Origin of the sequence: Methylobacterium sp. WL69 (genome assembly GCF_008039485.1) — a bacterium.
Taxonomy (GTDB): Bacteria; Pseudomonadota; Alphaproteobacteria; order Rhizobiales; family Beijerinckiaceae; genus Methylobacterium.
This window is the reverse complement of the sequence record NZ_VRUZ01000031.1, coordinates 1-43,758: the sequence shown is the minus strand read 5'-3', so window position 1 is coordinate 43,758 and position 43,758 is coordinate 1. Positions and strand designations below refer to the sequence as shown.

General features: G+C 66.2%; 34 protein-coding genes and 1 pseudogene. 10 read left to right on the top strand and 25 right to left on the bottom strand.

All coding sequences use genetic code 11. The features are described from left to right. A partial coding sequence (locus FV218_RS11090; RefSeq protein WP_147709752.1) for a hypothetical protein occupies positions 1–422 on the bottom strand: 422 nt, incomplete at its 3' end. 32 nt (positions 423–454) lie between these two features. On the opposite strand from FV218_RS11090, the gene FV218_RS11085 reads away from it, so the two are divergent. Both FV218_RS11085 and FV218_RS11080 read left to right on the top strand, forming a co-directional pair. Further along, a complete protein-coding gene (locus FV218_RS11085) occupies positions 455–1,177 on the top strand; it encodes a S1 family peptidase (RefSeq protein ID WP_056090257.1) in 723 nt (240 codons plus the stop codon). A 116-nt stretch (positions 1,178–1,293) separates the two neighbouring features. Continuing rightward, complete coding sequence (locus FV218_RS11080; RefSeq protein WP_147709750.1) at positions 1,294–2,181, top strand: trypsin-like serine protease; 888 nt, start codon at positions 1,294–1,296, stop codon at positions 2,179–2,181. Positions 2,182–2,223: 42 nt separating this feature from the next. Here FV218_RS11080 and FV218_RS11075 read toward each other — a convergent pair whose 3' ends face one another. The 10 genes and pseudogenes from FV218_RS11075 to FV218_RS11030 form a co-directional block, all read right to left on the bottom strand. Beyond that, positions 2,224–2,484: a hypothetical protein gene (locus FV218_RS11075; protein WP_147709749.1), complete on the bottom strand. Its 261-nt coding sequence runs from the start codon at positions 2,482–2,484 to the stop codon at positions 2,224–2,226. Continuing rightward, entirely contained in the window at positions 2,481–3,581 is a 1,101-nt protein-coding gene (locus FV218_RS11070) for a hypothetical protein (protein WP_147709748.1), read from the bottom strand. Before FV218_RS11070 ends, FV218_RS11075 begins: the two co-directional genes overlap by 4 nt. A gap of 194 nt (positions 3,582–3,775) precedes the next feature. Continuing rightward, positions 3,776–4,012: pseudogene (locus FV218_RS11065) on the bottom strand (phage major capsid protein); the annotation flags it as partial. A 595-nt stretch (positions 4,013–4,607) separates the two neighbouring features. Beyond that, positions 4,608–7,112 (bottom strand): TniQ family protein, encoded by a 2,505-nt coding sequence (locus FV218_RS11060; RefSeq protein WP_147709747.1) that lies wholly within the window; start codon positions 7,110–7,112, stop codon positions 4,608–4,610. A 5-nt stretch (positions 7,113–7,117) separates the two neighbouring features. Then, complete coding sequence (locus FV218_RS11055; protein ID WP_147709746.1) at positions 7,118–8,176, bottom strand: TniB family NTP-binding protein; 1,059 nt, start codon at positions 8,174–8,176, stop codon at positions 7,118–7,120. Then, positions 8,169–10,454 carry a Mu transposase C-terminal domain-containing protein gene (locus FV218_RS11050; protein ID WP_147709745.1) on the bottom strand — a complete coding sequence of 762 codons (2,286 nt, stop codon included), beginning with the start codon at positions 10,452–10,454 and terminating at the stop codon, positions 8,169–8,171. Before FV218_RS11050 ends, FV218_RS11055 begins: the two co-directional genes overlap by 8 nt. A gap of 2 nt (positions 10,455–10,456) precedes the next feature. After that, positions 10,457–11,134 carry a hypothetical protein gene (locus FV218_RS11045; RefSeq protein ID WP_147709744.1) on the bottom strand — a complete coding sequence of 226 codons (678 nt, stop codon included), beginning with the start codon at positions 11,132–11,134 and terminating at the stop codon, positions 10,457–10,459. Between the two features lie 630 nt (positions 11,135–11,764). Beyond that, positions 11,765–12,121 (bottom strand): hypothetical protein, encoded by a 357-nt coding sequence (locus tag FV218_RS11040; protein WP_147709743.1) that lies wholly within the window; start codon positions 12,119–12,121, stop codon positions 11,765–11,767. A gap of 262 nt (positions 12,122–12,383) precedes the next feature. Then, positions 12,384–14,459: an AAA family ATPase gene (locus FV218_RS11035; RefSeq protein ID WP_147709742.1), complete on the bottom strand. Its 2,076-nt coding sequence runs from the start codon at positions 14,457–14,459 to the stop codon at positions 12,384–12,386. 136 nt (positions 14,460–14,595) lie between these two features. Next, entirely contained in the window at positions 14,596–14,919 is a 324-nt protein-coding gene (locus FV218_RS11030; RefSeq protein ID WP_147709741.1) for a hypothetical protein, read from the bottom strand. Positions 14,920–15,582: 663 nt separating this feature from the next. On the opposite strand from FV218_RS11030, the gene FV218_RS11025 reads away from it, so the two are divergent. The 3 genes from FV218_RS11025 (at position 15,583) to FV218_RS11015 (ending at position 19,345) form a co-directional block, all read left to right on the top strand. After that, positions 15,583–15,762, top strand: a complete 180-nt coding sequence (locus FV218_RS11025; protein WP_147709740.1) for a hypothetical protein — start codon at positions 15,583–15,585, stop codon at positions 15,760–15,762. Next, positions 15,759–16,733, top strand: a complete 975-nt coding sequence (locus FV218_RS11020; protein ID WP_147709739.1) for an ATP-binding protein — start codon at positions 15,759–15,761, stop codon at positions 16,731–16,733. The genes FV218_RS11025 and FV218_RS11020 overlap by 4 nt, the downstream gene beginning before the upstream one ends. A 62-nt stretch (positions 16,734–16,795) precedes the next feature. Further along, complete coding sequence (locus FV218_RS11015) at positions 16,796–19,345, top strand: S8 family peptidase (protein WP_147709738.1); 2,550 nt, start codon at positions 16,796–16,798, stop codon at positions 19,343–19,345. A 12-nt stretch (positions 19,346–19,357) separates the two neighbouring features. On the opposite strand, the gene FV218_RS11010 is transcribed toward FV218_RS11015, so the two are convergent. The 4 genes from FV218_RS11010 to FV218_RS10995 form a co-directional block, all read right to left on the bottom strand. Continuing rightward, on the bottom strand, positions 19,358–21,235 hold the full coding sequence (locus tag FV218_RS11010; RefSeq protein WP_147709737.1) for a CHAT domain-containing protein: 1,878 nt from the start codon (positions 21,233–21,235) through the stop codon (positions 19,358–19,360). Then, positions 21,232–22,620, bottom strand: a complete 1,389-nt coding sequence (locus FV218_RS11005) for a hypothetical protein (protein WP_147709736.1) — start codon at positions 22,618–22,620, stop codon at positions 21,232–21,234. Before FV218_RS11005 ends, FV218_RS11010 begins: the two co-directional genes overlap by 4 nt. Positions 22,621–23,265: 645 nt before the next feature. Beyond that, the gene (locus FV218_RS11000) at positions 23,266–25,284 is read right to left on the bottom strand and encodes a hypothetical protein (RefSeq protein ID WP_147709735.1); all 2,019 of its coding nucleotides are present in this window, start codon (positions 25,282–25,284) and stop codon (positions 23,266–23,268) included. A gap of 468 nt (positions 25,285–25,752) precedes the next feature. Beyond that, positions 25,753–28,962 carry an AAA domain-containing protein gene (locus tag FV218_RS10995; RefSeq protein WP_147709734.1) on the bottom strand — a complete coding sequence of 1,070 codons (3,210 nt, stop codon included), beginning with the start codon at positions 28,960–28,962 and terminating at the stop codon, positions 25,753–25,755. 522 nt (positions 28,963–29,484) lie between these two features. Between FV218_RS10995 and FV218_RS10990 the strand changes: the two genes are divergently transcribed. Then, complete coding sequence (locus FV218_RS10990; RefSeq protein WP_187273025.1) at positions 29,485–30,585, top strand: DNA-binding protein; 1,101 nt, start codon at positions 29,485–29,487, stop codon at positions 30,583–30,585. A gap of 288 nt (positions 30,586–30,873) precedes the next feature. Here FV218_RS10990 and FV218_RS10985 read toward each other — a convergent pair whose 3' ends face one another. Next, entirely contained in the window at positions 30,874–31,545 is a 672-nt protein-coding gene (locus FV218_RS10985; protein WP_147709732.1) for a hypothetical protein, read from the bottom strand. Between the two features lie 295 nt (positions 31,546–31,840). Here FV218_RS10985 and FV218_RS10980 point away from each other — a divergent pair, with 295 nt between their 5' ends. Then, positions 31,841–32,317, top strand: a complete 477-nt coding sequence (locus FV218_RS10980; protein ID WP_147709731.1) for a hypothetical protein — start codon at positions 31,841–31,843, stop codon at positions 32,315–32,317. Between the two features lie 199 nt (positions 32,318–32,516). Here the strand turns inward: FV218_RS10980 and FV218_RS10975 are convergent, their stop codons facing one another. From FV218_RS10975 to FV218_RS10940, 8 genes are all read right to left on the bottom strand, one after another. Next, positions 32,517–33,086 carry a metallophosphoesterase gene (locus FV218_RS10975; RefSeq protein ID WP_147709730.1) on the bottom strand — a complete coding sequence of 190 codons (570 nt, stop codon included), beginning with the start codon at positions 33,084–33,086 and terminating at the stop codon, positions 32,517–32,519. Positions 33,087–33,269: 183 nt separating this feature from the next. Further along, the gene (locus tag FV218_RS10970) at positions 33,270–33,743 is read right to left on the bottom strand and encodes a DUF6367 family protein (protein WP_147709729.1); all 474 of its coding nucleotides are present in this window, start codon (positions 33,741–33,743) and stop codon (positions 33,270–33,272) included. A 78-nt stretch (positions 33,744–33,821) separates the two neighbouring features. Beyond that, positions 33,822–34,517 carry an ankyrin repeat domain-containing protein gene (locus tag FV218_RS10965; RefSeq protein WP_147709728.1) on the bottom strand — a complete coding sequence of 232 codons (696 nt, stop codon included), beginning with the start codon at positions 34,515–34,517 and terminating at the stop codon, positions 33,822–33,824. Positions 34,518–34,646: 129 nt separating this feature from the next. Then, on the bottom strand, positions 34,647–35,693 hold the full coding sequence (locus tag FV218_RS10960) for a hypothetical protein (RefSeq protein WP_147709727.1): 1,047 nt from the start codon (positions 35,691–35,693) through the stop codon (positions 34,647–34,649). A 109-nt stretch (positions 35,694–35,802) separates the two neighbouring features. Further along, complete coding sequence (locus tag FV218_RS10955) at positions 35,803–36,363, bottom strand: hypothetical protein (RefSeq protein WP_147709726.1); 561 nt, start codon at positions 36,361–36,363, stop codon at positions 35,803–35,805. A 972-nt stretch (positions 36,364–37,335) separates the two neighbouring features. Beyond that, entirely contained in the window at positions 37,336–38,628 is a 1,293-nt protein-coding gene (locus FV218_RS10950) for a terminase family protein (protein WP_147709725.1), read from the bottom strand. Next, positions 38,573–39,268: a hypothetical protein gene (locus tag FV218_RS10945; protein WP_246685074.1), complete on the bottom strand. Its 696-nt coding sequence runs from the start codon at positions 39,266–39,268 to the stop codon at positions 38,573–38,575. Before FV218_RS10945 ends, FV218_RS10950 begins: the two co-directional genes overlap by 56 nt. Positions 39,269–39,598: 330 nt before the next feature. Then, entirely contained in the window at positions 39,599–39,862 is a 264-nt protein-coding gene (locus tag FV218_RS10940; RefSeq protein ID WP_147709724.1) for a hypothetical protein, read from the bottom strand. Positions 39,863–40,323: 461 nt separating this feature from the next. Here FV218_RS10940 and FV218_RS10935 point away from each other — a divergent pair, with 461 nt between their 5' ends. The 3 genes from FV218_RS10935 to FV218_RS10925 all read left to right on the top strand — a co-directional run bounded on the left by FV218_RS10935 (position 40,324) and on the right by FV218_RS10925 (position 43,003). Further along, positions 40,324–41,850: a porin gene (locus tag FV218_RS10935; protein WP_147709723.1), complete on the top strand. Its 1,527-nt coding sequence runs from the start codon at positions 40,324–40,326 to the stop codon at positions 41,848–41,850. Between the two features lie 138 nt (positions 41,851–41,988). After that, the gene (locus FV218_RS10930) at positions 41,989–42,435 is read left to right on the top strand and encodes a cupin domain-containing protein (protein ID WP_147709722.1); all 447 of its coding nucleotides are present in this window, start codon (positions 41,989–41,991) and stop codon (positions 42,433–42,435) included. A gap of 352 nt (positions 42,436–42,787) precedes the next feature. Continuing rightward, positions 42,788–43,003 carry a hypothetical protein gene (locus FV218_RS10925; RefSeq protein WP_056090515.1) on the top strand — a complete coding sequence of 72 codons (216 nt, stop codon included), beginning with the start codon at positions 42,788–42,790 and terminating at the stop codon, positions 43,001–43,003. Positions 43,004–43,329: 326 nt separating this feature from the next. Here the strand turns inward: FV218_RS10925 and FV218_RS10920 are convergent. Next, the coding region (locus FV218_RS10920; protein ID WP_147709721.1) for a PRC-barrel domain-containing protein at positions 43,330–43,758 on the bottom strand (429 nt) is incomplete at its 5' end.

Genomic DNA, 43,758 nt, shown 5'->3' with positions numbered 1-43,758 from the left:
TCGCCGCCGTATCCGGCGCTGACCTCCACGAGGGCGGCGCGGGCATCGAGGGGGGGCGCACCGGGATCGATGCGCAGGTCCGGCGCCTCCACCGGGTCCGGGCCGAGGCGCACGAGGCCGGCGGGGAGATCGGTCACCGCCCCCTGCGCATCGACGAGGCCGGCCCGCTCCACGGCGACGAGGGGGCTGAGCGGCAGGGGGAGGACCCCGTCGGTGGGCCAAGCCGTGAGCATGATCCGGTAGCGGCCGGGCGCCAGGATGCGCCGGGTCGCGGCCTCGATGCCGGCGCGGGCCGCGGCCAGGAGGCCGCCGATGAGGGCGTCCTCGGCCCCGCCCGCATCGGAATCGAGGCGCAGGTAGGCGCGCATCTCCCCGAGGCCCACCGGCTCGACGGTGGGGCCCGCGACGCGTATCGGAATCATCAATGGTCTCCTCAAGACAGGATGGGTCGCCGATGGCGCGGACGGTCGGGCTTTTCGCCGTGCTCATGGGCGTCGCCGGCCCGGCGCACGCGGTGGTGGGCGGCGATCCGGCGCCCGACGCGTCCGGGGCCGTGATGGTGCTGTCCTCGAACGGCGGCGTGTGCACCGGCGTGGTGGTGGCGCCGGGCGCCGTGCTCACGGCCGGGCATTGCCTCGCGCCGCGCCTCGTCCACCGGGTCCACTACAAGGACGCCGCCGGGGCTCCGGTCCTGGCCGAGCCCGCCGCCACGTCGGTGCATCCCGGCTACGATGCCGGCGCCGTCGCCGGGCGCCGCCGCTCCATCGACCTCGCCCTGGTGCGCCTCGCGGCACCCCTCCCGGCACCGTTCGCGCCCGCCATCCTGAGCGCGGCGATGCCGCGCGCCGGCGAGGCCCTGACCGTCTCCGGCTACGGCGTGGCGAAACCGGGGGACCCGCGCAGCACCGGCACCTACCGGCGGGCCGGCGTGCCCGTGGTCGAGCCCTACGGGCCGAGCCGCATCCTCGTCTGGCTGCGCGGCGCAAAGGGCTCCGGTGCCTGCCAGGGTGATTCCGGCGGACCGGTGACGGGCGAGACCGGCGTCGTCGCCGTGGCGGCCTGGGTCGGCGGGGCCTGCGGCGGCCTCACCCAGGGCGTCCTGCTCGGGCCGCAGCGCGCCTGGATCGACGCGACCCTGGCCGGCTGGGGCCTCGCCGCCCGCTGGGACCGGCCGTGAGGGTCGGACGTGTCCCAGCGGAACCCGGAGCTTGGCCGGGCCATTCCCTTCGGATAGGTTTCCACCAGTGCCGTCCGGAACGCCCCTCGACGGGGCCGGGACGCGGGAGAGACACGATGCCGACCGCGTTCCGCCAGACGGCCCTTCATTCGACCGCCCTCCGCAAGAAAGCCCTGCCCGCGGTTGCCGTCGCGACCCTGGTCGCGCTCCTGCCCGCCCCCGCCCTCGCGGTGATCAACGGCGCGGTCTCGCGCGATCCCAACGGCCTGCGCGCCTCCGTGGTGCGCATCGAGAGCACCCAGGGCGAGATCTGCTCGGGCACCCTCATCGCCGCCGACCTCGTGCTCACGGCGGCCCATTGCGTGATGCACCAGGCCGGCTACAGCGTCGTGGTGGTGGACCGCGCCTTCCGCTCGCGCCGCATCAACGCCCTGGCGGCGTCCATGCACCCCGACTTCGTCCCCGGCACCACGCCGGAGGATCAGCCGGGCATCGATCTCGCCCTGATCAAGCTGGCCGAGCCCCTCGGCGGCGACTTCCAGCCCCTCGACCCGCGCGGTGGCGGCATCAACACCGGCGACGCCGTCGAGATCGCGGGCTTCGGCGTGGTGGCCGAGAACCGGCGCAACACCGCCCGCACCCTGCGCCAGGCCCAGCTCGTCTCCATCGGCTCGCTCCAGGTCGCCAACCGCGTCACCGTGGTGACCGACCGCCGCCGCCTCGCCGAGACGGCGGGGGCGGGGGCGTGCCTGGGGGATTCCGGCGGCCCGATCCTGCGCGGCGGCCCCGGCGGCTACCAGATCGTCGGCGTGGTGAGCTGGTCGAGCGGCGCCATGCGCCAGGACAAGCGCGCCCGCACGGCCTGCGGCGGCTTCACCGCCGTCACCCCCACGGCCGAGCACACGGGCTGGATCTCTTCGCGCGCCGCCGAGATGGGGCGGATGCAGGGGGGCGAAGCGCGCGGCGGCCGCACGGAGTGGATGGCGCGGCCGGGGCGGCGGTAGGGCCCGCCCAGATCCGCATCCTGTGAAAAGCGGGCCGCGACGCTATCGCGGCGTCGCAGGTCCCGTGACCTCCACATCCACCTCGAAATTTCCGAAGTGATCGGGGATCTCCCGCGCTGCGGCGGCCGAGTGGACGAAGACCTTCACGGCCCAATCATTGCCGTTTCCGTTGAGCCCAAGGCCAACGGCGCGGTCGTCGCGGCCGGAGACATAGATGGACGCGAAGGCGTCCTTGGCAGCTTGAGCCGCCGGCTCGGATGCGAGCAGTCTTTCACGTCGACTGGTCATTGCGATCACCTTCACGCCGAAGTGTAGATCTCGATGTCCAACGCAGCAAGCACGCTGTCGAGTCGATTCGCATAGGTCAGAGCGGCGGCGGTCCCCCGCGTTCCATCCGTTCCTGCGAAGAGCAAGCCAAATGGCCGGCCGTCCGAGGTGAATATCACGGCGCCGCTGTCGCCCCGTTCCGAGAACGGTTTGCCGGAGCCTTCGATGGAAATCTGGTTGTCGAAGCGCGCGATGGTCCAGCCCGTGTCGAAGCTCATCTGAACGACGACGTTGTTCACGCGCGTCGCCTTGATCCGGCCTGCCGTGAATCCGGTGGTCCGACCGACCTTCCGGACCGCATCTCCGGGAACGACCTGTGTTTCGAGGGCACCGATCGCCCATCGGCGCGTGGGGTCGAGGGGATCGCAGACTTCGTGGGCGTTGTACTCGATGAGATTCAACAGAGAGGCAAATGCGCAATCGACGACATTGGTCGTCCCCGGCCCGTTGTTGATCGTCACATGCCGGTCAAGTGTGCCGATATGGCTCGTCCGCTCGCTCAGTCGGCCGCCGTCGCTGTGGCCGGGTTGCAGGATGATGTCGCCCGGACTGCCCTTGTTGGTGTCGGCCAGGATGTGATTGTTGGACAGGACGCCGATGCCGCCGCCCGTGCGGCTGCGGCAGAAGCACCCCAGGGTGCCGGCCGTCACGCGATGGTGGCCGACGGAGCCTCCGATCTTGAGGGGACGGCAGCGATTGCCGTTCACGGCCTCACGGGTTCGGATCGGTCCGGTGAAGATGATCCGTGCCTCGCCGCGGGCGATACCGAGCGCCTTCTCGACGATGGGGTGGGACCGCAGGCGTTCGTGCTGGATGAAGATACCGAGCTTCAGAGCGTCGGGATTCCTGTTGTGGCCGTCCTGGCCGAGAGTCCCGATGGCGATGCCCTCCTCGGCCGTGATCCTCTTACGCATTCGGGCTTCGAGAATCCGGTCGTAGGGGGCCGTGTCGGGAAGCGGGAGGAAAACCGGACCCGCTGCGTCATCGGCCGAGGCCGGCGATGCGATCGCGCTGAAGCCGAACGCCTCGAGGAAAATTTCGGCCTTCGCAGTCTCGGCCCCGTCAAAGTTCATGTGCAACGCCTCAGGACAACGTGAGGTTATTTTTGAAGCGATGCGGACGTGCGGGGAAGGCTTCGGCTCCAGCCGGAACCGAAGCACGCCAGGGTTGTCCGAGTCCGTCTCATGAAAGCAACAGGGAGCCCTGGCCATGCCGCGACGCGTCGGACGATGCCCCCGGCCCGTCCAGGACCGGGGGCACACGGGGCTCAGGCGAACTTCAACAGCTTGATCGCATCGAAGTCCTGCACCCCGCCGCCGACGCGCTTCGTGGTGTAGAACAGCACGTAGGGTTTCGCCGAGTAGGGGTCGCGCAGGACCCGCAGGCCGGCGCGGTCGACGACGAGGTAGCCGCGGCGGAAGTCGCCGAAGGCAAGGGACAGGCTGCCGGCGCCGGCATCCGGCATGGCCTCGGCCTCCGTCACGGGGAATCCCAGCAGGGTCGCGTGTGCAGATACCCATAACTTGTGATGCTTATCACTGTAATTGCTTGGTTCTTTCACTTGGCCGCTACCCATATGGTGCAACAGCCTGCACTCATAAAATGTCTGTCGGGTTCCTGTTTAACCCGATAAATTGACTCACGATCACGAGTGACTGCCCGAGCTCGATGGCGAACGGTTTCAGATCGAAAGGGGAATACGTTGCCGGTCCGGGCCTTGCGACGACATGAGAGCCTGCCATCCGAGACCATGTGGATTTTTGTAACGAATGCCGGATAGCGCTACTCGATATCCGTTACCCTCAGAGTCGCATCGCGCGCAATTTCACACCGGTTTACGGACCCTGATCCGGGCAAGTCGTCACCCTCGCACTGGATGCCTCTGTTTGCGACCATGTCGCCGTGCCCAGGCCGGGGGTAACGAGACTGACGGCGGACCGGCAGGGCTCCGCAGGTAGGGATGCACATCCCGTCAATCTCGGCGCGGACCCCGTCTGACCCGAGGCCGACCATAAATGCCCAGGATAGTCCTTATTTGGCGCCGACAGAACATAAAGAGCGCCTCGTAAGCGTCATTAAACCCGACGAATACGATTATCCTACAAATCCAGCCGCTTGATAGCCGTCATGATCTCTTCTCGGTCGAAGACGTAATTCACGAACTCGGGGCGCGCACAGACCGGCCGGACGCCCTGGTTGATCAGGACGCGTGTCACGGCCCCCCCGACGCCTCCGTCCTTCGTCCGACCGACGAGACGTCCAACCTCGTTCGCAAGAACGTACTTGCGCATGAAGCCGTCGATGCCCGCTACGGGCACCAGAAAGCGCCCCCCCTTCCGCTGCGCCGGCAACAGCCCGTGCGCGACGAGTTGTTGGGTCATGTGCTTGCCCGTGCCCAGACGTTCGGCCGCCTCGGCAATCAAGACCGTCGGCTGATCCGGGAGCTGGTCGAGCGCAGCCGACTTGTCCGTCTGCGCCTTGTTACGCAGCGCTTCGAACGCCTCGCGCCTCGGGAACAGGTAGGTGAAGAACGCCGGCTTGCTGCAGACGGCCACGACGTCGGCCTCGCCGAGGTCCGACAGGACCTTTCGCGCGCTGGCGTATCCGAAGTCTTCGGTCAAGGCGGCGAGACTCACGTACGCATCCCTGAAGCGCTCGACCTCCTCTCGGGAGACGCTGCCGAACCTACAGCCTTCCCTCATCGAGATCAGCCCGGCCTCGATCAGTTGCCTGATCATCACGGTGTGCAGGCCCAGTGCCTCGCCGAGGGCCCCGCGTTCCACCCCGGTCTCCTGTGTCTCAACACCTGTGCCGGCCGCCCGGGCGCACGCTACCATCGCGGCATCCCGTGGAAAGATCCGATCCCGAAGCCGGCATTCCGCCAGCGGGGAGCGAACGCCGGCCGCCGCAAGGGTCGTGGACACCGGGAGCCAGGTCGCGACGCCCATGGCCGTCCGTAGTTCAGGCATCTGCGCCCAGGTCTGGCGGAAACGAGCGAGCTCCGAGACGGGAACGCGCACGGAACCATCGACGACCCGGGTCTCCAGAAGGGAGGCCGCCATGACGGCTTCCATGGCCGACATCGTCAGTCCGAGCTCGCGTGCGGCGACGGTGAACGTGACCCCGGCGTTCGCCCGGTCCGGGAGCAGACGGGCGAGAGACTCCGGATCGACCTGGAACGGGTGGATGCCCTGGCGGTCGGATGCGCATTCGGTGACGGCGACGGCACGAGCGAGCACCAGCGTCAGTACCTCGGAGACCGACGCTCCGAGACGACCGGCGGCAATGAGCATGGAAGCGAGTTCGGTGGGGTCGCTATCCGGCTCCCCTGCGATTGCTCGAAGCCCGTCGAGAAGATCCGGGACGGCGTTGGCCGGGAAGATCCAGCCCGCAATACCTTGCCCGGAGGCGACGACGTCGATCTTGCCGGCAAGGGCGAGCTCGGCCACCTCCAGCGTAGTCAGTCCAAGGCAGACGCTGACCTGCTTCAAGGTCATGGAGCCCTTGAGCCGGGTTTGGAGCGCCTCGAAATCCGACAGGGCCACGTCGTAGGACTGGGAACGCTTCTCGCCCCGGATACCAAGCCGGGCGAGAAGGTCCATGAACCGCTCGTGCCGCATTCCGAGCGCGTCCGCGGCCACGGTCGAGGCAATGGTGTCGGTGACGTGGGAAGTGCGCCCGTCGAGACGGGTTCCGGCCTTGACGGGAAGGTGCCGCAAGGCGTGGGCAGCCAGCGCGGCCTTCAGGGCGTCGCCGGCCGCGTGTTCAGGCAAGCTCCTGACGAACTTGTAGAGATAGCCATAGGTCTCCCTGAGCGTAGCCTTGCCGGACCTCTTTTGGCTGCCGACCCTGATGCGTTCGAGCAGTTCGTCGAGGGAACCCGGAAGCCCGAGTAGAATGCGGCACCCCTCCGCATGGAGGAGTCCGGCGTCGTAATCACGGCGGACCTCGAAGATGCGCGCGTCCTCGTTCCGGGATGCCTTGCCGAGGCGTTCGCAGATCGTGAGGACCTCCCCCAACGTCAAGCCGTCGAGAAGCGGCTCGGACTTGCCGTCGCCACGAAGCCTGCCGACGACATAGGTATCGAGGGCGAGGACATCGGGATGGGCCTCATTGCAAACGATGTCTTCGAGCAGGTGCCCATTGCGGCAGGACCGCAGCGGGCTGCTCCGCCAATTCAACGACCGGCCCTTGCAGCCGCAGGACGCCGTCAGCTCGATCCCATGATCGGGACAGGACGTCACTGGCGGGATATCCCACCAGACACGATGGTAGGCATGCTCGGCGAGGCACTTCGGACACCAGCGCCGCTTCCTGAAAGTGACGTGCTCGGCGGAAAGCGTCTGCCCCATGAGCCTGGCGGTCGTCGAGCCCAACACGGGCGTCGCATACTCGACCGCATGTGCATCCGCCTTGCAGATCCGTGCGACCTCGGCCGGATTCAACTGCGAAAGCGCCCGATCTCTGTCACCCGTGACCCTGTCGAGGGTCTTCCCGATCATGCTGCGCGAGCCGTTGAGTTCCAGCGTACGGATCAGAAGCGCGTAGGCGGGCTCGTCGGGCTGATGCTCGACCCTTCCGGGAAGGGGTCCGAACTGAAGCATCGCCGTCACTTCTTCGAGAAGCTGTCGTTCGGCTTCCTGGCGCCCTTGCGCAGGCCGCTGAACTCGTTCTCCGGTGCCGCCGGAGCCTCGGATAGCGTGAGCTTGCGACGACGTCTCTTCGGAAGCCCGAACGGGTTCTCTTTCGTGCTGGCTCGGCGCCTGAACTCGAACGCTTCCGCGAACACCTGGTCCGTCAGGGCCGGTTCCCCGTCGTCGTAGGCGATGGCAGTCGCACGGAAGAGCAGCTTCATCAGATTGTCGATATTGCCGTCGGTAGCCCTGTGAAGCTTCTTCGCGCGAGTGGGGTCGTCGAGCTTCGGCGAGGGCGGAATGCCGAGGACCTCGGCGATCACCGCGAGCAATTCGCACCACTCAACCTGATCGTCCGCATCGTTCCAGTCGAACTTTGTCATGATGAAGTCGCCGACGTCGCGACGCCCCATCTGCCCATAGAACTCATGGATCTTGATGAGATCCGTTGTGCCCGCAAAAACAATTTGGCACGTCCCCTGGTTCAGCATCTCCTTAAGGTGACGAATTGCCTTCTTCGTGAAATTTTCCGTCCTGTCCTCGATCAGATGCGTGAACTCATCCATGACGATCATCTGTACATGCTGAAGCTTGAGTTGCTTCACCACCGACAGTTTCCTGTCATCGCCCTTCCCCTCGCAGAGGTGCTCTGCGCCGAGTGCTCTCAGGAAGCTGTCGAACAGGGTGATCTCGTTCGGGTTCGCCGGGATCTCAACCAAAAGGACCGGCCGCCTGCTACCGCCGGGGGTCTCGAAGGGGCCGGCTCGCCCCGCGGAGAACTTTCGGAGAACGGTGCTCTTCCCCACACCCGGCTCTCCGTAGAAAAGCCCCGCCGCCGACTCCAGGCCGGTCCCATGCTCCGAGAACATGTCCTCCAGCCACTTCGTCCCCCTGACGTGGCGGTCGTGGTCGACGACGGCACGCCCGATGCGCCTGAGCATCTTTTTCTTGACTGGATCGGCATTGGCCAGGATCTCGGCGATGTCGTCGGGATAAAGGCCGTCGGGTCCGGCCAGGGTCTTGGCGTCAATCATCGTCGAGCACCTTCATCTTTCGTACGGTCGGCACCGTCGACGCCCCTGGCGCCTCGGTTTGAACAGTCTTGGTGACCCTGGGCGCCGGTGTGCCTTCCGACAGGTCCGGGACAGCCGCCTTCCCTACCTTCGGGGACTTCGGCTCCCTCTTCGGCCGACCGGCGTCCCCGGTCTTGCGCGGGGGCTTGCGGACCGATCCGGCCGAGTGGTCCTCGTCGTCCTCGATGTCGTCCTCGGGCTCGTCGTCGACGTCCCCGGACAGGTCGATGGGGTTCGCGCTCTCCTTGGGGTCCTCGCGGGTCCGGGACAGCATGTCGATCACCTCGCGCCCTCTCCCGAGGAACTGGGCGACCTTGGTCATCCTCCGCCGTCCCTTCCGGACCTTGAGCATCGCCTCCCCGAGCTCGAACAGCTCGGCCTTGGCCATGAGGAGCGTCCCCATGCGGATGCGTCCCTCCGGGCTCCCGTCCTTGGCACGGCGTTGGATCACCTTGTGCTGATGAAGCGAGAGCCCCGCGGCGTAGGCGGGTTGCGTGCAGGGGACCCGAAGGGCGAGGCCCTTCTCGTGATCGATCAGCGTGACCGAGCCGATGTCCTGGGGATCGTAGCGGACCTCGACCCGGGGATCGGTCCTAAAATCGTCCCTGTAGCTCGCGAGGTCGCTGCTATTGTATCGGAGTCCGAACAACCGAAGCCCCCGGCGTTCGGCCTTGCGCGTCTCGTAGGCGCCGACAAGTTCGACAAGGTCGTCGTGGGCCCGCACGCGGCGCGGTGGCCGGACCGCCGCTCCCTCGGTCCAGAGGTCGATGCGCCGCTTCTGCGTCCTCGGGTCGATGTCCTGATGGTATACGTCCACGATGGCCTTCGTAATGAAGAGCCTCAACTCGGACAGGGTGACGATTGCGTCGTCCTCGGGCTTGTAATCACGCCCGACATCGTCGCCGTATCGGAACACCTTGCCGGGGAACATATCGAGGAAGCTCTGCTGAACGGTTCCCCAGAAGCGCTCGATGCGTCCCTTCTTCCATGACTGCGAGGGCGGGATGTAGTTGATGCTGCATCCCAGGGCCCGCGCCGAGTGGACGAAACTCCTGGAGTGGAAGACCTGATCGTTGTCGAGGACGAACTGCGCCGGGACGCCGTTGAGCGGGTAGGCGTTCCTGACGATGGGCTCCCCGTCCTTGCCCTTTGCGAACTCGGTCATGTCCTTGAAGCCGATGAGATGCTTGAGCGTCCGCGCGGCCGAGACGTAGGAGGGCGGGTCGAAGCTTACGTCCCAGCCCGCGATGCATCCCGAATAGCAATCGATGGCCGCCATCAGGTACGGGGTCCCGAGCGGCAGCTTCTTGTCCTCGTCGACAACGAACAACCGCAGGTACTTGAAGTCGGCCTCGACCCGCTGGAAGGGAAACTTGACCTCGGGGCCGGTTCCGACGGGGAACATCTCCTGCCGGGCCCTGTCCGATCCGTGGCGCCTGTGAAGATGGACGGTACGCGACTGTCGGAAGCATTCGGCGCGGAACGCCTTGATCGACGGGAACGGCGAGCGCTTGGCCGGGGGCTTGTTTCCCGCCATCGCGGCAACGACTTCAAGTGCCTTGTCGCGCCCGCCCAGGTACCTCACGATGTTGGCGATGCAAGCCTTGTGGGCGGTGGTCGCATTCGGTCGATGTTGGCGGAGGAAGTCGCTCTCGATGGCGTCGTTCATTGCCTTGAGCTGGTAATCCTCCAGCTTGCGCTTTCGATTGCCGCGCTTGGCGGCGTTCGAGGCCAGGGCCCGCGGATCGCGCCCGGCCCGGGCCCAGATCTTCCACCAGCGATAGACCGTGTTCCAGTCATGCGGACCCGTGTCGTCCCGTCCGGCCGCGATGCGGTCGCAGACCGGTTGCAGGGAGGTCTCAGAGCGGGAGAAGCCCGGGCCCAGGTCATCGAAACCCTGGCAATAGCGTAGGCGCCGGACGATCTCCTTCCGCTCCGTCAGGGTGAAGGCTCTCAACGAGCGCCGGAGGTTTTCCCGTACGCCAATGGGCAGGCCGTGCTCGTCCTTGGAGATGAAGTTCAGCTTGCCGACAGCATGCCAGGACTTGATGTCCTTCGATGCGATGGGGTGCTCGACGTGAAGCGTGTTCGGCTCGCTGAATACGTATCCGCGGGGCTTCAGGCATCGGCTCTCCACGACGAAGACCTTGCCAAGGAGTTCGATGGCGTCGCCCGGGCGCAGGTAGACATCGTCATGGGTTTCGACGGGCTCGTGACGGGAGAGGTCCAGCGTATCCATGGTTATCCCCTCCCGAAGAGCTTGGTGTCACCGTTGAACTCCTCCGAGGTCCGGAAAAAGAGTTCGCCGCGGGCGACCAGGTTGAGTGCTGCAGCGTAGGCCCGGTCGTATGGGAGCACGCCGGACGCAACCAGGGCGTTAAGGGTCAGGCTTACGTATTCGTCACCGACGCTCCGCACCCGTTCGAGATCATGCTCGGAGACGAGACCCTCGCCGGCCTGGCACAGGACGAGCATGGCGTTCGTCAGCCGCGGCAGTACGAGGATCGTCTTCTCCGTGAAGACCAGGAAGTGTCGTCCCGCCTCGCGGTACTCGCGCCGGATGTGCCTGTACTTGTCGCGATCCTTCCGGAGGTCGGCACTGGTAAGCACCTCGACGTCGACGTACCGGAAGACACCGGGAAGGGTGGTGACCAGCACGATCTCGTACCGCGCGCGGTATGTTTCCCATTCCCGACCGTTATACCATTCGATTGGTTCGGCCCGCTGGTTGATTTCCCTTACCGCCGGATGAGCCGCGGCAAGATGCAGGAAATCATAGGCGAGACTACCCCGGTAGCTGAGTATTCCTTCAGCTCGCCAATAGTAGAACCAGCCATGGTGGGCGAGGCGGCTGTTGCTGTCGTTCTCGCCGCGGTCGTTGAGGCGAACGACGAGGGGCGCTCTGGTAATCGTGGCCATGGTCGGCCTCCCACGGGGGGCCCGTCTGCATGCGGCTCGACGGGCGAAACATTCGGCGTGGTGGGACGGGAGCGCGCGGGACGGGCGGCATTCCCGTGGGGCCGGACGGGGCAGCGCGCGACACGGGAATTCCATGTCGTGCGGCGCATCCGGCGCCGGTTATGGCGAGGCGTTTGAAGGTCATGACGGAGCTCCGGTCGGGGGATTGGATGGGTGGGCGATGGGAAGGTCGCGATGATCGCGGACCCGCGGGCATGCTCTTCCAGGACCGACGCCAAAGGTCGGTTTCCGGTCGGGCGCATGATGCCGTGATCGGGAGTGGCGGACGCATGAAGGCCCTACGTCGGCTCGATGCCGGAGGCCTTCGTCTCGATGTGGGGGCTCAGGGGCGACCGGTACGCGCGGCCGCGGATCCGCAGGACCTTAGGCTATGGCGCCGGTCTGATTGGCCCGCACAAAGGCGGCCGATATCTGCGGTAAGTAGGTCATGATGATGTTGTCTCATGGTCCTTGATCTGGATCCAATCGAAACGGCGAGCTTTACCGGCAGGCTCAAGAATTGGTTATCGCGGTGTCACCGAAGATCCGCTGAAGTCACGCATCATGGAGACGTTCGGTTTCGACATGCGATCAATCGCCTTCACGGTCGCGCCCGGGACGTCCCAGCCACACGACGTTTCCGTCCCGTCGGCGCCGATGGGTGGCCTCCAGGGCCCGCTCGCGGGCGAGGTCCATTCCCATCTCGATCTCGACCGCCACCGCTCCCACGAGGGCCTCGAAGCTGATCGGATCGAGGGCGCGCCGAACATTCATGAGCCCGACAACGGCGTCGGAGAGCATGGCATCGAGATCGGCCTCGGTCATGCCGGCCTGCCGGGATCGGGTCGCGTGCCCCTCGACCGGGTGGGCGGGTCCCGCTTCGGATGGCGGGTCCATGCGATGGACATCGTAGGGGGACATGCGGTCGTCGAAGGTATCGTCGGTCATCGGATTGCTTCTGAGAGGGCAGTCTGTCGACGGTTTCGCCAATCAGACTGCCGTATTGCGATGGGGAAGCGGTGTTCCGCTCATGTGCGGCCCGGGTTTCGATATCGAAGGACGGAGGGGCACGGGCATCTCGGTTCGTACGGGGACTGGCCCGGTAGTGGCGGGCGTCGGGTTCCGGGAGGCTCCTCGGTAAGCCGAAGGGATCCGGTGATGGGCGCCGGTATCGCGAGGGTTTGCCCCGCTCCCGCCGAAGCTCTTCGTGTCACCGATGATGCACTTCCGGGATTGCGACGAGGGGCGCTCTCGGGCGGTATTGTGTGATCAAGGCCCGCATCTGGTCGCCCGACATGATGCGGGACACGACCAGCTTCTGCGCCAGAACGTCGATCAGGTCCCTGTTCTCGTCGACGAATTCCCTCGCGCGAAGGTACAAAACATTCAGGTCAGCCTCGACGCGACGGCGCATTTCGGGGTCGTGGCGCAGGCATTCCCTGGCCTCCGCATCTGAGGCCCGGTGCAGGAGCGAGCCGCCTAGGCCCATGCTGAGATGCATGGAGGCGAGCATGCCGGTCGCTAGGCCGAGATCGCTGGCGTAGGCGCCGCCCGAACCGGAGTTCGCCTCTCCGAACGCCTCGTCCGTGGCCCTTCCGGCGAGAACGGTGGTGACGTAGGCCTCGATGGACGTCCGCGTCAGCGTCGTGAACTTCGGCATGGTCGTGCGGGTGAGCCCGCCCAACCCGTTGGCCATGACGTTGCTCAGGCTGACGACCTCGCCAGGACCCATCAGGGTCACGGCAAGGCCATGCCCGCATTCGTGGCGGGCGCAGGAAAGCGCCTCCTCGGGGGACCTCGGGTCGGGCGGTGCGATCTCGCGGACAAGGTCGTCGAGCCGCATCGGACGGCCGGCGTCCCGAGCCCTGCGTCGGGCTCCCGCGACCCAGGCGGTGGCCTCGGCCCCGGTGGCGCCCACGCCGATGCTGGCCGGCACCGACAGGTCGGCGCCGTCGAGGACGTCCGGCCCCAGGTGCTGACGAATGATGCCGGCAAGCCCGTCGGCATCGGGCTTCTCGACGGTGATAACCCGTCCAAGCCGACCTGGCCTCAAAAGTGCGGGATCGATCAGGTCAGGATAATTGCTGGCCCCGATCAGGATGATCATGTCTGTATTTCCGGAGATTGCACCTTCGAATGTAGTAAGACAATGGTTGATGAGCGGAACCCAATAGTCTCTGTTCCTTGATCCTAGCGACGCTCTAGATGGAATTCCATCCATCTCATCTACGAAGATCAAAACCGGTGCCATCTGGGCTGCCATCGTGAAGACCCTATTGATCTCCTTGATGACCTCGTTCAGGTAGCCATTCGTCTGCGAGAACCATAGTGCAACAGATGTGCTGATAATTGGGATTTCTAGCGTCTTGGCGATACTTCTCACTAGAGTAGTCTTGCCAGTACCTGGTTCGACCGCAAGTAGAACTGATCTTTCAAGAGAGCTCCACTCAGTCCTGCCAGCCTTCCATTCCGAAAATTCGTAGGCGAGCCTCTGGGCATACTCTCCTGCTGCCCCGTATCCGTGGATTTCGGACAGCACCGGCACGTCCGCGAGGTTCGGATCGATGGCGGCGTTGGCCTTGGAGGCGGCCACGAGGCGCCGGACGCAGCTTGAGGCCAGGGTTCCCTTGCGGATGGAGGCGGCGATCACGTCGAACGCGAGCCCGCGCGCGATGTCGGGCGGCATGCGCCTGGCCTTGTGACCGGTCAGGGTCAGGATCGTCTTGCGGATGGTGTCGTTGGACGGCGTGCCGATCCTGATGCGCACGTCGGCGGCAGCGACCAGCGCGGAGGGCAGGTACTGCGCCGGTGACTGCGAGATCCCGAGGACGCGGCCGCCGGCGCCGAGGAAATCGGCCACTTCTGTGTTGCCCACGCTCGGGTTCTCGGACGACTTCGAGACGCCGGCCCGACAGAAGACGTGATGCCAGGAACACACCTTCTCGGCCGCCATGCGCATCGCGGGGATCCAGTCGGGCGACGGGACCTCGATGACCACGCCGGCCCCGCCGAAGCGCAGCATCCGGACGTGCTGGGCGCTCGTCATCGCCTCGTTCAGGGCGTGCCGGGCCAGGGTGAAGCGGGAACTCCGGATCTCGGACTCCATCCTGTCGATGGGCGCTCGGTCGTCCGGTAGGTCGTTGAGGAAATCGTCGAGGCTTTCGGCTCGTGTCTTCCGCCCCTTCGGGACGGGCAAGGACTTCAGGTCAGGCATCGCCTTCGTGGAGGCCATGGACTTGGTGGCGGCCTTGGCGGCCTTGGAACCGGACTTGGGGAATTGCGACATGACGGCCTCCCGGGCGAGGCGGCCTGTCGCGTTCACGCGATGGCCCGGCCTCGTGGAGTGGATCGAAAGGGTGGGGGTCGGTCGGATGCGGGCGAAGGTTTTCGCGGCGGCATCGCGAGTCGCGCCTGGCGATGGGTCATGCGGATCGGTCGCTCGGATCGGAGGGGTCGTGCCGTCGGCGCAGGCCCCGGGGCGTGACGCGAACGCCGGATGCGTCCGGTGCGGCACGCATGGCGGGCACCGCCGCCTGAAGCTCGGCTTCCTCAAGCGCGGACCGACCCAGGGTCACGAGGACGGCCTGGATCGCGCGGGAGAACGCGCCCTCACCCAGCGCGCGCATCTGGAACAGGCGCCGGATCACCTCGCCGAGCTGGGTGTCGACAGTGACGACCTGCGGCGCGTCCTCGAAAGGCGCGTAGGGGGGCAGGTGTCGATGGGAGGTATTCGAAGGGTCTGACATGACGTTCGCCTCGTGACGGAGGCGGGCGGGCGCAGTGGCGCCGGTCAGGCCTCGTCGACGGAGAAGGGGAGAAGCGAAGGGCCGCCCGTGAAGGGGGCGCACGTCACGGATATGAGGAGGCGGCTGGCGTGCATGAACTCGTCCTCCTCTGGCTAAGTGTCCGATGGATGGCCGAAAGCAGTACCCGCCTCGGCCAACGGCAGGAACGTACTATGAACGATTTCGGATTATCAAGTACCGAAGGGTGAGATTGGTTGCCCCAAAAGGCATCCCGGGCGGTGAAAACCGGGGATCCATGCGGCCCCTGCGCCATACCCGAACAGGCCTCGGGCCGTTGGCGGATGACGTGTGGCATTCGAAAGTCGCAGGTGCCCTGTCCCAGGGGGGCACACTCAACGAAGTTCGGGCTGCCTCGTGGACGTTCGGGCTGCCTCGTGTGGCGCACCAGATTGACGCAAAGGCAATTTAGGCTATTTAGGCAACATGGTCGGTCGCCCTCCGCGTCGTGTTGCCCAAGAGCTCTGTGAGCGCCTCGAAGGTGCGCGTGCGGATGCCGGGCTGAGCCGTGCCGCCATTGCGCGCGCTCTCGGAACCAGCCCTTCCAACCTGCTCAGGTCCGTGAGGGCGGGGGGCTTTTCGGGGGATCTCTCAAGGCGCGTCGAGATGCTGCTTGAGAACGGGGTTTCCGGCATGCGAGACGTGCCCCCCAAGGCACGGGAGGCGGGCGACGACTCGCTCGACCGCGCGTTGCTTTTATTGCTTGAATTTCGTAAGATGGTTCCGGATCTCGAAAGGGCGCTCGTGGCGGTCCGCCGAGCAGCGAATGCCGAGGATGGCCGATGACGAGCTCCCGAAACGTCCTGGCGATGATCCGAAGCCATGCCGCCGGCGACAGCGTCCATTTCCTGTCCATCGCGGAACACATCGCGGGCGAGGCGGCCCGCTCCGGGAAGACGAAGGTCGCCGAGGAGATCACGGCGGCCGTCCAGCGGGCAAAGCTCCAGCCGAAGGCCTCGACCCCCCCGACCCCGATCGCTGCCGCACGGGGCGAGCTGGCCGGGCTGATGCGGGTCACCTACCCGGAGGTCCGCCTGTCGGACCTCGTCGTGGGGGGCGACCTTCAGCGTCGCCTGCGCCGTCTGGTGCGCGAGCACGATGAAGCCGAGGCCCTGAAGGCGATGGATCTCTCGCCGCGGCGCAAGTTCCTGTTCTCCGGGCCTCCGGGCACGGGGAAGAGCATGACGGCGGCGGCCATCGCCGGAGAGCTCGGCCTGCCTCTGTTCACGGTGATGCTCGACGGCATCATCACGAAGTTCATGGGCGAGACCGCCGCGAAGCTGAGGCTCGTCTTCGACGCGATGCGTGCGACGAGGGGCGTATACCTGTTCGACGAGGTCGACGCCCTGGCCGCACGGCGGGCATCGGAGAATGACATCGGCGAGGCGCGCCGGATGCTCAATTCCTTCCTGATGTTCCTTGAGGAGGACAATTCCGGGAGCGTCGTCATCGCCGCCACGAACCTCAGGTCCCTCCTGGATACGGCGATCTTCCGTCGGTTCGATGCGGCGTTCGTCTACGCGAAGCCCTCGACCGACGAGGCGCGACGGGTCCTGGTCAATCACCTTCGGAGCTTTGCGGTTTCCGACCTCGATTGGACCCGGATCGACGAATGTACGACCGGGTTGAGCCAGGCCGACATCGTCTCCGCCGCGGCCGATGCAGCTCGCGATGCGGTTCTCGACAACGCGTCCACGCTCACCACCGACATCGTCTGCCAGGCGCTGGCTGATCGGGCTAGCATCCACGTAGAGTAGTATTTACGTAATGCAGCGAGCGGTCGCCGACGGGCGAACGTCCCATCCGACCGTGGGTGCACATGGCCGAGCGTACCCCCTATCGCCATATCCACGTCAGGGGCCTCGGCGTCGCCTCCGAGGCGTTCCGCGGCGCATCGGGAGGCGGGTCGGAAAAGAACGTCCCTCTGGTCGACAACAGGGCCGCCCATGCCGGCAAGCTCCTGGATGGCCTGGAGCGAGCCGTCGCGCTCATGGACGAGTACCGTTCGGCGCAGAAGTATTTCGGCTTGCCCGCGAACAAGCGTGGAATGCCGATCACGGTGGAATCCAGGCCCGAGATCGCCCTGCGAGTCGGACAGGGTCGATCAGGCCAGGGGTTCGCCCTGCTGAACGTTCACAGGGGGCAATCGGTCGATCCCGAGCGTGGTCCCGAGACCGATCACGCCACCTTCTTCACGACGCCCAAGACGCTCGAAACCTTCAGGCGCGATCTCGAAACTTACGGCGCATGGGTCCCTTCGGAAACGGACCTGTCGAACGCGCAGGACGAGGATCAGGAAGCCCCGGGCAGGCCGCGGCGCTTCAAGCTTTTCGAGAGCGCCGCCGGCATCCGTCCGACGACCTTGCTCGACCTGTGGACCGACCGGCCGGATCGCTATCCGAGGGCACGCGGGGATCATGCCTGGGAGGTGTGGACGCGCATCGATTTCCAGGAGGCGTTCAAGCGGGCGATCAGGGAGTTCGGGTTGCGGCGGTATGGCCGGTCCTCGAAATTCATCGATACCGTCGTGCGCGGCCTGATCGCCACGCCAGCCCAGATCCACGAGGTCGTACGTGCCACGGGCGCGGTGGTGGGACTCCGGAGCGCTTCGACGTTCGCGTCCGACGACCAGCATTTCCAGCCCGAGGACATGACCGAGACGCTCAAGGGGGTCGTCGGCCGTATCCGGTGGCCCGGCGAGGACGCCCCGGTCGTCGCGATCCTGGATACCGGCGTCCAGGCGAGGCATCCGCTCCTCAGCGGTGCCTTGCCGTCGTCCCGCCAGTACACCGCCGACCCATTCTGGGGGACGGGGGATCACGCCGGGCATGGCACGAACATGGCCGGGGTCGTGCTCTATGGCGATCTCGCGTCGCTCCCGGTGGGCGGACACCCCATACGCCTGACGACCCGCCTTGAGTCGGTGATCGTGACGGCTCCCGAGGACGCCCCTCCGGTCCCGGCCCGCGATGCCATCAAGCGCGCCGTCGAAGAGGTCGAGGCGGAGCGGGCCATCCGGGTCTTTTGCCTGGCGCAGACCGCCGACGGCGAGTTGGAGGACGGGTTGCCGACCAGTACGTCCGGCGTGCTGGACCAGCTGGCCTACGGCGACGGAGACAGGACGCGGCTTTTCTGCGCGGCCGTCGGCAACGTACCTCACGATAAGGACGAACCGTATCAGGCGGCGTACTACGTCGACCGCAACGCGCAATTCGGCATCCAATCGCCCGCCCAGGCCCTGAACGCGCTGTCGGTGGGGGCGGTCAGCCTGAAGGACGCACCCACGCCCAGGAAAACGCCGGTCGCCGAAGCGGGCGATCTCGCTCCCACTTCGAGGACGGCCCAGTCCTGGGCGAAGCTTCACGCCAACAAGCCCGACATCGTCATGGAAGGCGGGAACTTCACGGTCGACGCGGATGGCGTCTTCTGCCGACCCTCGCCGACCCACATGGTTCTCACGACGTCCAGGCCTCCGCCGACGAGTACGCTGGCGCTCGCGGGGGAGACGAGCGCCGCGACGGCGGCCTGCGCCGGCCTCGCCGGGCGGTTGCTGGCCCGGTACCCGAAGCTCCGGATGGAGACCGTCCGGGCCCTCATGGTCCATGCCGCGGAGTGGACACCCGCGATGAGGGCACAGCTAACGGCGGCGAGGAATTCGGGCGTTCCGAAGAGCGAGGCCTACGCCATGCTGATCGGCCGGTTCGGCTGGGGGGTTCCGTACGAGACCCGCCTGTTCGAGAGCGCCCGGAACGCCTTGACCCTGATGGTCGAAGACACGTTGCAGCCCTATCGGCGCGGCGATGGATCGAGCCTGCCCCTGAAGGAAATGAAGTATTTCAAGCTGCCCTGGCCCGAGGATGCCTTGCGTGCCCTCGGGGGGACCCAGGTCGAGATGCGTTGCACGCTCTCGTACTTCATCGAGCCCGATCTGCACGCGGTCGCGCGGGACCAGATGAAGCGGTACCCGTCGCACCGGCTTCGTTTCGACGTGAAGCGGTACGGGGAGGACGACGCGCAGGCGAGGGCGAGGGTGAACACCCTTGCCGACGAGAGCGAGCCCGTCGACGACACCAACGACGACGGTTGGGTCCTGGGATCCTTCCATCGCCATAGGGGGGCGTTGCATCACGACATCTGGACCGGTCCGGCCCACCAGCTCGTCGAGCGGGGCGGCATCTCGATCCTGCCGGTGAGGGGATGGTGGGGCGATACGCGGAGGTTCAACCGTGACGAGCGATCCGTGAACTTCTCGCTGGTGGTATCGATCCGGACCCCCGAGTCCGGCGGCGGCGACCTGTTCACGGAGGTCGTCACCAAGATCAAGCCGGCCAACCTCGTGGAGACGCCGGACGCGGTCATTGTTACCTGACGAAGGCGCTCCTCACGACATCCGGGCCATGACGTCGCCATGGCAGAGGTAGGCGAATGGCGTCGCCGACGCATTGCGATAGCACACGCGTGCGTCGAGCATCGTCTCCCCGAGCGTCCGCCCCTTCAGCAATCCGGCCATGTGATCGTGGACCACGGATGATGCGTGCTCGTCCTGGACGGCCCAGATGGGAGCGAGAATTCCCCCGAAACCCCTCATCGCCAGGCTTGCCGGCCAACCGCCAACGACGCCGAGGGTATGATTGGCGAAGCCGACCGAGCATGCGTTCAGCATGACGAAGGTCCCGTCCTCCATCCCGAGGTTGACGCCGCCATGGACCTCCCTGTGCGACATCCATCCGTCGCTCATCCGAAGGCCCTGCTTGGTACCGTCCGACCCCGCTCCCGGAGGGTTGGCATGCCCGGCGAAGTGCAACATCGATACGGGCTGGCCCGGCGTGGCCTTGCTGAGAAAGTCCCTGAGGCCGTCGCAGGTTGCCAGTCCGCTGACCGCGCCGAATTCCGAGATGAGCCGCTCGCCTTCCGCGATGGCGGCCGGCAAGGCGCTGTCCGGAGGATACCTGGGGACGAAACTGACGATCCGCCCCCTCTCGAAGCCATTGCGCATACCCCCCTCGTTGCCGCCGAACCAGCGAGCGATGGGATGCGTCATGAAAAGGTGGTCCGCGTCTGGGAAACCCGCTTCCGCATCGGGATGCATCATCTCCCAGGGGACGTGGGGTTCGTTCGTCACGATCTGGATTGAAAATCGCGGTCCGTGCCTCTCGCGCAGCTCGGCATAGAGTTCCTTGAAGCAGGGCGGGGTGGCCTTCCAGATCGTTTCGCCGATGCCTCTCAGGACGCTGATGTGCGCCCGACCGGGGCGGAGGTCCGGACAGGTTTGAAGGAGCTCCCGCGCGAAGTCGGCCGGATCGCCCTTCAAGTTGATTTTTCCGGCCAACATCATGGTTCTGAACGGAACCGGTCCGCGCTCTGGACTCAGGCTCCATGTCAGGTCTCTTGAGTCCGAATCCTCGATGATCTTGATGGTCAGGATGGGACTGCGGACGTCGCGCACGAGTTCCACGCCGCGTACGGCCGCCGGCGCCACAACCTCCGCCTCCGGCGTCCCGGTCGCCGTTCCCTTCTCGATGCGTATCCGCCGGACGGCGGAACCGGCATGCCGACCCTCCTGATCGAAGGTGACCGTGAGTTTGTAGGCTTTCCCCACGTCGGCATCCGGCCTGATGGTGCCACGGAAGACCGCGGGGCGGGACGTCCCGTCGGACAGGATCGTAACGATGCCCTCGTTGCCGGAGGGCGTCTCGAAGACGATCCAGTCACAGAACGCCTCGACGGCCACCTGCATCTCGGTCCATCCGGCCGGCAGGTCCTTGACCTCGACGACGCCCCCCTCGGTAACCCCGTCGGGCGTCGCGGCCAGATCGACCTCGAATTGGTATGCCTCGCCCGGTCGCGCGTCCCCGTTCGGGGTTACCGTGGGGAAGCGCCTGAGGGATGCCGCCGACTCGGCCGGAAGCACCGCTGCGGTCTCGATCCAGGGAACGTTGGCCGACTTGAACGGCGCGGTGACCTCCAGGTCGTTGCGCAGGCTTTCGGAGACGCCGCGAAACAGGGCGGCGATGCTGGACTTCACCTTCTCGCTCGTGACCCTACCGCTCAGGGTGATCGCTTTTTCCGCGAGCGACACGTCCAATCGGAAGATCTCGCGCGCGAGCGTGTAGATCGAGGAGCGTATCCTCGACCAGGGCTCGTCCTCCACCGGCGGTCCGTCGGCGTCGATGAGCCCGAAGGCGAGATATCGGCCCTCGTACCTGACGCCGTCCTTGCGCCAAGCCCAGTTCCATTCCCCGAAGCTGTCGGTCGTCATGCCCGTTCACCGGGACCGAGGACGAGGAAGATGTCTTCGACCGCTTCCAGGCCCTTTCCGGTGACCGATGCGCGGTACAACCCGGGCGAGAGCGCCAGCTCGACGCGGTAGGTATCGTCTCGCGGTCGGAGAACGAAGCCTTCCGGCTCGGCCGGTGCGTCGAGCCGTTGTACCGTGCCGCTCAGGAACTGGGTGTACTCGGACGCCGTCGCTTCCAGTAGGACGGGCTCATCGGCCGGATAGGCGTCTTGCAGGGACAGGCCGATCCGTCCGCCGCCGGCATGTCCGGAGCGGAACCTGTCGAGGTCGATGCCGATCCCGGTCATCACACCCCTGAGGTGGTCGAGGGCCGCCGGCACGCTCTGCAGGGCGGAGTGGGACGTGGCGAAATAGGCCGCGGATGCCCCATTGTCGCCGATGGGGATGGCGGAGATCCTGGGTACCGTTCCGTCCCCCCCTAGATCCTCGCCTTCGTAAGCCTGCAAGGGGATCAGGACCCCATCCTTGAGGGTCGCCGATTGCTTCGTCGGCTGGTTGGTCCCCACGACCGGACGGATGCTCATCCCCGATGCCACATAGGCCGGGATGCCGCCGTTCGACTTCGGCGCTCCCTGCATCGCGTCGTGAAACGCCTTCGCCTTGAGGACGCGGGCGGCATCGAGATGCGGAAGGGCGATCTCCGAGATGCGGGCCAGTCCGGTGCCGCCATGCTCAACGAACGGATAGACCGGCAGGAGCTGGTAGGCCGAGTCGAAGGTCCGAAGGGCCTCGGTGCCGTCGAAGGCCGACAGGGGGCCGACCTTCTGGACGAAGCCGTTGCAAAGGAAGTCCAAGGCGTTGCCGGCGCCGCGGTAGGGGGTGCCGAAACTGACCATCGTGCGGACGATCTTCCAGCCCTCCAGGCACTCCATGAAGTACCGGCCGACGAGGCCGCCCATCGAATGCGAGACGAGCACGATCCTGGCGTTCTCGTTTCCGCTGCTCGCCTTCCATTTTGCGAGCCACTGCGGGGCGACCCTCGCCAGCTTCCGTGCGGAGACGCGGTTGTCCCGACGCCAGTCGTAGGGGAACTCGAAATAGTTTTCGCCGCGGGTCAGCCCGAGGCGCGAGACGAGGTCTGTGCCGAGGCGGGAGTAGCCCCACTGTTTCCAGAGACCCGGAATGATTTCGGCGTTCGGAACCAGCCCCGATGCGACGATGCCGTCACCGAGATCCTCGTCGCCGTTGTCCTCGCCCGTGAGTTTCAGGCGTTCGAGGTTCTCGCCGACGACGGTTCCCCAAAACGCGCCGGGCGAGGTGCCCCACAGGGGGTTGCCATCCTTGGTCAGGACCGAGCCGATCAACCCGGGCAGCACCACGACGACATCGCCGAAACCGTCTGCCATCCAGGCCTCCCAAAGCTCGTGTCACCGCCGGTACGGGTACCGTAGGTCGTGTCGGTTTCTTGATGTCCGCCGGTCCGCGGACGCCGATCCGGCGACATGATCGCCGGGTCGGAGAAGAACGCTTCGATGGCAGGATCGGTGACGAGGCCGGATTATAGAACGTAAGCCGAACAAAACCAGCTGATGACGTTACGTATGCCGTGTTCTGCCCCGAGCTTAGCCTTGGATTCGGAAAGGCACCATGAGTCCGCACCCCGGTCCAAAAGGGCCTCACGGCTGCAGGCGGTGGTACGCAGACCGAGCGTGCGATGGACGATCAGCCGCCTTGCCGGCCCTGCCTTCCCGTACTCGGGTGCCGGACACCACGCTGTGCGGAGATTACTCCGCAGGCTCACGAAGCTCCGAGGTGGAAGGCCAGCTTCAAGCAAGGCCGCCGAACACGCCGGCACTCGTCACGGCAAGGATTCCGTGAATGTGAGGGTTGAAACGAGGGTTATCTGCCGCCAGCCGCCGTCGCCCTGGAATTCACAAATCTTGGAAAAACAAACGCCCACCGGCCTATCCTTCGAAGGGCCGATGGGCGGAAAGAACCGAGCGGGAGATCACCCTCGTCCGGTCAATCGGGTTTAGGGAAACCGCGTCCGATCAGGCCGCCTCGTCCTCGCGGTCCCAATCCGACGCCTGATCGGCGTCATCGTCCGCCTGGTCCGCGACGTCGACATCCTGGCGTGCAACCGCCGCCGCGCCGTTGGCCCGCTTGTGGGTGCGAGACCAAAGGACGAGTTCGTCCTCGACGGATGACAGGATCTCGCGCCAGGCACCGCAGGCACGCTGGTCGACGCCCTTGGTCTCGACGAGAGGACGACCGTCGTCCCCGACCACGCGGCCCAGGGCCTCGAACGCCGCCTGGACGGCATGCATCGCATCGCCAAGGACCCCGACGGCGTTCTCGTACCTGTCCGTCGGCGTGTCGCCGGGACGACGTGCCTTCGACTTGCCGGGAGGCGGGAATTCCCCCCGCAGGAAGATGTCGTTGATCGACATATCGCCGACGCCGTCCTCCATGGGGCGGGTCTCACCGTCCTCGTCGACCGCGCGGATCGCCACCCCCTCGGAATGGTCCTTGAGGGCCTGTCCGAGCTGATAGATGCCCTGCGGAGATTGCCGCATCGCATCGAGGACCTCGCCCGGAGTCCGCCGATCCGGCTGATCGTTGCCCGAGGTCCCCCTATCGGCGTTCAGCCTTCCGTCGATGATCAACGGGTAGGCGGCACGGACGGCGAGCTCCATCGAGGCCGGACCCGTCTCGTCGACGGTTCCGGCTGCGATTGAGGCACGCACCTCCGTCATCGCGTCATGCACCAACTGCTCGGTGCTGCGACCGGTCGGCGCCCAACCACCGCCGTGGACGGACTTGCCGAAGGCATGGCGCAGGTAGCGCCGGGCCTGATCCACCTTGGCAGGATCGCCTGCCACGGCACGAAGGACCAACGCGGTGGCCAGGTCGTTGAGAAGCCGCTGGTTGATCCGCTTCCGGGTCGACTGGCTGGTGACGGCGACCCGGATCGCGTCGCGGAAACGGCCGTCCTGGTTCGTCAGGAGCCCCACGATAGCGGCGGCACGCACGGCGGGGTCATCCGACAGATGCGCGGCCTTCGCCTCGGACTTGGTGCAGGAGCCGGCGAAGTAGGCCGCCTCCGTCGCGGAGATGAGCGAACGACGGGCGAGCTCGTCGAGGACCTCGTCGGCGAGGGCCTCGTTCTCGGGTCCGTCACCCCAGGGGCTCGGCGGATCGACGTGGCGCAGGGCCACGAAGGACCGAAGCGCGGTCGGAAAGGTCGTCGAGCTCTGAGCGAACGGCTCGAAGCCGACGATGATGAGCGCCGGCACCCGCTCGCACCGAAGCGCAATGACGTCTTCCGAGCTCGGTCCAGAGGCGAAGGCGTCGTTGAGGCGCTTGATGCGGGCGCGGAACTTGGGGCCGGCCTCGTCATACGGAACGTCGGAGGACCGCTCCGTGAGGATCGAGTGAACCGCGGTCATGCGGGACGATCCCTCGGCGGTCGTCAGCACGGTCACGGGGTCGGAACCGTCTTCGTGCCGGTAGGTGGTCGCCACCAGCCAGACGGCCTCCATCACCCCGTGATGCTTGATGGACTCCGACCAGTCGTTGTTGAAGCTGACGTAGCCGGCGGCTTGCTGGGACGCCCAGTTCAGGTGGTGCCGGCTCTCGATATCGACGGTGAGCTCCGCGGTCGTTGCAGAGACGCCTTCGAGAGACCGCGGCTCCGGCACGGGCCGGAACTTCGAGTCCTCTCCACCCGTGCCGGGATCGATGGCGAACGGGTGCCGACGCGAGGGGAGGATACGCGGATTGCGGGGGTCGGGCATGACCCGACGTGCCCACACGGTGGTGCGGATACCGAGCAGGGTCCCGCCGGGGACGGCGATCCGCTCGAAGTTCGGGGTCTTGGGTTCGCCGATGGTCTTACGGACCGACGAGGGATCGACGACCGTATTCCCGATGCACCGGGCGGCTTCCTCCGAGAGGCCGGTCGCTTCGGTGAGCCTGCTGGCCAGGGTGTTGCGCGACGATGAGGCCGCATAGTCCGGAAGCGCCTCGACAGGACGCGGCAGGGCGTGGATTTCGTTGGGCTTTGACATGATCGGTATCCTTGGCAAAGCGACCGAAGGCTCGAAGCTCTTCGGGCTTCGGTCGCGACTGGGGGGTCGAACCGAGGGCCAAGGACCCGTGAGGGTCGATGCGCTCCTCCTTCCGCTTGCCGGGCGAACCCGGCGTCACCGAAGGCGGCCACAAACACGTCGAAACCTTCTCAAGGCGTACGGAGCTGATGACCCGAAGGACAGTCGCCCCGCGTAGCCGCCCCACTGCCCGATGGCAGGGGTTTGGAGTTCGCGTGCCTGCGTCGCAGACCTGAGCAAGATGAGCGCGGCTTAACCGTTCGTCAAGTATGCGGACGATGAAAATTTCATCCGAGGCTCGGAGCCGAAGTTTTCGACAGTCTATCAAGGAGGGGAGCGGCGCCCGGCCTCATGCCTTCGTTCCGGAGAATGAGCCCCCCGGGTGGCGACGCGAGCGTCGGTGCCCGGATGGCGCCCACTGCCGGCCGATCACGCGGCCGGCTCACGGATCTCCGAGGCGGCCGGCCAGTTCCGGGCAAGGCGGCCGAACACGCCGGCATCGGACCAGGCCGAGCGAGAGCCGACGACGTAGAGGTTTTCCTGGGCTCGGGTCGCCGCGACGTTGAGGATGTTGGGCGGTCCGCCGGCCCACCCGCGCGCGCCGCGCTGGGTCGGCATCGGCGCCCCCAGGACGAGGATCACGCTGTCGGCCTCGCGGCCCTGGACGGTGTGGACCGTGCCGACGCGCTCCCGGGTCCAACGATAGGAGTCCGTCGTCCACCGGTTCAGAACTCCTGATGCAGTGATGCGTTCGCGCAGGCGCTGGGCGACGATCAGGAACGGGCTGATCACGTAGAGATCGACGTTGGGTACTTCGGCGGCCGACAGGCGACGCAGCATGTCGATGACGGCGGCGCCCTCGGCCTCCGACCACTTGTCCTCGGTCCGCCCGCCGGTGACGTCGACCCAGTGCGATCCCCCCAGGACGTCCCGGATGGCGGACGTCCGGCGCGGCGTCGCGTGGACCATCAGACCCTGGTAGGCGACCTGGTTCGAGAGGGTGAACATCGGATCGGCGCAGCGGCGGTGGACCAGCAGCGGGAAGCCGACCCGCACCGAGCCGACGGTCTGGCGGAACTCGGCGACGTAGGTGGCGGAGGCGTCGGCGACCGCCTGCACCGAGGCCTTGGGGGCGTTCCACCGGTCGGGATCGATGCCGAAATCGGCGCAGATGGTCTCGGAGAGCTCGGTCGGCAGGGATGTCACTGGCTCGATCTGCAAGGGGTCGCCGACGACGACGGCGCGTCGGGTCCGCGTGATCGCCCCGATGGCGGCCTGGGGCACGGCCTGCCCCGCCTCGTCGACGAGGAGCCAGCCCAGCGTCTCGGGCGGCAGGTAGCCGAGCATGCGGGTGACCGAGGCGAAGGTGGTCGACACCACCGGGACCACGAGGAACAGGGTGGCCCAGAGGTCGGGCATGTGCGGCGTGGTCTTGGGCTGCCAGGCGTTCCGCCCGATGAGCGCCTTGAACAGGTTCTCCAGGTTGCTGCGGATCGGCTCCGCGGCCGCGTCGATGAAGGCCTTGTGGAGCGCCAGGGCGAGTTCAAATACACGGTCGCGCTGGCGGTGGGCGGCCGTGTCGAGCCATGGCGCCGCCTTCTGGACGGTGTCCCGATCCCTGGCGAAGAATGCCGTGTCGACTGTGCCGATGCCGCAGCGTGTTCGCATGAGCCTCACGCGAGCCTCGGCGGTATCACGGGCGGCGGTCGCGGCCCGGAGGGCCTGCTGAGCCGAGGCCTTGGAAGCCTCGGCCTCGCGCAGCCGGTGCCGGATACGATCCGCCTCGCCGAACGTCCGGCGCTTCTCTTGGTCGGCCCGGTCGAGGGCTTCGGAAAGTTGCGCGTCGCTCGTCGCCCAATCCTTGGCGGAGGTCGTCCGGAAGACGCGCGCGAACAGGCCGGGCCGACGCGGGGCATGTCCCGCCCGGGCCTGGTGGGCGCGGTCGCGGGCCTGCGATGCGACGGCGGCCGCATCCGTCGCCTCGCGGTGTTCCCGTTCGCTCGTGGCGGCACCCGCATCCGCCGCGGCGGCGGCCCGACGCGCCTCGTCGACCGCGTTGCGCAATCGGGGAAGGGTGCCGACGACCTTCCGGGCGGCCTCGATCTCGGCGAGGAAGTCTCGGACCCGGGTGACCTCCTCCGTGAAGGTCGTGCGGGCCTCGCGCCAGCGCTTGAGCGCATCCGTGCGATTGCGCGGCGGGTTTTCGCGCTCGACCACGACGGGGCGCCGCCTGCGCTTGCGGGTGGAGTCCGCGGGATCGGGCTCCTCGATCCATTGCGGACTTCCGGCGGCCTCGGCGAGGTAGGCCCGCAGTCCCTTGTCCGGATCGATCCACATCGTCTCCCGGAAGGTGAAGCGGTTCGAGGCGTTCCCGAGCACCGCGGCGATCAGGCCCCAGGCCTCGGCGTCGCCCGAGACGTTGTCCGCGACCGTCTTGAAGTAACGCAGGCCGGTGGCGTCGTCGGCGATGGCCTTCAGGGCCGGCAGTTCGCGGCTGACGTTCTCGACGGCCTTGTTGTTCGAGGAGGCGACCAGCATCTCAAATCCGCGCAGGCGGGGGGCGACCTTATGGACCGGCACGGTCGCGGTGCCGATCCTCGGCCGGTACCCCGATGCGGGAAACGCCTTCTCGGGATCGTCGAAGCCGCACATCGCCTCGGCACGCCGAATGACGAGCGCCGCCACCATGTCCCGAAGGAGCGTGGTCTTGCCGGTGCCGGGCGGCCCGTTGACGGGAAACAGGTCGACGCCTTCCAGGTCGGACATCGCGAGGTTCACGGCGCCCTGCTGGAGCAGGACGAGGGGATGGCGTCCAGCCGCGGGCCATCGGCCGACAGGGAACCGCGCCGGCGCCACCGCGGCGGCGATGGCGGTGTCGTCGGCCAGGACGTCCTTGCGGGCCTTCGGCTTGTCGATGCCAAGGTATCGGCGGAGGTTCGTCGTGGTCTTGCCTTCGACGACCTGGCGGCGGGCGCTCGCCAGGTCTTCCAGGTAGAAGCTGCCGAGGAGGGGGGCGTCGGGCGGGTCCTGCGCCATCCAGTAGTGGTAGACCCGCATCGCAAAGGCGGGCGGCTCGATCAGGCTCGAATGCAGGCCCATCTCCGAGACCAGCCAATCGAACGCGGCCCGGATTGCGCGCCCGTCGAGGGGAACCGGTTTTCCGTCGTCGCCGACGCGGCGGATGCGGCGGTCGAGGCCTTCGTTCAGCTTCGTCTCGGCCTCCGGCCATCGCCCGAGCCCGAGGAGGTCCCGGCGAAGGGCGAGGGGCAGGCCCCAGGCGAAGCTGGAGATGGCCGTCGCCTCGCCCTCCGCCACCGGCACGCCGGCCTTGTCGAGGGTCACGGTCGCGATGGCCGCGAGGCCGGCGGCACCGCGACGGTCCTGGTTCTTGTCCACGAAGACCGACAATAGGGCGTTCGTGGCCTCGTCCATGCGGATCGCGCCGAGGACCACCTGATAGAACAGTTGCTTCTGGGGCCTCGCCCTCTCGCCCGGTGGTTGCCAGGGCATGGATTGGGTGATGTCGGCGATGCGTCGCTGGTCCCCGTCCGCCATGTCGGCCGGTTTCCGGTAGGTCATCGGCGAGAGCACCTCCAAGGCCGTCCAGGCCGAGAGGATGTCCCCGGGGCGGTCGCGCACGGGTGGAGGGATCGGTCGCGGACCCGGTTTCGTCCAGGGCGGCGGCCCGCTGTCGGGACGCGGCGTCGAAGCCGCCGGCTCGTCCTCGGGCGGTGGCGATGGACGTGCACCGGACGAACGCGACCCCGCCGCGGCTTCCTCGCCGGCGCCACGTCGCCCCTGTCGGCCCGGCTCGGGCTTCGGGTTCGCGAGGGCCTTCCCGACCTTCGCGCGGAGCCTTTCGGCGCTGGGCGTCGTGCGATGACCCAGTTCCGCCATGAGCGCATCGAGGATGTCCCGGTCATCCTTCGAAGCTTCGAACACGCGTTCGAGGTCGGTCACGCGCAACGGCTGATAGGGTCTCATCTTTTTTCCGACTTGGAATCGTACGTGGCATTTTCCAGGTCGGCTCCTCCGGTGTCCAGCGAATGCTTCCCTCGCTCCCGGCGGACACGATCCTCGATTGCTTCGGCATGTCGTCGAGGTGACCGCTTCTTCACGTCTCGGCCCCATGCTGCCACGAACTTCGTCGGGGCGCGGGTCATGGTCAGTCGGGTCGAGGTCTTCGAGGTCGCGGACAGGTTACGGGCCCTACGCGGCAAGGACGCCGTTCGGGTCTCGGTACGGCGGGTGCGGGAGGAGTTGCTGGCGAAGGGATCGTTCAGCGACGTCGGTCCCGCGCTGGCGGTCTGGAAATCCACCCGGAACTACCAGCCGGTGATCGAGCTGATGGCCTTGCCGGATGCCCTGCAGACGCGCCTCGGGAACTTTGGCAAGGCGCTCCTGGACGAGTTCCAGGCGTACGAGAGCCGCGTCCGGGACGTCGAGCGCGCGAATTTCGAGGTGGAGCGGACCGCCATCCGGGAGGGTTTGGACGAGGCCGCGATGCTGGTCGACGTGCTGGAGGCGCGGGTGGAGGCGCTGACCGCGGAGGTCGAGCGGCTGCGCAAGGGCGGCGCCACGGAGGCAGTCGGAAGGTTGGCCGAGGACGAGGCCGAGCTCTTGGGCCGTCGGAAGGTCTGGGAGAGCGGCGCGGCCTTGCGTGCGTCGATGTCCAAGAAGAGGGACGAGAAGGTCGTTCCGGGCGCCCAGGAGGCGTTCTGGCACTCCGTCGAAACCGAGGTTTTCGCGTTGCTGAACAGGCGCTGCCCGATGCCGGCGGGAGACTTGCTGTACGCCCTGCCGGAAAGCCTGCTGAACCGCGGCGCGGACGTGGAGATGCCCTTGTCCGTCGGCTGGCTCCGGTATCGCCTGCGGACGATGATCGAGGCGGGCAAGCCGATCTGCGAGATAAACGGGCGCTTCATGCCCGCCGAGGAGCGCACGGGTGAGGCGCCAGCGGCCCCTCCTGCCGTGGACGAGGTTCGGTCGCCACCGTCTTCTCTCGGGGATTCCGTGATGTGGGAAGTCAGGCGGGTGCTGCTTGAGCGCGGGCCGATGAAGCCAGCGCAGATCCGGAAGTGCCTGCCGACCAGGGTGCACGAGGCGGCGGCGAAGCATTGGAAGGGTGGTCTGGCGCGGTTGGCCAAGGACATGTCCGAGCGGGCCGGTCGAGGGTATTACTTCAGGAGCCTGGGCGACGGTCGCTACGCCGCCATCGAGGGCAAGGCATCGGGATCGAGCGACACCGAGCGTAGCGCATAGCGTCTAGCGACATCCGCGACCCATTACGTTTTCGCGGATTTTCAGGCTGCCGGCATACCTTTCGAGCCCGAATGCTACAGGTGGCTGCAACCGCCAGAAGCACGTGTATCCGGCCCGTAAAACAGGGTGGGTTTCTGAGGTTCAGCAAGGCGCCACATACACCAGCAACGCATTGCGTTTGATCAATCCGCTCCTCGACCAATTGGCTAGTTGAGCGATCTGCCTGCTCCCGGTCACAGGACATCCGGAAGCAGGCAATTGCCAAATAATCCTGAAAATCATCATGCCCTATGGCATTTTAGCTACCTGCTCCCTTACCTGGCCAACAAGAGCGCGAGCATCATTAAGCAATCCTATAGTTCGAGGCCCATTATCTGGAGTTTGCCCATGCTTGCCGCCTGGGCAGGACTCAGGAATGCTGTTTGAGGCATTGGTTATATTTACTTCTATTTTTCCAAGATTTTCTCTAATGACCTTCGTGTCAATAGATGGACTGCGATTGGCGATCAGCCAAGAGGCTGTAGCTGCGATTAACGCAGTAATTATTGGAACGACTACGGCAAAGTTTTTCCACCAAGCCTCGCTTTTCTTTGCTTTGTCTTTATCTACTTCAAGATTGGAAAGATTTTCAGCATTTACTATAACTTGCGCGGCAATATGCTCTGGTGGCTCTCCATCCGCAACCCATCGAATATAGGATTGGTTCTCAATTATCCGATATTTTTCTTTGTCGATACGAGAGCCCCTTGAATAGACATCCTGAACTGTTGACCCTGGAAGATCCAACGCTGGACAGCGCCACGATCGAATTGTTGGCTCAAATTCATTATCAGTAAGCCTAACAAAAAAGCTAACTGGTTCTGAGTCGTTGTTTCCTGGTTTAGGTGAAGTAGCCAAGGACGCGCCCTCGCGTTCGCCGTTAAGATCGCTTACCTTGGCTGTTTCGCAAAATTGAATCAAGAGTTTGCTGCTCTTACAAACCTCCTTAAACCCGCTCTGTAAAAATCATCGAAATAGCGTCTACGCTTGCCCAGGTAGCCGCATTTTGGTGGTGGGAGGGGGCTGTGCGGGCCGATGTACCGTCACCGTTCGGGTCGTCTTAAACCGAGCTGCCCCTGCCGGGGCAGCGATCCCACCCCATCTATCCCGGGGAAGAAGCGGGGCCGGTGTCTATCCCGGACCCAGTCGTGGCTACCATTCCCGACTTGTCGTGACGCGCCCCGGCCCCGTCCATGGGGAAAGGATGATATCAGTGTTGCCTCCTCCTACCAAAATCGAGACCGCCTATCATGAAGCCGGGCATGCGGTGCTCGCGCATCGCTCTCACTATGTACGCATTAAGCCGACGAGTTCTGTCAGTATTGTTCAGGTCGATGACGAGCATGGTGGCGTCGATGTTGAGACCGATCCCGGAGCGCCCAGTACGACCGACCATCGGATGGCATATGAAATGGCAATCGTAGGCGCGGCAGGTTTTTCGGCGCAGCGACGTTATCTGAAAGACAACAATGAGCTCATCAACGATGATGCCATCAACGCAGGCGCTCGTAGCGACGCTAATGGCGTCCGCGAATACTTCGGCGCCCGCGTGTTCTTTGAGTTTGTTCACGCGGTCGAATTTCGCTTTCAATACAACGAGGTTTGGGAGCAAGTCGTGCTTCTTGCGGAGGCCCTGATGAAAAACGAGACCCTGACGTTCGATGAGGTCGAAGCGGTCATTGGGCCGAGATAGGGGTACGGCCGGGGGGGGAGGCGCGGCTTTGGCGCCGTACCGCGGTGATGGATCGAAGACTTGGCATCGCAAAGGGTTGTCTGCGGATCGCACACGGGTCGCGTCCGATCCCGTTCCGAGCAAGCCCGGTGTTTCTGGTGGATGCTCACGACGCATCTGGGATGTCAGCCTGCCGCCGGGATCGGCCCCATACGCCGGCTCAGGCGGATTGATCAGGCACCATCGGACAAACTGCCGAGGTCTCGGCCAGCCGCTGCTGAATGTCAGTGAGCCTGACCGGCGCCCACTCCCAGCAATCGACGCCGACGTCGAGGCTGTTCCGGCTACCGGGTAGGCTGCCGTGGGAGTGACCGTAGAGGTGGAGGTGGCCGCGGTGCATCCCCGGCCAGACACGGTGGGCGTAGTGGGAAATCCAGACTTGCTGGGGGGCTACCATCCCGGGGTCCTGGACCTGGACGCGCATCACGTCGACCACCGGGCCATCCCACGGCAGCCGATCCCCGAGGCCCTGGTCGTGGTTGCCCCGGACGAGAAACTTCTTTCCTCGAAGGCGTGAAAATACGCTCGCGGCGTGGTTCGGGCTGCACTTGTGGGCGAAATCGCCCAGGTGCCAGACGATGTCGTCCGGGCGAACAACGGCGTTCCAGGCAGCAATTAGGGCCTCGTCATGCGCATCGATGGATGCGAACGGACGCTGGTTGTTGAAGCGGGGGGATAGGACGGACTTGTGCCCGAAATGGCTGTCCGCGGTCAGAAGGGTCCTGGGCATGATAGCCTCCGAAATTGCGGAGGCACGGCGTTCGACGCGGCACTCCGGGGTCAACGGGAAGGGGGCGACGTCTCGACTATCATCGGGTGAACTCTCCTTGGGGCGGGACGGATCGCAGCTCGGTCGATGATGGGCAAGCGCGTGGGGGATCTGTCCACAAGCCTATCGCACCGCCCATCAGAATTACTTCATCGTGAGGAATACGCGGCGATGATGTGGGGGGCCAGCCCAACTTTCATACAGGTTTAGGAGAGTTCTTTCCGCAGGCTTAGAACCTGTCATTTGCTCAAGGACCGTACCCGGATCGAGACCCAGCGCCAGACGGGCCGCAGTCCGGTAATCGTCACGTTGGCCGAGCTTGGCGTTGAATTTATGCCTATCGTGCCTGGAACCGTCGTCGTTCCATGAAACCTGCTGGGTCGTAGCCGATAGATGCTTCTTGCTCGCGAGATGGACATGCCGCCTCTGTTTCATCTCCGATCGCTCTGGGTCGATGCGTTGATAGATGCCCTTCACGTCCGAGCGGGTCCACCGCCCTTCGTTCAAGTCGCAGCCCGTCGACCGCAAGAGCTCTATCGGAACGTCGATAACGAGCTCTGGGAAGTCGTCTGGTACTCCGGCGTCCTGATCCTGTTCAAATATCTCGTCGAGCGTCATTGATGGAACCCTTCGCTGGAAACATAGAACACGTCTTGACGACCGGCCTCGATAACCCGCATGCTTTCAGATGGTCTGCTAAACGCTTTCCAGGTAGTCGATGACATCGTTATTACGGTCGGTGTCGTTGGCTTTCCTCGCATGGTCGAGTGCGGTCCGTCCGCCCGTATCGGCTTTGCCGACGTCGGCACCCATGCCTACGAGGTGTTTCGCGATACCGAGATTACCGCGTCGCTGTCCGAACAGACTCTGCCCGACGACGGCGAACATGAGGGCTGTCTGACCTCCGCTGTCGGCGTCGTTGACCGATGCCGACAGCATGTCGGCGACCTTGGGATGGTAGACACGGTAGCGGGCCATCAAAGTCAGGGTGGTTCTTCTGGCCTCGCCCGTCCTGGCATGTGGCGAGATGCCGACGCCGATGAGCAACGCGCATAGGGCCGCGGCCTTCTCCTTGTCCGCAACGCGAGCGGCGACGGCCAGGGGATGGTGACCGGACTTGTCGTGGATGCGCCCGAGACCAGTCGAGCAGCGGGCGAGGATGCGTCCGACATCCCCGACCGATCCTGCTTCGATGGCCTTGAACAGCGAATGCGGGAAGACGTCACCGGTCCGGGCGAAGGCGTTTCCGCAATGGGGACACGGGCCTTCGGAGCAGGCCATGCAGAGCTTGTCGAAATCGGTCTCGCACGCCTCGCAGGTGCGCGTGCCATAGGCGTAGTCGGCCGCTCGGGCACAGATCTCGCAGGGCCCGACAAGGACGTTGAATGCCATGGTTCTCTCCATACGGCGACTTGATGCGAGGAAGGCAGCATCTCGTGTGCCCTCTCTTGAGGCTTAGCGGGCTATGCCGGTGCCCAGGTCAGCCTCCGGGAAGCACAGACCCGGGCACCGGACTTATGCTCACCCGATTGCTGAGCCCGCGAGTGCGGCGTTGGCCAAGCTGCCGATCAAGTTGTCGGCATCGTAGTTGCCCCGCCCGATGTAGATGCCTTCGTCGAGCTTCCTGAGAGCGGCCCACCGACCCTGTTCCTCAATAAGGATCGAGCCTTCCGGGTCTCGCCATAAGCGTGTCGCTCCGAACGTGCCGTCAGGATGCGAAAGGTCCCTGTCCAGGAAACCATCCGACAAGCCGACGCCGAGAAGGTCGTCGCATTCGCCAACGTTGGCGGCGAGAGCCTTGAGGAGCCTCTTCACCGATCCGTTGATGCCTTGGACGAGCTCGTTGCCCGGACCTCGCATCTCCTCGACACTATGCGTGGAGGCCCGAATGCTCAGGAGCGCCAGGAACGAACCGGTGGGGCCGACCAACTCGTAGAACTTCAGGCTTCCATCCCGCAGGGCGCGGGCGTAGTCGGCGGCGCGGGAATGGGAGGCGGCGGTGCAAAGGCCGTGCTTCGCACCGATGCGCCGGAGCCTGTCGACGGTGATGACCCGGGTCCAGGTTTTGCCCTTGCACGCATGATAGCTCTCAGCCCCAGCAATCGGCGAGACGGCCACGCGCTTGTGCCCGGAGATCGTGATTAGGGAACGCAGTTCGGCGAGCCCGTCAGTGAGCCCATCCCAATCGAGGCGGTCCGCCCGGAAGCCCCTGAGCACCTTCTTGGCCATATGGACGACCTGAGCGTCCGCATGCGACCGCGAGTGGCCGTCCGCAAGCCGAAGGTTCTTAAGCGTCCAACCGGCACGATACGAGGCATCAGTCGAAAGGCGGAAGGCGTCGATGGGCTCGCCGAGGCGGCTGGCGCGACGAGCCGCAACGTCGGCTTCGGTTCCTACTGTCGTGCAACTGGTTCGGCAATCGAGGCGGGCCGACAGCCAGCGCGCGAGCGATGAAATGGCCTTAGGACGGAGATGGTTGGGAAGGCCATGCTTTCGGATCAAACGCATGGCGGAATTGGTGGGGGACTCGGCTTTGGCAAGGAGGGGAAGCGTGTCCGTTCTCGGCATGTAATGACCTTAAGGCGTCGGGGATGCTCGGCGATTGCAGAGCTCCTACGCCGCGGCGCCCTACGTCCTTAAGATGGGGTCTATTAACCAAAACTCAAGCCCTAATCGACTACGAACTTCCTCTAATGAGGGTGGAGCGGATAAGAGACGCCACGCCTTCCAAGTAGGTGGCTACCTGCTCCGCCTCATCGCGGGATACGTCCTGAGGCAAGGCGATGGTGACCTCTCCATCCCTCACATGCAGGGCGTAGCTGTTGGCATGCGAACGTCCTTGATGCGGAATAGCTGATGCGAACTGGACCATCGGTGAGCCATCCTCCTCGATATCGTCCTCTTCGATGATGGCCACGGGCTCGGCGGCACGCCCTTGGGCGCACGCCGCCACGCTTAGGGGCTCGTAGCTCCAGACGAACCGGGATTTGCTCTCCCTGCGCCCAAGTACGAAGTCGCCAAGCTTCTTGGCTGCCATCTCCTTCATGATAGAGACGACCTGCGCCCGGCTGAGGTCCAGCTCTTCGAGTTCGGACTTTTCGAACTCGGCGACCTCCGAGACTGTCTTGCCATCGTAGTCGATGCCGCTGGGGCGGTCTGCGTCCCGGCCCGTGTAGCCATTGTCGGCGATCCAATCGAGAAAACGCTTCGTATTCTCGTCCCGGTAGAGCCGCTGCACGCGGCGAGCCATCGGGCTAGCGAGCGTAGAAATTTTCATTTGTCTTAAACCTGATTTCTTTGAAGCACTCCTATCACTGCTAGAGCCGATAGGAAACGCTCTAAAAGAAATGAATTGGCGCAAGCGGTTTGCAATATGCAGAGCCAATCTGTGGTCCCCTGTGGGCGGCCGTGTGACGTCCGAGCATGGCTTGGCTCTACGCACCGCTTGCGCGAGCAAGCGGCGCAGGTCGACAGGCCAGGCGAAGCCTCAGGAACTCCACGTCAGGGCGAACACGCTGCCTCAGAAGGAATACCTTTCGCCATTGCCATAAAAGGTGCGGCATTTAATTCATGCATGGTACATCCGGGCCTCGGGGGCAGTTTAGACGACCGGTTATACACTGATGCAATTGAAAAATGGACGCATGGCGTCGTTGTGCTGCGCACTGCCGCTGATGCGATGCGAACTGGTCTTCCGGTCGTCTGTCCCTGTGCGCATGGCTGCCAACGAACCTCTCGCTCGATAGGCCAACCGCGACGGACGAGAGGCACTTCGGCCGCTTGTGCAGACGGGCGTTCGACTCTGACGGTACCGGATGCCGGGTAGCGCTATCCGCTTTGCGTTACGTTTTTGTCCAGCTTGTGGTTCTCGACTGAATGTTCTTCATTAAGGACGAGTTGGCCTTTGCCGCACCTAGGCCGCATCGAGCCAGGATCGGTGCGGCCAGGTACGGGATGTCCTGGGTATCGTTGAGGACGACATCGAATGGCGTAGGCGCGGCCCAGCGGGCGAGAACCCCGTGGGCACGATAAGGGGTAACTCTGACTCAGATTATGCGGGGCATGTGCAGGTTATGGGTATCTGCACACTCCCCCTCTCCCCGCTTGGCTGGGGAGAGGGCCGCAGGCACCCCGTCGTGCCTGCGGCAAGCGAAGGCGAAAGCCGGAGCGAGGGTGAGGGGATGCGTGCCAGGCGATGCGATCCGGTTTTCTAAAGCCGCCGGATGCGCGGTTCGCTCGACCCGCGCAGCAGGAGGTGGGTCAGCGCCCACACGAGGGCGTCGAGGCGGTCGGGCGAGGCGCCGGACGACAGGCCGTCGGGGCCGAAATCGCAGAGCTCGTCCTCCAGGGCCGGCAGGGCGCCGACATGGTGGACGCGGCCTTGCGCGTAGAGCACCGAGACCGGCTCGGCCCGCAGGTACTTTCCGCGGGTGGCCCGCACCGGGATCACCGGCACCGCGGGGTCCACCTGCGCCAGCACGCTGCTCACCATCTCGCCGCCCTGGTTGACCTCGACGACGAGGCCGTCGGCGGACAGGCGATGGTAGAGGGCGAGGGCCGCCCCGGCCCAGGCCTCGGGCGTCGCCCGCGCCAGGGTGGCGTCGGCGAGCACGTAGGCGTGGCCGGAGGCAGCCAGCCCGGCGGCGACGATCCCGCAGGCATCGGCCCCGGCCTTCGAGGTGGCGGGCGGGTCCACCGCCACGACGATGCGGCGCAGGTCCTCCGGGGGCCTCGCGACGCGGGTCGCTTCGAGGCGGTCGCGGGACCACAGGGCGTCGGCGCGGTCCTCGATGAGCTCGCCGTCGAGTTCCTGGCGCCCGAGGCGGGTGCCGGCATAGCGCCCGACCACGGCGTCGAGGAAGCGCGGCGCGAGGTTTTCGGCGTTGTCGGCCGTGCGCGAGCGGCTGATCACCGTCGCCGGGTCGGCGAGGATGCGGCGCAGGAGCGGGATCGGGCGCGGCGTGGTGGTGACGAGGCCGCGCGGGGCGTGGCCCAGGCGCAGGCCGAACTGGATCATGTCCCAGGCGGGTTCCGCGTAGCGCCACTTGGCGATCTCGTCGGACCACGCGGCGCCGAACTGGGGCCCGCGCAGGGAATCCGGTTCCTCGGCCGAGAAGGCGAGGCCGACGGCGCCGTTGGCCCAGTCGAGGCGTTTTCGCGAGGGCGACCAGCGCGGGCGCGGGCCGTTCAGGGCCAGCAGCCCCGACGGCCCTTCGATCATCACGTCGCGGACATCCGCGAAGGTCTCGCCGATGAGCGCGATGCGGCCGACGGGCCGGGCGGTGAAGGCCGGGTCGCCCAGCGCCAGGGCCCGGACCCACTCGGCCCCCATTCGGGTCTTTCCGGAGCCGCGTTCGCCCACCACCGCCCAGGTGGTCCAGGGTTGCTCGATGCAGGCCGGGGACGGGCACGGCGGCAGCTGGTCGGCCCGCGCCGTGTGGAGCCAGTCACGGGCCAGGGCCCGGATCAGGTGCGGCGGCAGGCTCGCCAGGAAGGCCGGCATCCGGCCGCTCGCCGACGAACGCCGCATAGCGCTGCGCGATCTGCGCGCGCAGGGCCGGGAGGTCGGCGTCGCCGTCCTGGCTCTCACCGCGTGTCGCATGGGGCTCGCTCCTGAGGGACGCTTCGAGATCGTCGAGGAGGCGCTTGAGGCCGCCGAGGTCGCGCAGCACCCGGGCCGAGTCGAGGGCCGGGTTCGCGTCCTTCCCGGCTGCGTCCTTGAGGGCCGCGTCGAAGGCCGCGATCTGCCGGGCGATGTGGGCCAGGAGCCGGGTCCGCAGGATGGCGGGGCCGGGCGGCGCCTGGTCCGGTGCCGCTGGCAGGCCGCAGGCGGAGAACAGCGCCGGGGCCCTGCGCCGGGTCAGGCCGAGCACGGCGGCGAGGTCGTCGCGGGTGACGCCGTAGGCGCGGTCGATCCGCGCCAGGGCGGCGCAGCGCGGGGCCGTCCAGTCCGCCGGCGCGGTTTTCGCGATGGGTGGGCGCCAGGCCTCCTGGCGGCACCACTTGCGCAGGGTCGCCGCGTTGAGGTCCGTCTCGGCCGCGATCTCGGCGGCGGTCTTGTGGGTCTCGCGAAACAGCGCCTCGGCCCGCGCCTTCCGGGCGGGGTCGATGGGGATGAGGTTCATCGCCGCCGCCCCGTTCATCCGCAGTTCCCGACCGTGCCCTCCTGATACCCCGGGAGCGTCGCGGTGTCAATCATAAATTCCTATTTATGGGACTTTGGTCTTATGTGCTGTCGGCGCCGTGGCGTTCGCCGCACGGCGTCGGGGCGGCGGAGCCTGCGCTCCCCCGCCCCGGACGAAACCGACGGGCCGTCGGACCTCAGAGACCCATCATCGCGTGGGAGGTGCCCAGGATGGTGAAGGCCAGGCCGCCCGCGAAGGCGCCGATCATGGCGTAGGAAAAGCCCTTCAGAATCATCGATGTGTCCTGGGGAGTCCGGATCCGGGAAGGGTGAAACTCGGGAACCCGGATCAGCAGCGGTTGCCGCCCGAGGTCTGGCCGTACTGCATCACGGGGAAGTTCTGCTGGTTGGCGTTGCCCTCGGCGGCGGAGCTCATGGGGCAGCCGCCGTAGGCCGGGATGCGGGACGGGGCGGTGACCGTGCCCGTCGTCTCGACCTCGTGGGACAGGAAGCCGGTGTAGCGGCCCGTCCGCTCCTGGGACATGGCGGGCGAGAGCGACGCAACGCCAAGAACAAGTGCGGTGGCGAGGGCGGCAATGCGGGTCTTGGTCATGATTTGTTAAAACCTGTTCAGTGCGATCCGGTGGTTCGTCTCGCGCGTTGCTGTTGAATATGTAGATAGAGGCTTGCTTTCATTCTGGAGGTGTTTCCGCGCACGCGCCACCAGGGATTAAGTCCAAGCCTAGGAAAACCCGTTCGGCCGTGGGCGAAAGCGTCTCCGGCGCGGGAGCCGCGATGGTGAAGCCCCGGTCGTCGATCGAACGCCCTCGACACGTGAGCGTAGAGGTCCGGTTATAATCCCCAGATCCGGGTAAAAATTATCGTCACAGAGGCGTCATTCGCGGTCTCTACTGCGCCGCGCAGTCAGGTTCATCTTAAGCGATGCCTTGCCGGGACGACGCCTTGCTTGGGCGATGCCTCCGTCATGCCGATCCAGGCCATCCGCAGGATGGGTTCGACCTCCGGCGCGGAGGTCGGCGGGATCGGTGTGCCGCGACACAGGAAGGATGAGAGATGAGACAACGCCTCTTGGTGGCGGCGCTCGGATGGAGCGTCGCGGCGCTGTCGCCGGCGCAGGCCCAGACCGTCGCGGAGCTGCAGCGCCAGATCGACGAACTCAAGGCGATGATCCGGGCGCAGGCGGAATCCGGCCGCGGGGTGCGGGCGGCCCCGGCCCGGGTCGCGCATCGCAGCGATGCCGGCACCCGGCCGGCGGCGGGCCGGCCCGTCGAATCGGCCGTCGCCCCGCCGGCGGCGACGCGGGCCGCCCACGTGGACCGCCCCGCCTTCGCCATCGATCGCCCCGAGACTTGGTCCGAGACCTGGATCGACGCGTGGCTGCCGCCACCCCAGCCCCCGGCGGACGGCCCCAAGCCAGCCGGGACGCCGAAAACCTGGTTCGAGCGCCTGTCCCTGCGCGGCTACACCCAGATGCGCGTCAACGAGATCCTGTCGGGGGACGGCACCACGCCGAGCGGACAGTCGCGCCTGCGCTCCGTCCACGACGGCGGCATTTCCGAGCGCGGCAACTTCACCTTCCGGCGGGTGCGCCTCGTCCTGCAGGGCGACATCCACGAGCGGGTGTTCATCTATCTCCAGCCGGATTTCGCCGTGAACGTCGCCAACCAGGCCGGCACCGAGCCGCGGGGCAACTACGCCCAGCTCCGCGACGCCTTCGCGGACGTGTTCCTCGACGACACGCGCCGGACCAAGATCCGCTTCGGCCAGCAGAAGGTGCCCTACGGCTGGGAGAACCTGCAATCCTCGCAGAACCGCCTCACCCTCGACCGCTCGGACGCCATCAACAGCGCCATTCCGGGCGAGCGCGACATCGGCATCACCGCCTACTACACGCCGGCCCACGTCCAGGGCCTCTGGGACCGCCTCGCCAAGGGCGGCCAGAAGCTGTTCGGCAATTACGGCGCCTTCGGCGTCGGGATCTACAACGGCCAGACCATCAACCGGACGGAGCGCAACGACGACCTCATGGTGGCCGGCATGGCGACCTGGCCGTTCGCCCTCGACGGCCTCGGCGCGGCGTTCGAGGGCCAGGTCCTCGAGGTCGGCGGCTCGGCCTACCGCAACCGGTTCCAGCCCGAGATCCGCACCGGCGGCGTGAGCCCGGCCGCGTTCAGCGATGCCCGCGTCGGCCTCCACGCCATCCTGTATCCGCAGCCGTTCGGCCTCCAGGCCGAGTGGAACTGGGGCCGCGGACCGGAATTCGACGTGGTCACCCGGATGATCGCGGAGAAGCCGCTCAGCGGCGGCTACGTCCAGGCCATGTTCCGGGTCGACCACTCCCCCGTCGGCCCGTTCATGCCCTACGCCCGCTGGCAGACCTATGGCGGCGGCTGGAAGGTGGCGACGAACGCGCCCCGCCTCGACACCGACGAGGTCGAGGTCGGCGTCGAGTTCCAGCCGATCAAGCCCCTCGAGATCACCCTGGCGTATGCTCGGATGAAGCGCCGGGAGGCCGACGAGCGCCGCCTCGGCCGGGCGGAAGGCCACCTGTTCCGCGGGCAGTTGCAGTGGAATTACTGAGGCCGCCCCGAGGGTGGGCGGGACCCCGACCCTCGACCTCGACCCTCGACCCCGACCCTTGACCCCGACCCTTGGGCGCGCCCCGGAAACCCGGTATCCTCCGGCGAAAATCAGACCCCGCCGGAGGACGACCCCCCAATGAGCGACAGCCCGACCCCCAAGAGCGACGGCCCCGCATCCCTCACCGCCCACGGCGTGTTCGACGTCGCGGCGCACGCCGCCCGGCTCCCCGAGACCGCCGACACCATGGTGGCCGATCACCGCTTCACCGACGATCCGGCGGCGAGCGCCCGGGTGTTCCGGGTCTACCGGCCGACGCCGCCCCACAGCCACGCGTCCTGCGACGAGTACCTCTACGCCCTGTCGGGCCGCTGCCTGATGAAGTTCGCCGACGAGCCCGCCATCGAGGTCGGCCCCGGCACCCTGGTGTTCTTCAAGCGCGGGGTGGTCCACTCGGTGCCGGAAATCCTGGAGGAGCCGATGGTGTTCCTCTCCGTCGACACCCCCCGGCGCGAACCCCGCGACATCCGCTTCGTGACCGCCGGCACCGGCACGCCGGACAGCTTCATCCGCCAGGGGGACTGAGCGCCCCTCGGGACGACGCCCGCGCCCACCGGCTGCCGTCGTCGGACCCGCACCGCGTCGACGGTCGTGCGGAGCTGCGGCTTCACGAGGCCCCGAACGTCCGCCGCCGCTTCCGCCGATCCCCGCGTGAGGCGATCCGATCCGGCGGGATCGGGCAGGGCGCGCGAACGGCCCGTCATCGTCGGTGTTCCGCATCCTCCAGTCGTCGGTCGCGCCCCGAAAACTTGCGAAAGATCATGTTATGACGATGTTATTATTATACTAGTCTTCGACTGATAAATCATCCGCCCGGCCCATTGCAATGCTGGACAAAGCAGGCATTATATTTATGTCTCTCAGGGAGGATAGAAAAATGTTGCACCCCTTCAAGCTCCTGTGCGCCGGCGCCGTCATCGCCGGCGTCGCCCTCGTGCCCGTGCTCTCACACGCCCAGGGCGCCAAGCCGGAATCGAAGAGCGCCAAGGCCGACGCGAAGAAGACGGAGGCGGCCGTCGACGAGTTCGAGGAGAACCGCCGGGCGCACATGCAGAAGAGCAAGGAGAACAACGCCAGCAAGGGCGCCAACTGAGCCAAGGCGCCGACCGAGCGAGGGCGCCGACTCGGTCCGGCCTCGCGGGGGCCTGCCTCCGACACGCCATCGGGGCAGGCCTCGGACTTGCGCCGCCGATCGCTCCGCCATGCGACGATCGGTTCCCCTCGGACCCGCGCGGATTTTCCGCAGCGCTGCGCGGGCTTCTCAATCGCCGCGCGGGCTTCTCAATCGCTGCGCGGGCTTCCGATCCCATCTCCGCCTCGGCCCCGTGAGGACGGTCCCGCTCCGTGTCGACGGCCCGAGCCGCAGGGCGGCCGGGCGGTCGATGCGGCGCGTCGCTCCGACGGCGACCTTCGAGAAACCTACGGCGCCCTGTTGGCCTCGGCCGGCTTCGTGTCGGTCTTGATGTCGGTCTTGGCGTCCGTCTTGGCATCGGTCTTGGCGTCGGCCTTGGCCTTGCCGAGGTAGATGTACTCGGGCGCGGCGCGGAGCTGGTCCTTGTTGGTGTCGATGGTCGCCTTCAGGGTGGTGGTGTCGACGCGGGCGAGCTTGAGGGCGCTCGGGTCGATGGCGACGTACTTGGTGCCGATGCCGAGGAAGCCGCCGACGCCGACCACCCAGGACTTCACCGTGCTCTTCTCGTCGAGGACCACGTCGGCGATCTCGCCGATGGTCTCGTTGGCGCCGTTCTGGATCGTCAGGCCGACGAGCTTCGAGGTGACCATGTCGGTGGGGTTCTGCGCCACGAAGGTCGGGCGCAGGTCGTTGGCCAGGGTGGCGGGGGCGGCCGG

What these genes read in the sequence shown, in the direction of transcription:
- FV218_RS10940 (WP_147709724.1), bottom strand. Translation starts at nt 39,862, where the DNA reads ATGACCAAGACCCGCATTGCCGCCCTCGCCACCGCACTTGTTCTTGGC.
- FV218_RS11045 (WP_147709744.1), bottom strand. Translation starts at nt 11,134, where the DNA reads ATGGCCACGATTACCAGAGCGCCCCTCGTCGTTCGCCTCAACGACCGC.
- FV218_RS11055 (WP_147709746.1), bottom strand. Translation starts at nt 8,176, where the DNA reads ATGATTGACGCCAAGACCCTGGCCGGACCCGACGGCCTTTATCCCGAC.
- FV218_RS11060 (WP_147709747.1), bottom strand. Translation starts at nt 7,112, where the DNA reads ATGCTTCAGTTCGGACCCCTTCCCGGAAGGGTCGAGCATCAGCCCGAC.
- FV218_RS10950 (WP_147709725.1), bottom strand. Translation starts at nt 38,628, where the DNA reads ATGCCGGCCTTCCTGGCGAGCCTGCCGCCGCACCTGATCCGGGCCCTG.
- FV218_RS11000 (WP_147709735.1), bottom strand. Translation starts at nt 25,284, where the DNA reads ATGTCAAAGCCCAACGAAATCCACGCCCTGCCGCGTCCTGTCGAGGCG.
- FV218_RS10975 (WP_147709730.1), bottom strand. Translation starts at nt 33,086, where the DNA reads ATGCCCAGGACCCTTCTGACCGCGGACAGCCATTTCGGGCACAAGTCC.
- FV218_RS11050 (WP_147709745.1), bottom strand. Translation starts at nt 10,454, where the DNA reads ATGGATACGCTGGACCTCTCCCGTCACGAGCCCGTCGAAACCCATGAC.
- FV218_RS11080 (WP_147709750.1), top strand. Translation starts at nt 1,294, where the DNA reads ATGCCGACCGCGTTCCGCCAGACGGCCCTTCATTCGACCGCCCTCCGC.
- FV218_RS11070 (WP_147709748.1), bottom strand. Translation starts at nt 3,581, where the DNA reads ATGAACTTTGACGGGGCCGAGACTGCGAAGGCCGAAATTTTCCTCGAG.
- FV218_RS10970 (WP_147709729.1), bottom strand. Translation starts at nt 33,743, where the DNA reads ATGACGCTCGACGAGATATTTGAACAGGATCAGGACGCCGGAGTACCA.
- FV218_RS10930 (WP_147709722.1), top strand. Translation starts at nt 41,989, where the DNA reads ATGAGCGACAGCCCGACCCCCAAGAGCGACGGCCCCGCATCCCTCACC.
- FV218_RS10935 (WP_147709723.1), top strand. Translation starts at nt 40,324, where the DNA reads ATGAGACAACGCCTCTTGGTGGCGGCGCTCGGATGGAGCGTCGCGGCG.
- FV218_RS10960 (WP_147709727.1), bottom strand. Translation starts at nt 35,693, where the DNA reads ATGCCGAGAACGGACACGCTTCCCCTCCTTGCCAAAGCCGAGTCCCCC.
- FV218_RS11035 (WP_147709742.1), bottom strand. Translation starts at nt 14,459, where the DNA reads ATGTCGCAATTCCCCAAGTCCGGTTCCAAGGCCGCCAAGGCCGCCACC.
- FV218_RS10990 (WP_187273025.1), top strand. Translation starts at nt 29,485, where the DNA reads ATGGTCAGTCGGGTCGAGGTCTTCGAGGTCGCGGACAGGTTACGGGCC.
- FV218_RS10945 (WP_246685074.1), bottom strand. Translation starts at nt 39,268, where the DNA reads ATGAACGGGGCGGCGGCGATGAACCTCATCCCCATCGACCCCGCCCGG.
- FV218_RS11085 (WP_056090257.1), top strand. Translation starts at nt 455, where the DNA reads ATGGCGCGGACGGTCGGGCTTTTCGCCGTGCTCATGGGCGTCGCCGGC.
- FV218_RS10925 (WP_056090515.1), top strand. Translation starts at nt 42,788, where the DNA reads ATGTTGCACCCCTTCAAGCTCCTGTGCGCCGGCGCCGTCATCGCCGGC.
- FV218_RS11040 (WP_147709743.1), bottom strand. Translation starts at nt 12,121, where the DNA reads ATGACCGACGATACCTTCGACGACCGCATGTCCCCCTACGATGTCCAT.
- FV218_RS11010 (WP_147709737.1), bottom strand. Translation starts at nt 21,235, where the DNA reads ATGACGACCGACAGCTTCGGGGAATGGAACTGGGCTTGGCGCAAGGAC.
- FV218_RS11015 (WP_147709738.1), top strand. Translation starts at nt 16,796, where the DNA reads ATGGCCGAGCGTACCCCCTATCGCCATATCCACGTCAGGGGCCTCGGC.
- FV218_RS11020 (WP_147709739.1), top strand. Translation starts at nt 15,759, where the DNA reads ATGACGAGCTCCCGAAACGTCCTGGCGATGATCCGAAGCCATGCCGCC.
- FV218_RS11030 (WP_147709741.1), bottom strand. Translation starts at nt 14,919, where the DNA reads ATGTCAGACCCTTCGAATACCTCCCATCGACACCTGCCCCCCTACGCG.
- FV218_RS11005 (WP_147709736.1), bottom strand. Translation starts at nt 22,620, where the DNA reads ATGGCAGACGGTTTCGGCGATGTCGTCGTGGTGCTGCCCGGGTTGATC.
- FV218_RS11025 (WP_147709740.1), top strand. Translation starts at nt 15,583, where the DNA reads ATGCTGCTTGAGAACGGGGTTTCCGGCATGCGAGACGTGCCCCCCAAG.
- FV218_RS10965 (WP_147709728.1), bottom strand. Translation starts at nt 34,517, where the DNA reads ATGGCATTCAACGTCCTTGTCGGGCCCTGCGAGATCTGTGCCCGAGCG.